Origin of the sequence: Myroides pelagicus (assembly GCF_009711055.1) — a bacterium.
Lineage (GTDB): Bacteria > Bacteroidota > Bacteroidia > Flavobacteriales > Flavobacteriaceae > Flavobacterium > Flavobacterium pelagicum.
In genome coordinates this window covers 1-54464 of the sequence record NZ_WMJY01000023.1, presented here as the reverse complement: position 1 = coordinate 54464, position 54464 = coordinate 1, and the positions used below count along the sequence as shown (strand labels likewise).

Annotated in this window: 50 protein-coding genes and 1 pseudogene; 30 read left to right on the top strand and 21 right to left on the bottom strand. The window is 31.1% G+C overall.

The genetic code is table 11. From position 1 onward, the window contains the following. On the top strand, nucleotides 1-760 hold a 760-nt coding region (locus GJV77_RS10635; protein WP_193563679.1), incomplete at its 5' end, for an AIPR family protein. A 36-nt stretch (nucleotides 761-796) separates the two neighbouring features. Here GJV77_RS10635 and GJV77_RS10630 read toward each other — a convergent pair. Beyond that, nucleotides 797-2104, bottom strand: a complete 1308-nt coding sequence (locus GJV77_RS10630) for a phospholipase D-like domain-containing protein (RefSeq protein WP_155036336.1) — start codon at nucleotides 2102-2104, stop codon at nucleotides 797-799. A gap of 106 nt (nucleotides 2105-2210) precedes the next feature. Beyond that, the gene (locus tag GJV77_RS10625; RefSeq protein ID WP_155036335.1) at nucleotides 2211-3056 is read right to left on the bottom strand and encodes an RteC domain-containing protein; all 846 of its coding nucleotides are present in this window, start codon (nucleotides 3054-3056) and stop codon (nucleotides 2211-2213) included. A gap of 195 nt (nucleotides 3057-3251) precedes the next feature. Between GJV77_RS10625 and GJV77_RS10620 the strand changes: the two genes are divergently transcribed. The 6 genes from GJV77_RS10620 to GJV77_RS10595 all read left to right on the top strand — a co-directional run bounded on the left by GJV77_RS10620 (nucleotide 3252) and on the right by GJV77_RS10595 (nucleotide 7496). Continuing rightward, nucleotides 3252-3569, top strand: coding sequence for a hypothetical protein (locus GJV77_RS10620; RefSeq protein ID WP_155036334.1), 318 nt, complete (start codon nucleotides 3252-3254; stop codon nucleotides 3567-3569). A gap of 4 nt (nucleotides 3570-3573) precedes the next feature. Next, complete coding sequence (locus tag GJV77_RS10615; RefSeq protein ID WP_155036333.1) at nucleotides 3574-4209, top strand: hypothetical protein; 636 nt, start codon at nucleotides 3574-3576, stop codon at nucleotides 4207-4209. Then, nucleotides 4194-4952, top strand: coding sequence for a sensor histidine kinase (locus tag GJV77_RS10610; protein WP_155036332.1), 759 nt, complete (start codon nucleotides 4194-4196; stop codon nucleotides 4950-4952). The genes GJV77_RS10615 and GJV77_RS10610 overlap by 16 nt, the downstream gene beginning before the upstream one ends. Continuing rightward, nucleotides 4939-5586: a response regulator transcription factor gene (locus GJV77_RS10605; protein WP_240142855.1), complete on the top strand. Its 648-nt coding sequence runs from the start codon at nucleotides 4939-4941 to the stop codon at nucleotides 5584-5586. The genes GJV77_RS10610 and GJV77_RS10605 overlap by 14 nt, the downstream gene beginning before the upstream one ends. A gap of 87 nt (nucleotides 5587-5673) precedes the next feature. Continuing rightward, on the top strand, nucleotides 5674-7146 hold the full coding sequence (locus GJV77_RS10600) for a MauE/DoxX family redox-associated membrane protein (protein ID WP_155036331.1): 1473 nt from the start codon (nucleotides 5674-5676) through the stop codon (nucleotides 7144-7146). 50 nt (nucleotides 7147-7196) lie between these two features. Then, entirely contained in the window at nucleotides 7197-7496 is a 300-nt protein-coding gene (locus tag GJV77_RS10595; RefSeq protein WP_155036330.1) for a DUF6520 family protein, read from the top strand. A 42-nt stretch (nucleotides 7497-7538) separates the two neighbouring features. On the opposite strand, the gene GJV77_RS10590 is transcribed toward GJV77_RS10595, so the two are convergent. From GJV77_RS10590 to GJV77_RS10580, 3 genes are read right to left on the bottom strand one after another with little or no spacing between them, the layout of a single operon-like run. Further along, entirely contained in the window at nucleotides 7539-10052 is a 2514-nt protein-coding gene (locus tag GJV77_RS10590; RefSeq protein WP_162521607.1) for an alpha/beta hydrolase family protein, read from the bottom strand. A gap of 1 nt (nucleotide 10053) precedes the next feature. Then, complete coding sequence (locus GJV77_RS10585) at nucleotides 10054-11439, bottom strand: RagB/SusD family nutrient uptake outer membrane protein (RefSeq protein ID WP_155036328.1); 1386 nt, start codon at nucleotides 11437-11439, stop codon at nucleotides 10054-10056. Nucleotides 11440-11449: 10 nt separating this feature from the next. Further along, nucleotides 11450-14500 (bottom strand): SusC/RagA family TonB-linked outer membrane protein, encoded by a 3051-nt coding sequence (locus tag GJV77_RS10580; protein ID WP_155036327.1) that lies wholly within the window; start codon nucleotides 14498-14500, stop codon nucleotides 11450-11452. A 1193-nt stretch (nucleotides 14501-15693) separates the two neighbouring features. Here GJV77_RS10580 and GJV77_RS10575 point away from each other — a divergent pair. Then, on the top strand, nucleotides 15694-15984 hold the full coding sequence (locus GJV77_RS10575; protein WP_155036326.1) for a helix-turn-helix domain-containing protein: 291 nt from the start codon (nucleotides 15694-15696) through the stop codon (nucleotides 15982-15984). Nucleotides 15985-16052: 68 nt separating this feature from the next. Here GJV77_RS10575 and GJV77_RS10570 read toward each other — a convergent pair whose 3' ends face one another. The 3 genes from GJV77_RS10570 to GJV77_RS15015 all read right to left on the bottom strand — a co-directional run bounded on the left by GJV77_RS10570 (nucleotide 16053) and on the right by GJV77_RS15015 (nucleotide 19527). After that, nucleotides 16053-18815 (bottom strand): AAA domain-containing protein, encoded by a 2763-nt coding sequence (locus GJV77_RS10570; RefSeq protein ID WP_155036325.1) that lies wholly within the window; start codon nucleotides 18813-18815, stop codon nucleotides 16053-16055. Nucleotides 18816-18949: 134 nt separating this feature from the next. Continuing rightward, the gene (locus GJV77_RS10565; protein WP_155036324.1) at nucleotides 18950-19243 is read right to left on the bottom strand and encodes a hypothetical protein; all 294 of its coding nucleotides are present in this window, start codon (nucleotides 19241-19243) and stop codon (nucleotides 18950-18952) included. 152 nt (nucleotides 19244-19395) lie between these two features. Then, nucleotides 19396-19527 (bottom strand): hypothetical protein, encoded by a 132-nt coding sequence (locus tag GJV77_RS15015; RefSeq protein ID WP_010249841.1) that lies wholly within the window; start codon nucleotides 19525-19527, stop codon nucleotides 19396-19398. A gap of 228 nt (nucleotides 19528-19755) precedes the next feature. Between GJV77_RS15015 and GJV77_RS10560 the strand changes: the two genes are divergently transcribed. From GJV77_RS10560 to GJV77_RS10550, 3 genes are all read left to right on the top strand, one after another. After that, nucleotides 19756-20052 (top strand): helix-turn-helix domain-containing protein, encoded by a 297-nt coding sequence (locus GJV77_RS10560; protein WP_155036323.1) that lies wholly within the window; start codon nucleotides 19756-19758, stop codon nucleotides 20050-20052. Between the two features lie 101 nt (nucleotides 20053-20153). Further along, the gene (locus GJV77_RS10555) at nucleotides 20154-21467 is read left to right on the top strand and encodes a DUF3945 domain-containing protein (RefSeq protein WP_155036322.1); all 1314 of its coding nucleotides are present in this window, start codon (nucleotides 20154-20156) and stop codon (nucleotides 21465-21467) included. A gap of 11 nt (nucleotides 21468-21478) precedes the next feature. Then, a complete protein-coding gene (locus GJV77_RS10550; RefSeq protein ID WP_155036321.1) occupies nucleotides 21479-23542 on the top strand; it encodes a type IA DNA topoisomerase in 2064 nt (687 codons plus the stop codon). A 57-nt stretch (nucleotides 23543-23599) separates the two neighbouring features. Here the strand turns inward: GJV77_RS10550 and GJV77_RS10545 are convergent, their stop codons facing one another. From GJV77_RS10545 to mobC, 3 genes are all read right to left on the bottom strand, one after another. Further along, nucleotides 23600-24187: a GNAT family N-acetyltransferase gene (locus GJV77_RS10545; RefSeq protein ID WP_205012528.1), complete on the bottom strand. Its 588-nt coding sequence runs from the start codon at nucleotides 24185-24187 to the stop codon at nucleotides 23600-23602. A 49-nt stretch (nucleotides 24188-24236) separates the two neighbouring features. After that, nucleotides 24237-24707, bottom strand: coding sequence for a JAB domain-containing protein (locus GJV77_RS10540; protein ID WP_155036320.1), 471 nt, complete (start codon nucleotides 24705-24707; stop codon nucleotides 24237-24239). A 200-nt stretch (nucleotides 24708-24907) separates the two neighbouring features. Further along, a complete protein-coding gene (mobC, locus tag GJV77_RS10535) occupies nucleotides 24908-26911 on the bottom strand; it encodes a conjugal transfer protein MobC (protein WP_155036319.1) in 2004 nt (667 codons plus the stop codon). Nucleotides 26912-27062: 151 nt separating this feature from the next. Here mobC and GJV77_RS10530 point away from each other — a divergent pair, with 151 nt between their 5' ends. Genes GJV77_RS10530 through mobB form a run of 3 tightly spaced genes read left to right on the top strand, consistent with a single transcriptional unit; the run spans nucleotide 27063 to nucleotide 30542 of the window. Continuing rightward, nucleotides 27063-28790, top strand: coding sequence for a DUF6035 family protein (locus tag GJV77_RS10530; RefSeq protein ID WP_155036318.1), 1728 nt, complete (start codon nucleotides 27063-27065; stop codon nucleotides 28788-28790). Between the two features lie 51 nt (nucleotides 28791-28841). Continuing rightward, a complete protein-coding gene (locus GJV77_RS10525; RefSeq protein WP_155036317.1) occupies nucleotides 28842-29270 on the top strand; it encodes a plasmid mobilization protein in 429 nt (142 codons plus the stop codon). A gap of 3 nt (nucleotides 29271-29273) precedes the next feature. After that, complete coding sequence (mobB, locus tag GJV77_RS10520; protein ID WP_155036316.1) at nucleotides 29274-30542, top strand: conjugal transfer protein MobB; 1269 nt, start codon at nucleotides 29274-29276, stop codon at nucleotides 30540-30542. Between the two features lie 206 nt (nucleotides 30543-30748). On the opposite strand, the gene GJV77_RS10515 is transcribed toward mobB, so the two are convergent. From GJV77_RS10515 to GJV77_RS10505, 3 genes are all read right to left on the bottom strand, one after another. Then, nucleotides 30749-31717: a phage exclusion protein Lit family protein gene (locus GJV77_RS10515; RefSeq protein WP_155036315.1), complete on the bottom strand. Its 969-nt coding sequence runs from the start codon at nucleotides 31715-31717 to the stop codon at nucleotides 30749-30751. Nucleotides 31718-31933: 216 nt separating this feature from the next. Then, nucleotides 31934-32926, bottom strand: a complete 993-nt coding sequence (locus GJV77_RS10510; RefSeq protein WP_155036337.1) for a restriction endonuclease — start codon at nucleotides 32924-32926, stop codon at nucleotides 31934-31936. Nucleotides 32927-33078: 152 nt separating this feature from the next. Continuing rightward, a complete protein-coding gene (locus GJV77_RS10505) occupies nucleotides 33079-33777 on the bottom strand; it encodes a hypothetical protein (protein WP_155036314.1) in 699 nt (232 codons plus the stop codon). Between the two features lie 869 nt (nucleotides 33778-34646). Between GJV77_RS10505 and GJV77_RS10500 the strand changes: the two genes are divergently transcribed. The 4 genes from GJV77_RS10500 to GJV77_RS10485 are packed head-to-tail and all read left to right on the top strand — an operon-like array spanning nucleotide 34647 to nucleotide 36640. Then, nucleotides 34647-35414: a ParA family protein gene (locus GJV77_RS10500; RefSeq protein ID WP_155036313.1), complete on the top strand. Its 768-nt coding sequence runs from the start codon at nucleotides 34647-34649 to the stop codon at nucleotides 35412-35414. Nucleotides 35415-35417: 3 nt separating this feature from the next. Further along, a complete protein-coding gene (locus tag GJV77_RS10495; protein WP_155036312.1) occupies nucleotides 35418-35849 on the top strand; it encodes a DUF3408 domain-containing protein in 432 nt (143 codons plus the stop codon). Nucleotides 35850-35860: 11 nt separating this feature from the next. After that, the gene (locus GJV77_RS10490; protein ID WP_155036311.1) at nucleotides 35861-36133 is read left to right on the top strand and encodes a DUF3408 domain-containing protein; all 273 of its coding nucleotides are present in this window, start codon (nucleotides 35861-35863) and stop codon (nucleotides 36131-36133) included. Between the two features lie 3 nt (nucleotides 36134-36136). Then, nucleotides 36137-36640: a hypothetical protein gene (locus tag GJV77_RS10485; protein ID WP_155036310.1), complete on the top strand. Its 504-nt coding sequence runs from the start codon at nucleotides 36137-36139 to the stop codon at nucleotides 36638-36640. Between the two features lie 16 nt (nucleotides 36641-36656). On the opposite strand, the gene GJV77_RS10480 is transcribed toward GJV77_RS10485, so the two are convergent. Together GJV77_RS10480 and GJV77_RS10475 are read right to left on the bottom strand one after the other, a co-directional pair. Then, nucleotides 36657-38648, bottom strand: a complete 1992-nt coding sequence (locus GJV77_RS10480) for a UvrD-helicase domain-containing protein (RefSeq protein ID WP_155036309.1) — start codon at nucleotides 38646-38648, stop codon at nucleotides 36657-36659. Continuing rightward, on the bottom strand, nucleotides 38623-40437 hold the full coding sequence (locus GJV77_RS10475) for an ATP-dependent nuclease (RefSeq protein ID WP_155036308.1): 1815 nt from the start codon (nucleotides 40435-40437) through the stop codon (nucleotides 38623-38625). Before GJV77_RS10475 ends, GJV77_RS10480 begins: the two co-directional genes overlap by 26 nt. 163 nt (nucleotides 40438-40600) lie before the next feature. On the opposite strand from GJV77_RS10475, the gene GJV77_RS10470 reads away from it, so the two are divergent. From GJV77_RS10470 to GJV77_RS14930, 12 genes are all read left to right on the top strand, one after another. Next, entirely contained in the window at nucleotides 40601-40909 is a 309-nt protein-coding gene (locus GJV77_RS10470) for a DUF4134 domain-containing protein (protein ID WP_155036307.1), read from the top strand. 11 nt (nucleotides 40910-40920) lie between these two features. Next, a complete protein-coding gene (locus tag GJV77_RS10465) occupies nucleotides 40921-41265 on the top strand; it encodes a DUF4133 domain-containing protein (RefSeq protein ID WP_155036306.1) in 345 nt (114 codons plus the stop codon). Continuing rightward, nucleotides 41249-43753, top strand: a complete 2505-nt coding sequence (locus tag GJV77_RS10460) for a TraG family conjugative transposon ATPase (RefSeq protein ID WP_155036305.1) — start codon at nucleotides 41249-41251, stop codon at nucleotides 43751-43753. Before GJV77_RS10465 ends, GJV77_RS10460 begins: the two co-directional genes overlap by 17 nt. Before the next feature lie 84 nt (nucleotides 43754-43837). Then, a complete protein-coding gene (locus GJV77_RS10455) occupies nucleotides 43838-44470 on the top strand; it encodes a DUF4141 domain-containing protein (RefSeq protein WP_155036304.1) in 633 nt (210 codons plus the stop codon). Nucleotides 44471-44472: 2 nt separating this feature from the next. Next, entirely contained in the window at nucleotides 44473-45468 is a 996-nt protein-coding gene (gene traJ, locus GJV77_RS10450; RefSeq protein WP_155036303.1) for a conjugative transposon protein TraJ, read from the top strand. 7 nt (nucleotides 45469-45475) lie between these two features. Then, on the top strand, nucleotides 45476-46099 hold the full coding sequence (traK, locus tag GJV77_RS10445) for a conjugative transposon protein TraK (RefSeq protein WP_155036302.1): 624 nt from the start codon (nucleotides 45476-45478) through the stop codon (nucleotides 46097-46099). A 270-nt stretch (nucleotides 46100-46369) separates the two neighbouring features. Next, nucleotides 46370-47653: a conjugative transposon protein TraM gene (traM, locus tag GJV77_RS10440; RefSeq protein ID WP_155036301.1), complete on the top strand. Its 1284-nt coding sequence runs from the start codon at nucleotides 46370-46372 to the stop codon at nucleotides 47651-47653. Between the two features lie 35 nt (nucleotides 47654-47688). Next, nucleotides 47689-48561 (top strand): conjugative transposon protein TraN, encoded by an 873-nt coding sequence (traN, locus tag GJV77_RS10435; protein WP_155036300.1) that lies wholly within the window; start codon nucleotides 47689-47691, stop codon nucleotides 48559-48561. Nucleotides 48562-48712: 151 nt separating this feature from the next. Further along, nucleotides 48713-49993 carry a hypothetical protein gene (locus tag GJV77_RS10430; protein ID WP_155036299.1) on the top strand — a complete coding sequence of 427 codons (1281 nt, stop codon included), beginning with the start codon at nucleotides 48713-48715 and terminating at the stop codon, nucleotides 49991-49993. A 32-nt stretch (nucleotides 49994-50025) separates the two neighbouring features. Further along, complete coding sequence (locus tag GJV77_RS10425; RefSeq protein WP_155036298.1) at nucleotides 50026-51045, top strand: hypothetical protein; 1020 nt, start codon at nucleotides 50026-50028, stop codon at nucleotides 51043-51045. A gap of 91 nt (nucleotides 51046-51136) precedes the next feature. After that, a complete protein-coding gene (locus GJV77_RS14935; RefSeq protein ID WP_240142854.1) occupies nucleotides 51137-51487 on the top strand; it encodes a winged helix-turn-helix domain-containing protein in 351 nt (116 codons plus the stop codon). Next, the gene (locus tag GJV77_RS14930; RefSeq protein ID WP_240142853.1) at nucleotides 51484-52068 is read left to right on the top strand and encodes a restriction endonuclease; all 585 of its coding nucleotides are present in this window, start codon (nucleotides 51484-51486) and stop codon (nucleotides 52066-52068) included. The genes GJV77_RS14935 and GJV77_RS14930 overlap by 4 nt, the downstream gene beginning before the upstream one ends. Before the next feature lie 320 nt (nucleotides 52069-52388). On the opposite strand, the gene GJV77_RS10415 is transcribed toward GJV77_RS14930, so the two are convergent. The 5 genes and pseudogenes from GJV77_RS10415 to GJV77_RS10390 all read right to left on the bottom strand — a co-directional run. Next, complete coding sequence (locus GJV77_RS10415) at nucleotides 52389-52682, bottom strand: helix-turn-helix transcriptional regulator (RefSeq protein ID WP_155036297.1); 294 nt, start codon at nucleotides 52680-52682, stop codon at nucleotides 52389-52391. A gap of 400 nt (nucleotides 52683-53082) precedes the next feature. Next, the gene (locus GJV77_RS10405; protein ID WP_155036295.1) at nucleotides 53083-53544 is read right to left on the bottom strand and encodes a DUF2004 domain-containing protein; all 462 of its coding nucleotides are present in this window, start codon (nucleotides 53542-53544) and stop codon (nucleotides 53083-53085) included. A 37-nt stretch (nucleotides 53545-53581) separates the two neighbouring features. Further along, nucleotides 53582-53782, bottom strand: coding sequence for a helix-turn-helix domain-containing protein (locus GJV77_RS10400; RefSeq protein ID WP_155036294.1), 201 nt, complete (start codon nucleotides 53780-53782; stop codon nucleotides 53582-53584). 313 nt (nucleotides 53783-54095) lie between these two features. After that, nucleotides 54096-54215, bottom strand: a pseudogene (locus GJV77_RS14925) (site-specific integrase); the annotation flags it as partial. After that, nucleotides 54187-54464: tyrosine-type recombinase/integrase (locus GJV77_RS10390; protein ID WP_155036293.1), on the bottom strand; the 278-nt coding region annotated here is incomplete at its 5' end. The pseudogene GJV77_RS14925 and the gene GJV77_RS10390, both read right to left, overlap by 29 nt.

Sequence of the window (54464 nt, the reverse complement as noted above, 5' to 3'; positions counted from 1 at the left end):
TCCGAAATCACTGGCACAAATCAAACCGGAATATCCAGGTGCAGAGTTTAATTTTGGAAGATTTGCTGATTACATCAATGATTTGCTAGATAGAGATGGGCTGGCTATCTCTGAATTATACTTTAAAGCGGCTATTTCTAAAGTTATTATGTTTAGAGCTGTTGAAAAGATGGTATCTGACGCACCTTGGTATGATGGAGGATATAGAGCACAGACAGTAACCTATTCAATTGCTTATTTATCAGCATTGTTTCAGTATTCTGGTTTAGTTTTTAATTTTGAAAGTATATGGAAAGAACAAGCCTTGCCAAAAGCTCTAATTAAAATATTAGAAAATATAACACAAAAGGTATACAAACGAATTACTAATCCGCCGTCGGGACATGCTAACATTTCTCAATGGACAAAGCAAGAATCTTGCTGGTTAGCAGTAAAGGACTTAGCAATAGATATTGATGAGATTGATGAATCTTTATGTGTTACTGTTCAAGAAAAACTATACAAAAGAAAAGAAGATAGTCAAAATAAAAAGATTGATAATGATATCGACAAACAGGTTAAGGTATTAGAAATAACAGATGAGGTCTGGATAAAGATGTATGATTATTTTAAAAATAATAAATCTGTAAAAAGATTGTCATCAAAACAGATAGGAATATTGGAAAGTAGAGCTAATGGAAGAATTATTGTGCCAAGTGAGATGCAATCTAAGATACTTTTCATGATTTATGAAACAGCTTTAGATGAAGGAGCTATATAGATATGATTAAATAGCTACTACTCAAAGAGTAGCTATTTAACTTTCCTGATCTAATGAAACAGGCTCTCCTTTGATAAAATTTTCAAACGAGTCTATTGGAGCAAAGTCAATATAAATGGTAGAATAATCCCCTTTTTTTCTCCAGAGTCTAACTGAATCTGTTTCTTTTTTTCGTAGCCATTCTCGAGTTACAAGGGTTCGATCCTTCAACCCTAATACATCCACAAGTAACCACTGTCCAAGAGCAGCTTGTCCATAGCGCTTCCCGTTTTCATCCACTTCTGTATTGCTACCTGATTGTAAGCCTTTCATATTACTTTGAGTAACAAGTGCTGGTATGCGTTTGCCATTGGGTAATTGAAGATGAAAGCGCACTTCAGGTCTATCTTTTTTATCTCCTTGAAAAGCTTCTCTTTCTTTTTCAAATTCAAAAATATTTGCAGTAAAAAAGTCTGGATTCTTTTCATGAAATTCTCTAGGTATTGGAATATATACTTCATTTAAAGGCCTTGGAATACCACTTCCTTTGGATTTTGGAGCCGCATTCCATGCGTTTAATCCAGATTTTTCTTCCACTTCTTGGCTTCTGTAGGAATACAAAGGTAAGAACACTTCAACAATGTCTTCCTCCTTGATTGTTTGAGCCTTTCCTAAAAGAGTCATATACGCCTCAAGTAAAAAATCAAAAGGATTTTCAATAATATCAACTTTAAATTGATCAAGTAGTAAACTATCCTTTTTACTTGAATCAAATTTTTGCCAGATTTGAGAATCAGCAAAAGTAAATTTGTAATCTTTTAATCCATCCGACCAAGAGAATGCAGAATTTGTACAAGAAAAATCTTTTAGATTACTTGTATCAATTAAAGGATAGGCGCACTCATTAATTAGAAAGTGTCCCTCATCACGGGTTACATAATGGTAGATGTTAGAGTCGGGGTTTAATCCAAGCCTTTGGTAATCTGTAATTAATCGTTCATTTCTGATTTGAGATAGAGTATGAGCTAGAGCTTCATGGTTCATTTTTACAGCATTGATATCATCTTGATATCTTTTGAGTTGCATGGTTTTTTGAAAAGAAGGTCTACTTCCCATCCAAGTTTTAAGACCAATACCAATTCGTTGTCCTTGTATAATTGACAATACATCATGTGGCGTATTTCCAATATCAACATTCTGACAATCAAAAGCTCTTGCAAAGACAGTTTCTTGAAACTTAGAATCTAGATAGGGTATAGGATCTCCTTGTTTTTGTCTAAACAGGTTAGACAAGGCTCCATATACTTGTAGAAACTGAATATATTCTTGTTGTTGCTCTTTAGAATAGTTTGCCCAAATACTCATTTTTTTGCAGTAAGGTATTAGATTAATTGTCTAAAGATATCAAATATATTAGGATTAAAATTTAGTAATGAACATATTTTGTTAGTATCCAATCAGCATATTTGATTCAAATTTCTTTGTTCATATACTCTTCTAGTGTTTCTTTTAGTTTATCTAAATAGCTGGTTTTTGATTTAGCCCTTGTTTTCATCCGGTGAAAGGCATGATGTATATCCAAGAGTGTAATTCCAAATAATTGTTGGAAGAGCACCGCAATTTTGCGTATTTCAAGTTTTCCATTATTTATTGAACCTGATACATATAAAGCATAGATGAGTTCTATAAGTGCATTTTGAGATTCTGACCAAACAAGTGTCTCTGATATGGATGGACAAGGTTGATTTCTTCTTAATTGTGTATCTATTTTCTCTTGTAGATAATATTGCAATAGATTATGAGCGAGTATTCGAGAGACCTTGTAATCATAGTAAGTAGAAAAAAGAGTATCTATTTCAAAAGCGAAGCTGTTGATGCCAATAAGTGGCGTAATTTTACCTAGAGTGAAATATTCTAGATCTTTATCCGATCGGTTTGATTTGTAGTATTTATAGAAATCACACTGACTAAAGTGTTTTTTATATTCCAAATTCAGTTCTTCTATTTTTTCAAGGTAATATTTATGCTGAGAGGTATAATCTAAAGGACAACTCAATTCTATCCTATAAACTTTATTGTAAAAAATTAGCTTACTAAGGATTTTGGGTTTAATAACTTTAAAAAAAACAACTTCATCTGATTGATTCGTGAAGCCATTTTTTAGAATAGTGGATTTTATATTCAGAAGTACAAGCTGAATAAAATGTATTATTTCTAGTGTTTTTTCAATAGTAATAGATTCTAAAAGACCTAATTCTGCTTCTTTACTTTTAATTGAGTTTAAAGCATTTTTTAAAATCATGTTTTGATGTTCCATAATTATTGAGTTTGGTTGGTTAATTATGACTATCGCAAGGATAAAAAACATGTTTAGTATTTGCCTTTTTAAAATAACACAAAGTCACTTTACTAATCAATACGTGAAAACACGATAAAATATGCGGAAAACACGTATTGCATCTTAATTGAATATTATAAATATTTACATTATTAACTTTAAATGCTTAATTTTATGAATGTTAACAAGGATTCAGGAACACAAATTAGCCTTGATAAGGCTATTGAATTTACCCATGCTTACCAAGAGAATAATCCAAGTTTACCAAAGAGTTACTCTGTAGGACTTGATAAGTTAAATGAGTTACTTGAGCAAGAAGGCTGCATTGGACTTCGGATTTATCCAGGATTAAATTCTGATACGAATCAAAGTAATTTGGTCTTGGTGGGTGTGGATGAGAGTGGAGAGGATATGACACAAGGAATTATACTAGAACACCTTGTTCTTTGTCCTCCTTTATGTCCCAAGGATAGTCAATTAGTAAAAAAATGAATTAATGTTTTACAGCATACTCTTATATGTAACACTTATAGCGGGATGTACTCCACTTGGTTTGTTTTTGGCTGGTCATAAGTATAACAATCAAGCAAATAGAGTGGTTCTACCTTTAGTTGGACTTATGACATTTTCATCTGCGTATGAATACGTGGTGAGTCTAAAAATGGGAGTTAGCGTTGTATTATGGTATCTGATTTATCCAGCTTTTGAGTTTGCAACTTTATATTTTTTATTTGAAAACTATATAACCCAAAGACCTAAATGGCTTTTTCATAGTCTATTGGGTCTTTTTCTTTTATTTTATATTTTGTCTTTATGCTGTTTTGATACTGACTCATATTTAATGTCTACCGGAATAAATAAAATATACAGTACTTTTTTTGTCTTGCTGTGTACCTTTTTGTGGGTTAGACAGGTGTCAAATCAGAAGAAGATTTTAAAGCTATACAATGAGAGTCAGTTTTTTATTGTAATGGGGCTTTTCTTTTATTATGTCACAACGATTTCTGTATTTACTCTTCTTGGCTTTATTGATAAAAGCGATTTATATATTTATGATTATTGGCTGGTTAATATTATAGCAAGTTTGATTTTAAGAATAACAATATCTATCGGTGTATGCAAAATGATTTAAACTTATTTTTTTGGCTAGGAACTTTCATTATGATCTCTTTAGCTATTATGGTTATTATTCTAGTTATTTTCTATCAAAAAAAGATAGTAAGACACCATAACGAGCAATTAAAAGAACAATTAAGAACCAATCTTATTGTTGAGCACAAAGAAAGGGAACGTATAGCAAAAGAGTTGCATGATGGGCTTTGTAGTGATCTAGCAACTATACAAAATCTAGTTTCAGTTTTAGAACTCAGTCCCAATAAGAATATGCAGGCTGAAACAATAGCAGATTTGCGCGATGGTGTCCAACTGTGTTATGATGAGGCACTGAGAATAAGTTATAATTTAGCTCCTCCGTTAGTTAATGATAACACCATTAGCGTTCTTTTGAACAATTATATAAAAAGAGTCTCAAAAGTAAGTGATCTTGAGTTCACGTTTATATCAAATAAGCCAACTTTTGTACTAAATGAAATTCAAAAATTTGAACTCTACCGGATTGTACAAGAGTTAATCCATAATATCATTAAACATAGTTATGCAAAAAAAGCAATGATTAATCTTGTTTGGCAAGATGATTCATTATGTCTACATCTTGTTGATGACGGTGTTAAATATAGCTTTGATAATCAAAATAAAGGACTTGGTCTATCAAATATAAAAGCTCGTATTGTACAGCTACAAGCCGAATTTATCCATGATTCTACAGATGATGGGAACGATATTAGTATAACAATAAAAAGAAATGAATATGATTAGAATAGGAGTAGTAGATGATCATAAGTTGTTTCGGAAAAGCTTTTTACGTTTGCTTTCTCAAGTTGAAGATGTAGAAGTTTTGTTTGATTGCTCCAATGGTATTGAGCTATTTGAGAGACTAAAAACCACAGAGATAGATATTGTTTTTTTAGATATTCAGATGCCAATAATGGATGGTTATCAAATAGCAAATTTACTTGAAAAGGATTATCCAAAGATTAAAATTCTAATACTTACTAGTTTTGATGATTCTTATAGTATAGAGCGAATGCTTAAGTATAATATATCAGGTTATTTGACAAAGAATATTTCATTTTCAAAACTCAAAAATGCCATTTATGCTGTAAAGTCTGATGGGCTTTATTATGACAATCAAATCCGAGATATTGTGGATCAAATAGAGGATCAAAAAACATCTCAACAGGTTGTTTTATCTGACAAAGAAATTGAAATAATCAGGCTTTATGCCATGCAGTACACTGTTAAACAAATTGCTGAAATGCTTAATTTAAGTACAAGAACTATTGAAAAATATAAGGAAACATTGATGCAAAAAACAGATTCTAAGAATTTTATTGGAGTTATCTTATATGCCTTGCGATGGCATTATATTGAGGATAGTGATTTCAAGTAGTGAAAACACGATAAAAAAACCGTGAAAACACGTATTGATTTGAATTATAGTGAATTGTAGTTTTGATTATCCCAAAATGCAATGACTATGAAAGCCAAATACGTCCTTATAATATCCTACTTCTATATTTTACTTTTTGTATATGCAGCCATAAGTAAGCTCATTACCTTTGAAGCTTTTCAGGTTCAACTAACACAGTCCCCACTGCTTAGCGCTTACGCCAATATCATTGCTTATTTAGTGCTAGGAGCCGAACTATTATTTGCTTTACTGCTTTGTATTAAAACAACAAGACTCCTAGGGCTCTATCTCAGTTATGGGCTTATGGTTGCATTTACCCTCTATATTTATTTGATATTAAACTACAGCGATTTCATTCCTTGTTCTTGTGGCGGAATACTTGAAAAAATGGGATGGAACGAGCATCTGTGGTTTAATTTGATAGTGAGTATTCTTGGATTTGTTGCAGTTTACATATTGCAAAACAATACCAAGAAATTTTATCTTAGAATCATAATTATTACACTGATTAGTAGTGTAGTGCTAATTTTGCTGTTCACCTCTTCGGAGTATATTATTAAAAAGCAAAACCCTTTTGTTAGACGTTATTTACCCCATGGAGTAATACAAGATGAAACTTTAGATTTACAGGTAAACTCTTTTTATTTTTCAGGCTTTTACAAGGACAATATTTATCTGGGTAATTATACTGCACCTCTAAGATATATAGAGATTGATTCTCTAATGCAAAGGCAAGATTATTCAATCACAATAGACTCCATAAATCTAGCTTATTCTAATCTAAGATTTAAAACGTTATATCCTCATTTTTACCTAGCTGATGGTACAACACCAATTATTTTTAAAGGAGTTTTAAATGACCTGAAAAAGCGAAAAACAACTGGTATATTAAGCTATAAAGATGTTTACTTTTCTGATATGGTTCCAGTTGACTCTACAACTATTGCTTTTAAAGGACAAAGTAGCCAAGATTATAAAAGCGTATTAGGTCTTTTAAATAGCGAAGGTCCAGTACAAATTGATTTGAACACGAATTTGTTAGAATCAACTTCAGATGGAGTGTTTGATACTGACGGAATATTAGTGTACAATAAAGAATATGAAAAGTTTATTTATACATATTACTATAAAAATAAATTCATTCAAACTGATAATAAACTTATTGTTATAAATGAACAAAGTACAATAGATACAACACAAATGAAAAAAATATCAGCTACTAAATTGTCTACAGGAGAAAATAAAATGATTACCCCTATAAAAGCAATTAATTCAATAGTTGTAACACATAGAAACTTACTGTTAATAGTTTCCAATTCTATGGGACAAAACGAATCTCGAAAAATGTGGAGGCAAGCGAGTATTGTAGATGTATATGACTTTGTAAATAATAGTTATCTCGGAAGTTTCTATATCAACCACCTAGGGGACGATAAACTATCTGATTTAATTATAACGGATCATTATCTATATGGTTTGTTTGATAGAAAACTTGTACGTTTTAAAATGGCCAAATTACTTATAGACAAGTTTTATTAAGGTTTAGCTCAACCTTTAAAAATAGCTACTAACCATTAAATTTTAAAGTAATGAAAAAGTTTTTTAAAACAGCAGGTTTGCCAATCGCGGTATTTGCACTTGCTATTAGCGCGGCATTTGCCACAAATGCAATAAACAACAATGAAAGGTTAACAGATCCAATTTATCCAAAACCTTATTATTACCATGATTTACTCTCTCAGGAGTGTGTTATGATAAATGATAACAATCTTAATTGTACAGAAGTGAATTCTGGTTTAGGGCTTTGTTCTTGGGGAGTAAACGATGTCTTTGGACTTGAGGAAGGAGGAACTGCTTGTACAATTCAGTTGTACAAACCACGAGATTAATTTAAAAAAATAAGGGTGCTAAGATAAGTAGCACCCTTATAGTTATAAGCCGTTATTAATCCAATCAATGTCTTTTTTATCTTTCAAAAAGTAATCATACCACTCAAAAGTTCTTCTAAGTATATCAATGCTTTCTTGTTTATTTTTTTTAAAGATATTTGCATCAAGGACATGATTAATGTTCTTGTAAAAAAGAGCAATTACAGGTTTGTTATATCGCTGTAAAGCTACGTAGAAATGTCTAGTTTGTTCCCATGGTACATTAATGTCCTTCATACCCGCCCACAGTAGAATAGGAGTTTGAAGATCCTGAGCATATAGAATAGGGGAGTTGTCTAAGAATTTTTTCGGGTCTTGTCCAAAACTTTTATTAAGATACCATTGATGATTTTCCACTCTTGAATAATTAGGCTTTCTTAGATGATAATTATACGAATAATTAAACATTATTAAATCATATACTCCAGATGACGAAACAACACACGAATATTTATTAGTGTGTGTTGCAATAAAAGAAGCTTTATAAGCACCGAATGAGTGACCTTTTAATCCTATTTTGTAGGGATTTATAGTCTTTTCGATACTCAAAATACTATCTACAGCTAGATTAACTTGATTTAAAGAGGAAATTCCTGTTCCTTGATCATCTGTATAAGTATCAGGTAGAAGAACAAAATATCCTTGCTCATTTAATAGACTAATGTTAAGTCCATTATCGGTGTATAGTTTTGGAATATCAAAAATGTTTGCATCCTTTTTTTGTATGTCATAAATATGTACGACCATTGGATAAGAGAGGTTTGGATCATAGTTTTTTGGATAATAAAGAGTTGAAGTTAGCTTAAAACCTTTTGAATCCTTAAGTGTTATTTGCTTTTGTTTTCTCCAATTATATAGATGAGTTGGAATATAATTATCAACTATTTTTGTAGTAGTAGTTGATTCAAAATAATATAACTCTGGTGGGATATTATAGTTTTCTTGAGTAAATAAAACTTTTTTTAAATTATTGGTATAAATAAGAGATAAAGGATTAATTCTGTTACTTGTTTGATTTACTATAGTTTTTATTACACCCTTTTTATAAATTAAGAGCGATGTTTTGTTGTCGATATCATTAAAGAAAAACAGCAAAGGTATGTTTTGCTTTATATAGGTTATAGGGCCACTTCTATGTGAGTTTTTAATACTTAGCCTACCTTGATTATCAAATGAAGTTAATGATTTAATAGTTTTATGTTTTAAATTGTACTGATAAATGGCTTTATCAGTAGTAAGAATAATTGATGAGGAATCTTCTGTCCAGTATGTTGAAGAATCTTCATTACAATCTATATCAAGTTGGTTTTTTTCAAAAGTTTGAGTATTTAAAATCTCCCATTTTCCATTGGTTTGATAAATTAAATGTTTGTAATCTAGAGATGGATTTAGTTTATTATAAGAATTGGCGTCAATCTCAAAGGATATGGTGCTTGATGAATCTAGCTTTTTTAAAACATATTGTTTTTTGGGATATGAAACCGTGTAATCAAAGTATTTGAAAGGTTTCTCACTTAATATAGCGTTTGTAATAGGAAATGTTATTACTGAAAGTGAATCATCTATATTTACACTATCTAATACCCTTTTTTTAGTTCTATAAATAAAAAGTTTATTGATCGTTTGGAATGTCGGTATGTAATTTAAATTTTTTAAATGTAAATCATTAGCATTAGCATTCCAGATATCTACAAAATCTGCTTGTGTGTTAATAACGCTATCTGTTTTAATTTTATAAGAGAATAAAATATCATTGTTATTATAGAACACCGTATTTTCATTTACAATTTTAGAACTGTCTACAGAAAGCAAAATCTCTTCAATTGTATGATTATTGAAATCAATTAATTCAAACTTAGCGGAATTTACTTTCAATAAGAGTTCTGATTGATCTTGATTCCAAACTGGATTGTAAAGATCGGCTGTAACTTGGCCAATGTGTAATTTTTTAAGGTTATTTAGTTCTAGTGATTCTAATTGATGTGTATTTTTAATTTGATACAGTAGTTTTTGTTTGTTAGGACTAATGATATAATTATCAATATTTTGAATTTGAGTTATAGTATTCCTTTTATTTTGAATAAATTGATCTATTGTAAGAAGCCCCTCATTATCTAGTGTAATTAATATATCGAAATCATTAATTATGGTATGTTTTTTTATATTAGTTATGGAGTCTGTTTTTTCGATGTTATTCAGATCAATAATGCTTAGACATTTACCTTTTTGCAAAATAGCTTTAAAGTCATTAATAAATTCTAAGGGGAGGATGTTATTTAGTATAGAATAGTTTTCTGAGATTAAAAATTTATTTCTATTTGTAGTATTTAAGATATAAATTTTGTTTTTATTTACATCATCGGGGTTATATAAACTGTAACCAATCCATTGACCAGATTTAGATATGGAAGTTGCTTGCAAATTTAACCAGCGCTGATCAATAGATATACTATCATTGGTTGCAAATGCATCCAATGATAGTACTAGTATTGTTAATAATATAAGTAAGTTTTTCATTTTAATAACCATAGTTTTGAGGTAGTAAATTAGGGTTAAGCAATAGTTCACTCTCAGGGTAAGGAAAAAGAATATTTACATCACTCCAGTTTGGTTTTGTAAGAGATAATTCAGAAAGTCTATCGTTTCTTTTTAAATCAAAAAAACGATGACCGAATTCACAAAAGAATTCTTTGTTGCTTTCTTGAAGCATAATTGTTACAAGTTCTTGCGTATCTACTATAGTACCGATTAAAGGTAATGCAGCTCTTGATCTAATAAGATTGATCTGTTCGATTGCGCGATCGTTTTTTCCTTGATACATTAAGGCTTCACTTAAGGTGAAGTAAGCTTGTTCAAGACGGAAGACAATAGAATATTCATCTGTATTATTTTCTTTATTTTTATATTTAAAACAGTAAGGATATATTTTATTGTCTTTGCTAAATTCTCCAATCCAATGAGTTTTTCTTAAATCATTGGTCTCAAAGCTGTGAAATAATTTTTCTGAAATAGTTAAAGAAGAGTTGACAAGATTTTCTATAATATAGGTGCTAGCTTCTTTAGTTGGTAGATAAACCTTAGAGTTGTCAATCAGTGATGAATTAAATTGCCATAGCGTACTTTTGGCCTGTTTCTTAAAAACTGATTTTATATCTAACTCTATATTATACTGTGTGTTATTTATTACTTTTTGGGCAAATTCTTCAGCTAAATTATATTTTTTTTGTAGTAAATAATTTTGAGCTAATACTAATTCAGCAACTGCTTTATTGGGATATACTCTGTCAAGTGTTCTATATTGATAGGTTAAATAATCAAGCGATTCTTTTAAATCCTTTTCTATTTCAAGAAGTACTTGCTCATAAGCTAGTTTATTTGTTTTACTATTTGTTTTATAATCTGTCGATTTAATATAAGGAATCTCTCCAAATAGTTGGGTAAGATATTGATAATATAGAGCTCTAAGAAACAAAGCTTCTCCTATAAAAACACTTTTTGTTTGTTCTGTAAGATGCTCTGATTTATTTAGGCCTTCTAAAAAAGCATTAATCGCATAAAGGTCTCGATAGGCAAACATCCAGTAATCTTTAACAGGCGTAACACTTGCAGATAGTGCATTTTGATAAAATATGTTGTTTTTATCAATAGGTTCTAATTCATCTGTATAAAGACTAAAATCACAGCCTACGCCGTTAATCCCTCCTCGAAATAAAGGATTTTCTTTAGCATTGAAGTATATATTTGATAAGGCTGCTTTAACCGTTGTTATATCTTTAAATACATCTTCAGTATTGATTTGATTGTCAGGAAGATCAATTTCAATTAGTTTTTCGCAAGAGTTTAAAAAAAAGGTCAATGAAACTACCAAGCAAGTAGTGTATATATTTAATAAGAAAGTTTTCATAGTTTAAAAATTAAAAGGTTATTTGAGCACCAAAGGCATATGTTTTCAAAGGAGGAGAAAAACCTAATAGAACAAATTCAGGGTCAAGTCCATAGTAGTTAGTATGAGTCCATAGGTTTTGACCTTGTATGTAGATTTTTACAGAATCAATTCCTTTATTAGGTAAATTAAAATTATAAGAAACTGATACGTTTTTAAGTCTAATAAAAGACGCATCACTGATGGTTCGATCACTTTCAATATATCTGTTATAAAGATTCATAAGCGAAGAATCTGTTCCACTTGATGCATAAGTATACTTTGCATGTATATTGTCTTTAGACCATCTATCAAGCATTTGGATAGGTAAGTTAGTTTGAAGATCTCCTATATACTTGTATAAAGCATCATAGTTATAGTTTTGTTGCTTAACAAAATGAAATAAGAAGTCCAATGATAAGTTTTTATAGGTAATAGTATTTTGAAGACCACCATGAAAGGTAATACCTATTTCTTTTGTGATTTGTTTATCATCTGCTGTTAGATGTCCGTCTTGATTATAATCAGTGAATTCATACAGCCCTGATTGAGGATTAACTCCTTCTAGATGATATAACTTGACGATATTAATTGATTTACCTAAGACATACTTGTTTTTGTAGGTAGAATCTTCTAGATCTTTAAATCTTTTTAGTTTGTTCTTAGGAAATGAAATATTAAAATTTGTTTGCCAGTTCCAATCTTTTGAGTCGATATTGTTTGTGTTTAGAGTAAACTCCCATCCATTATTTACAACTGTTGCAGGGAAATTACTTGTGATTGAGGCAAAACCAGTTGTCCAAGGTAGAGAATACCCAACTAATTGGTTTGAAGATTTATTATTATAGTATTGTAAACTAGCATTAATTTTATTGTGTAAGAAAGTTAAATCAAGAGCTAACTCAAATTTTGTTGTTTTCTCCCAACCAAAATCAGCATTAAGCAATCTAGAAGGGTATAACCCTGTAATTTCATCGTATTTTCCCTTATTAACAGTGTAAGTATCTAAATATTGATAATCTCCAATATTATCACTACCAGTTATACCATAACTAGATCTAATTTTTGCTAAGTTCAGCCATGGTAGATGGCGTAAGTAGTTCTCTTCTGAAAATACCCAAGCTACTCCGAAAGCTCCAAAATTTCCAAATTTGTTATTGTATCCAAATCGTGAGGATCCATCTCTTCGTCCTGTTAAATTGACAATATATTTACTGTCAAAGTTATAATTGATGCGAGTAAAAACTGCAGCATATTTGTATTGAGAATTTGTCAGATTGTCAATAGTTTTTACTTTAGCAGCTTCAATGTTTTTAATTAAGGCATTAGAACTAAAATTACTTCCTGTAATTTTAAATGAGTTGTTTTGCTGATTTTCAAAGGTTGAACCAATTAGCATAATCAAAGAATGCTTATTCCATTTTTTTTGCCAATTTAATTGTGGTTCAATTATATAGCTTTGGGAGTTTACAAAACCCTTTTCAGATCTTGAGCGTTCACTTGTAAATCCTAAACCAGGATTAAAAATTGTGTGAGGGCTAAGTACGTTTTCATCGAATTCAGAAGAAGTTAAACCCAAATTGACTTTAAGTGAAACTTCAGAAGTTAGATTGTAATCAAAGTTAGCATTGAGTGATAATGATTTAGTTTGATTGTTATAGGTTTTATCTAGTTGAGCCAAAGGATTTGCGAAAGTCCCATCTTGCCAATTCAGACTTCCATCTTCTTTGTATAGAGCAGGGGCATTAGGTGCTAGATTAAGAGCTGTTTTTGTAAAATCTACAGCAGGTAAATTGTTCTTTTGTAAAGCATAATTTACTCCTATATTGGCTCTTAATTTACTGTCTAATCCTAGATGATTAATATTGAAAGAAACTGCATTTCGCTTATACCCTTTATCTGTTGGAAAAATCGTAGAGTTGTTTGTTAAACTTGTATTTAATCTAAACGAAGTAGTTTGACTCCCTCCTGATAAACCAATTAGAGTTTCATGACCTACAGCAGTATTACCAATAAGTTCTTTTTGCCAGTCAGTGTACCTATTTTTATCCCAAGTTCCATTCATATCATATGCATTAACTGGGTAATCTGTTATACCATCGTTTATAAAAGCTTCTTCTCGTAATTTATTAAACTCTTCGGTGTTTAATAAACTCATTTGATTGACAGCTTTGCTAAAGGAGGTAGATGAACTTATAACTAATTGAGTAGTTGATTTAGATGCTTTTTTTGTTGTAATCAAGATAACCCCATTTGCACCTCTAGAACCATATATGGCTGTGGCATCAGCATCTTTTAGAATCTCTATACTCTCTATATCATTGGGGTTGATAGAATTTAATGGAGATATCTTTGTATTTAATATTCCTGCAGATAAAAAACCATTTAAGTATTGAGATACAATAGGTACTCCATCAATAATATATAAAGGTTCGTTACCATCAAAGGACAAACTATTCTTGCCTCGAATTTGTATTTCAAACCCACCACCAGGAGTACCAGAATACTGAGTAATACTAACCCCAGCCATTCTACCTTGCAAGGCCTGAAGTGGATTCACAACCGGCTGAAACTCGATATCCTTCGCTGTCACTCTTGCAATACTTCCAGTTCGTTCTCGGTCTTTTACCGTGTAGTATCCAGCATTAACTACAATTTCGTCAAGTGTTGTAGTATCCTCAAGTAGCTCAATATTTAAAACGGCTCCCATACTACTTGAGTACACTATGGATCGCTCTTTGTAGCCGAGCATTGAAAACGTAATCCGATCTCCAACAGTTACATCGATTGAATATTTTCCATCAAGATCAGTGGCTACAGTTTTGTTCCCAACCGATACGATCACTCCACCAAGAACACCTTGAGCGTCTTTTACGGTTCCTGAGAGTTTTATAATTCCTTTTTGCTGCTTATCTTGTAAGAAGTAAGAAGCATTAAAAAACAAATGATTATCATTTGATACGGCATAAGTTGGATAGCCAATTAAAAGGCTAACAAGCATAGCTATCCTATAACCACAAGTGGTCAAAATTTGAGTTTTCATAATTTTATAATTGATTTTGATACAACAAGCCTTTAAATCATCAAGATTCATATTGCCGTAGTACTTTGATCAGCCAGTTGCACCAAAAGGTTAGTTAATGGGTAATTTGTAATAGATAATAAAAAACTATCTCCTTCACTCTAAGCACGTCTCCCAAAATGCAAAAGAGCAAGGAGATAGCCATGGACTTTTAGCATGGCTCAAAACTCCCTTTAAGCCACACAATGTTTTGTGAGTTTTTGTGCTTACTACTGGCTGACGTCTACATTATAACCAACCTAGATATACCAAGATAGTAAGCGGTTTTTTCCATAATAAAATAGTTTTAAGTGTGATTAATAATTAACAATAGAACAGTAGGAAAGTCTTATTTCATAGCATTTTTCCCTTACTAACTAATTAATATTGCCCTATAATCGAATGGATGAATGAATTATATAGATGTGAATTAAAAGGCAATAGATATCCTGTACGCATCCAAAAACTGTTTTTAGACCTAGCGCAAAATGTGTTATAACTCTAACTAAATAGGTAATAGGGTAGCCATCCAACATCGAACAAGTCATGCTAGATACAACTACAACAATGTGATTTAGTTAAACTAAAATTTAATCATAGGCTAAATGTGAGTTTAGTTACTAATTTGTTGTTTAATAAAATGTAATAATTGATAAATTCTCGAATAGAACATTCGATAAGTCCATTAAGGATAGATAAGGTATTGCAAGCATTCATAAAATAACGAACACTAAACAAATCCACCTTTGTTTTAAAACCTCTATATACCAAATTGGGAGACGGTATAGTTTAGAAGTCTGTAGTATGTTTAATATAAAGCGAAACTTAAGTATTTCAATAAAGTGAGAAGTAAATGACAAGCCTATATAAAATAAGTTGGCATGGGTACTCACATTATCCAAATCGAGGTACTGGCATACCGTGCAACGAATAAGTGAGCCCATGCCTAGGTCATGGGCTAAGTTACTTATTTTCTCGTTGCTAAATTGAAAAGTGCCAGTTTTCGATAAGAGAAATAAATAAGCTTTAGCTTATATTTTATATGTCATCAAGACTCATTTAGTGCTAAAAATGTATAATTACATAATTGACATTAATAGACCAAATATAGGTAAAATAAAACTTTGTGACAAATATGTCAATGTAAAAAATGACAAATATGTCATTTTTGATATATGAAAGATACAGAAGATAAATATTTAGAAGCTATTATCAATAATTTTATTGCGTTAATAACGGAAAAGAATATTGATGTTGCTGCTATTGCAGCAGCAGCTAATTTAGACCGTAAACAAGTATATAGATTTATTAATCGAGAAAATGTTCCAGAACTCACAACTTTTTTAAGAATAGTTTTAGCTACAGGATATACTCCTAGTGATGTTTTCAATTTTAGCTTTAATTTCAAGGAATATATGAAGTCAGCAGGTATTCAAAAAATTGTTCATAAAGGAGAAAAAAATTAAGAAGTGAAGAGGTATATCTAAAAAACAGATACCATAGATTATTTTTCAATACTCTATAGTTTATAGAGTCAAATTCGCATAGCTATTTTTAGTTTTTCAATAATTCTTTTTTCTTCACTATGACTATTAGTCGATAATCTTATTATTGATAGACCAATTGTTTTTAGAATTTTGTCTTTCTTCTTATCTCGTTCTTTTTGTATTAAATTTTCATGGAACGAAACGCCATCTACTTCTATGGCTAGAACAGGACTTTTATCAATTTTGTTGAAGAGAAGAAAATCAAGTTTAGAATCTCTCATAATAAATTTTGTTTCCTCGTCATCAAATAAATTAATATTAGAAACAAGATCTTTAAGACGATATTCTCTCACCATATCGATTACTTCAAAATCCTTATTTACCAGTATTTTATTTTTTAGTAAATGATGAATAATTTTCTCCGCAGGAGATCCTTGAATATGTTTATTCGATGAAATAAATGATGAATACTTTTTATTATATTCTTTATATAGCAGATCAAAAACAGAACAAATTTCTCCTTTAATAATGGTTTCTTTTGGATCGGTTGTATAGCAAATATAGCGTATTAAATCACCAATATTTGTACCATGAGGGAGGTCCATGGTAGCAGGTTTTACAATAATAAATTCTTTAATAGCCCTTGAAACAGCTACATTTATTAAGTTTGGATTATCTATAAATGGGATAATTTTATTTTTAACCGTATTGAAAATAATTACTTCTTTTTCTCTTCCTTGAAATTTGTGTATTGTATCAGCTTCTACGCCACATTTTAGTTGTTTCTGAAGCAATGTCACATGATCTCTATACGGTGAAACAATACCAATTTTACCAAAATCTGAATAGTTTTTTTGGATATATAGGTTAGTTTCATCTATTTGTCTCTGGTTCGAATTCTCCCATTCTCCTGATATATTTGTTTCAATAATCCTAAAAGGATGATTTTTATTATGAGTCATAACGATAAGTTCATCGTTATAATATTTTTTATTACAAAATCCAATGATAGTTGGATGGCATCGATAATGTTCCTTTAATAAAATCGATTGTATTTTACTTTTAAATAAACTTTTTAATGAGTTTAAGATATTGTAGTTGATATAGTCATAGGCAGGTAGAATTGCATATTGTTTCTGGAGGCCTTCGACTATTTGTTCACTTTTATTATCAACAATATGAGTTAATTGCATGCTATCTCCAACAATGATTGCATTTCGACAGCACGAAAAGCATACTGCTGATTTTATTATATCTACTTGAGAGGCTTCATCAATAATTAGATAATCCAATAGATAACCTTTTGGAATACTTGTGTGAAGTGAAAGAGTTGAACTTAAAATAATAGGATAACGTTCAATAAAATCATTAAAATGTTTGAGATAGTTATTAGATGTAAAGGCAATTTGGTCTAGATGATTGTATTTGTTAGATAAGAAGTTGTTGAAGATAATTTTAGAAGAATCTATAAAAGAATTAAGATTTTCTGTTTCATTATTTGAAGTTAGCCAATTTTCTATAGCCAAAATGTTCTGTTCTAATTTTACTATATATAATTCATAAAATTTATGATTTATATAAATAGGTAAAAAAGTACGATATTGATGAAAGTTTTTTAAATCTATAAAACCAAATTGTAAAACAAGACGTAACTTATTATAAAATGAAAGCTTACTACTAAAATCCGTAGTTGACAATAGATTTTTCATTTTTAGAGTTTGATCACAATTCCATTTTCTATAAAACTTCTTATCTAGTTGCTCTTTCACACTACAATCAAGGGGTTGTTCATTTCTGACGTGAGAGAATTCAATGGTAACTTCAGATAATCTTGATCTTAAAATAGCTAATTCATTTCGATATTTAAAACAAGTAGTAATTACTGAATCTAATTCTCGAATGTTTTTATTAGCTTTTTCTAGTTGATTTTTAGAACTTTTTAAATTACCATTGACAGTCTGTTTATCTATGGCATTAAAGAAAGAGCTTTTGTTTTCTTTATTTCCAAGTGTAGCCATGAGAAAATCATAACCATAATTTTGTAACTTGTCTTGTATGTTAAATATCGCTGAATTATTATTTGATACTATTCCAATAGTTTTCCCTTGTATAATTAAATTTGCTATGATATTTAAGATTGTTTGTGTTTTACCTGTACCTGGAGGACCTTCAATAATGGTCATGCTGTTGCTAAGACTCGTCTGAACGGCTAGCTTCTGACTTTGGTTACAACCAAAAGGGTATATTAATTTTTTTTTATCAATCTCAATAGTAGGGTTGTAACCATTGAGATACTTGGTCAACGCTGATCTAGAATCTAGTATATCAATAGAATTAAAAGCATGTTGCAATATATTAGAACTGATGTGTTGAGGACTATCATTTCCTTTATCGTTAATAGGAACATCGAATGAAGTTTCTATAGATTGTGTTACGATGTCTTTGAAGTAATCTATGATAGGCTTTATATGTTCTGAATTTTGAACTGAAGGACAAATTTCAATATTTGTATCATTTTTAATTGGATTAGAACTATCCTTATCTTTTGTGAAAATAAAATAGTCTCCATAATAATGCACAGTATCATATTTAGTATTTAATATACCTTTTTGATATATCCTAACATTAGCTTGGGTAGATAATAAGGGTAGGTATTGTACTTTATCGATACCATATTTATAAGTTTTACCATTTCTAAATGTAATTTGATATTTATCCTCAATACATACAGCAGAGGTTACATCACTTTTGTATTCAAACAGTAAGGAGGTTTTATTTTTTAAGAATACTATAAATTGCTTACTTTCCAATTTGATCTATTTATTGTTAAAGTACATTAACAAAGTTACAAATTAAGAATCATTTAGTAAAGTTTATAAAAATACGAATCGTTATAATTAAAAAGATATTTCAAAAAAAAATAGTGAGTTAGTTTCTTTTTATACTATTCCACTGAAAGAATATTATTTTCCATTTCTATCCTTTTCTTTTTATCCTCAATTCTTTCTTTTTCCAGATAATGAATATAAAATAAGAATAGACTAAAAAGAATTAATGCGTAAGCAAGCCATTTACCAATGCGTTCAATAAAACGTATAAATAGAGAAGCTTCAAAGCTTGAGAAACCTTCTAAACCCGCTACATTTCTTCTGTAAAACTTTCTTCTATTAATCCAATATATAAGTCCAACTCCAAGGAGTAAGAATAAAATCGATAATATTAGTATAAAAGTAGCCATATGAATTTAATTTATGTAAATCAATTGATAATGAGTTGATTGCTAATTTAGGAAAATTTAATTAAGCAACCATCCCCTTAAATTGAAGTATAAAAAATATAAGTATTACAAAAAAAGCACTGCTTGACAAAACAGTGCTTTTTTAATTGCTATTAATCACCTTTCTTATGTTTATGAGGCTTAAGTGAAGGTGTATTTCCAGGAGTATCTTTATTGTCTCTCTGACGTCTGTCAGGTTTACCTGTTGAAATAGCAATTCTTTTTGGTCCAGGTTTGATTCCCATAACGTAATAAGTTTAAAAAGAATTAATTACTGCTAATTTATCTAAAAAATAGCTATTCGAAAATACTGTGTTGCTAATATTTATAGCAAAATAATTTGTTTTGATTTTAGATTTCATTACTAATTAATAATCCACCCATTGGCAGAGCTTGGCAGATTTATCTTGCCAAGCTTTGTTCTTTTGTAATGTTAGCTAACAAATTTAATTAACTCATTAAATTCTAACATTATGAATATAGATCGCACAGAATTCCTTTTATGGATGGAGCGTATTATGACGCGCTTTGATCACTTGTCAGAACATATAAAAGACCTCCCTATAAAAACTCAAACTATAGACGGAGAGGAGCTTTTAGACAGCCAAGATGTAATGGCACTTTTTAAAATAAGCCCTCGTTCCTTACAACGTTACCGCTCAGACGGTAGACTTCCTTATTATACAATTAGTGGTAAACTCTACTACAAACGTTCTGATGTCAATCAGTTTATCAGAGAATGTTTTAAACATCCTGTACGCAAGAAGTAAATAGCAGCTAAAAGCCAAGAGTAACCTTTAAAGCGCGCTAGTTAATGATCAGGAACTCTTGGCTTTAGTTTTAAGTTTTTAATCATTTAAAACTAGGTATTATGAGTACAGAAACCACTGAAAGACAAGTAGAGTACGATGTGCTTCTTGTCAATGACAAAACAAAAAACAAGATTCAAGTAGTTAAAGGACTGGATAAAGAAGGTAAACTTGAAACAGTACCACCAACTAAAAAGAATCAAAATCAATTTTTAAAAGTAGATCGTAACGGAGATTTCTTTTCCAACTTCTTTTCTAATTTTTTCAGTCAACTTAAAAACCCAACTCAGTTTACTTTTTTTAGAGTTCCAGAGCTATTGACTATCAAGATGGCTAATCAAATGCAAAAAGAACTCAATCAAACAGGACCTACCCATGAGCTGTTTTTAAAACATCAGATAACAGAAGTTGGTAACGAGCCAAAGAAAGAAAGCAAAGTAGCTGAACCTACGAAAGAAGAGGGACAGTATCGTTCTAATAAGTTTGATATTAAAGACATTGATTGGGATTCTTTAGCAAGGCTTGGGCTTTCAAAAGAAAAATTGCAAGAAATGGATTTATTAGAACCACTATTACAAGGTTATAAAACCAAGGATTTGGTGGCTGTAAATTTAGACTTAGGATCAGCGGTATTTTCTTTGGATGCAAGACTGTCTTTACAGAAAAACGAAGAAGGTAAGGTGGTTATGGCACTAGAAGGAGTAAAGAAATACCCAAATCTAAATGTACCGCTTTATGGTCATGAGTTTTCAAAGCAGGATAAACACAACCTTTTAAAAACAGGGAATATGGGTAGGGTAGTGGATCTTGTTCATCCAACTACTAAGGAAATGATTCCATCGGTTGTGAGCGTAGATAGACTAACCAATAACCTTGTTGTGACAAGAGTTGAGAAAATGCAATTACCTAAGGAAGTAAAAGGAATTGTACTTAGTGAAGAGCAACTCCAAACTTTAAAAGAGGGTAAACCGCTTCTTGTAGAAGGAATGACCTCAGCTAAAGGAAATCTATTTAATGCAGAGATTCAGTTTAACGCTGCTAAAGGTCATATTGAGTTTTTGTTTGACAATACCAATAAACAAAGTCAAGCTCAAACACAAAACCAATCTCAACTCTCTGATGATTTAAAAACTTTTAGAGGTAAAGAACTTACTGAAAAACAGCAAAGCGATTTACTAGAAGGTAAACCTATTTACATCAAAGATCTGTTGGATAAAAGAGGAAATACGTATCAAGGCTATGTGACTTATAACAAAGAAACTAAGCAAGCAGACTTCTCGTTTCAAAACCCAAACAAAGAACAGCAGTCAAAAGCGCAATCACAATCAGAAAAACAAGCGGATGAGACTAAAAAAATAAAAGGACGTAAAATGTAAAGCTATAGACTATGATTGTAATTCTTGCAGAAAAACCAAGTGTAGCTAGGGAGATAGCTACGCTTGTTGGAGCCAAAACAAAAAAGGATGGCTTTATAGAAGGAAATGGCTATTGTGTTACTTGGGCAATTGGTCACTTAGTATCACTGGCTATGCCCGAGGATTATGGATTTCAAGGTTTTAAAAGAGAAGCTTTGCCTATTTTACCAAGGTCTTATTTATTGCTTCCAAGAAAGATAAAAAAAGCAAACAAATACACTTCTGATCCAGGAGCTTTAAAACAGCTTAAAGTCATTGATAAACTCTTTAAAACGTGCTCAGAGATTATTGTAGCTACAGATGCAGGTAGGGAAGGAGAGCTTATATTTCGCTATATCTACCAGTATTTAAACTGTGATAAACCATTTAAAAGGTTGTGGATAAGTTCACTTACTGAAAAAGCTATTAAAGAGGGCTTACAAAATCTTAAAGAAGGAAGCGCTTTTGATGGACTTTTTAGAGCAGGTCACAGTAGAAGTAGAGCGGACTGGCTTGTTGGTATAAACGCCTCTCAAGCGCTTACCGTTTCAATGAATGATTCAGTGTATTCCCTTGGTAGAGTACAAACACCAACGCTGAGTCTTATTTGTAAACGGTATTTAGAGAACACGTCTTTTAAAAAGAAACTCTATTATCAAATTGAGCTTGTCCATCAAAAAGAAGGTATATTATTTAAGTCTCTTTCAACTGATAAATGGAAGGATAAACAAAAAGCAGAACAAGCTTTAAAACTAATTGAAAAACAAAGTGAGGTTAAAATACAAAAAGTAGAAACCAAAACAATAAGAGAAGAGTCCCCACTTCTTTTTGATTTAACCTCACTTCAAAAAAGAGCCAATGAACTATTTGGATTTTCAGCAGATGAGACACTCAGCATTGCTCAAAGTTTGTATGAAAAGAAGTTTATTACGTATCCAAGAACTTCGAGTAAATACATTCCCGAGGATCTATGGGCTGAGGTTCCTAGTTTATTAAAGGTTCTCTCTGATGATAATAGGTATAGTAATCTGCTTCTAAAACTAAAGATGACAAGGCTTAATAAGAAGATAGTAAATGATGTAAAGGTTACGGATCATCATGGACTATTAACTACAGACAGACTTCCTTCAGCGATTAATGCTAAAGAAGAGAGTATTTATCATCTAATTGCTCAAAGAGTATGGGAAAGTGTATTTGAACCTTGTGTAAAAATGCAAACAGAGGTAACTCTAAATGTTTTGGATTATGAGTTTAGTTTTAAGTCTTCTTCAATAGTAGAACTTAGATGGAGAGAGATAAGAAAGGAGTTATCGAATACTGATGAGGTAGTAATAGATTTACCTGATTTACAACAAGGCGATAACCTAAAAATTAAGGAAGTTAAAACTCTTGAAAAATCAACAAGACCAAAAGCATTGTATACAGAAAGTACACTTCTTTCTGCTATGGAAAACGCATCTAAAGAAGTCGAAGACAAGGCACTTCAGAGTATTATCAAAGATGTTGGGATAGGAACAGCAGCTACAAGAGCTTCTATTATTGAAACGCTTTTAAAAAGGGATTATATTACAAGAAAAGCCAAGTCACTTGTTCCAACTGAGAAAGGACTCAAAGTATATGAAATAGTCAAGGATAAACTTATATCCGATGTACTTCTAACAGCTAAATGGGAATCTGCTTTTAAAGATATTGAAGAGAATAAAACCAATATGGAAGACTTTCATAGACAGATAGAGGATTATACCACAGAGATTACTAACGAACTGTTAGCCATTAAACAAAATAACAACGCAGATCATTTATCTTGCCCCAAGTGTAAACAGCATACACTTCAATTAAGAGAAAAGGTAGTGAAATGTTTGTATACTGATTGTAATTGGGTATTATTTAGAGAGGTATGTGGAGTTAAACTATCCATTGATGATATCACTGACCTAATGCAACAAAGCAAAACCAAACTGTTAAAGGGATTGACAAGTAAAGCAGGGAAGAAGTTCGATACTTATCTTATTCTAAAAGAAGATTGTACTACTGGGTTTGAGTTTAAAAACAAGTAATAACAAATAAAAGAAACCGTTATCTGAATTTGGCTAACGGTTTCTTTTTATTATAAATCAAAGTTTTTCAATATAATGAATAGGGTATAAATCCCAATACTTTTGATAAATCCTATCATTTTGCTTATCAAAGTTTAGCTGGTACATTCTAAAGGTGACTTCTATGTTTTTAGGTTGCCATAGTTCTTTGTAAGTGTATTTGTATTGCATTCCTATGTTTTGCATTACTTTTCCACTTCCTCCATTATTTATATCATGTGTTGCTGTAATATAAGGAATATCAGTTTGTTTTAATTTGTCTATGATTGCTAAACAGGCTTCAGTACAAATTCCTTTTCCCCAGAAATCCTTTCTTAATCCATATCCTAAATCATGACTATCATCAGCACTGATATTTACATATCCAATAGGAATATTGTCATTCTTTAAGCAGATAGCTAAGTGCAATCCTTGTTGTTTTGAATACTTATCAAGATATTTTTCTTTTAGATATAGTTTAGCTTCATCGATATTTTCTAATGTAAACATAGGTAGAAACTTATTAACTTCTTTATCACCTAAAATTAGAAATAAATCACTCACATCTTCATCTGTGAAATGTCTTAAAATTAATTGCTCTGTCTCTATAAAATTTATTCTATTCACTCTACTCTTGTTTTAGTTTGACATAAAGATATAATAAAAGATAAAAGCGTCATAAGACGCCTTGATCTGCAAAAGAGTAATAACCTTCAGAAGTTATTATTAAATGATCTAAAAGAGCAATATCAAGTATTTGACTTGCTTGTTTAATCTTTTGTGTGATTTGCCTATCTGCATCACTTGGTTGTAATTTCCCTGAAGGGTGATTATGTACTAAGATAAAAGCAGTTGCTTTTGCTTTTAGTAAAGCTGCAAATATCAATCGAAGATCTACTACTGTTCCAGTAATACCACCTGATGATATTTCAAGTACTCCAAGTACTCTATTATTGTTCGAAAGCATAAGAACTTTAAATTGTTCTAAAAGTTCAATTTTATTTTCATCCCATGCTTTTAAAGCTATTTCAAAAGCAGAGTAAGAAGAGTCTATTCTTGGTCTTTCAGATGCTTTAACTTTAGATTTGTAGATTAGTTCTATCTCTGATGCCACTAACCAATTGTTGTTTAAAACTGTAGATTCCATAATATTATATTTTTAAATTAATTATGGAGCAGCTACAGGTAATGCTTAAGCAAGCTCAAAAAGCAACGCAATAAAGCGTAGACAAGGTCAAGCATTTATGGGGGAATTTTTTGAAAGCGAACCGCGGAATATTACCTAGCTTAGTGAGATAATTGATAAAAAATAAAAACACTACTAGCTTAAAGAACTAAAAGATAAGACTACTTCTTCTTATTAATCAAATGAGCCAATTCAGGATCGTTTTCAATGCGTTTTAACTCTGATTCAATTATTGACTCCACATCCAGTTTAACTTGTCTGTAATTCGCTTGAATCGTTTCATCTAAAATATTATTACCATGAGCATCTAAGAAAGAAGTTATCTGTGGTATCTTTTGATAGGCTTTCATTTCTTTAGCCACCTTTTCATTATCAACTACAATCTCTGAGTGAAATATCTTTTGCTCTATACGCTGTTCAAAATTATCAGAAACAGCCCCAACAAACATTCCTTGCGTGAGTGTGGAGATTTTGGAAGCAGGGATGAGGGTATCAAGCTGGGTAGAGAAGGAGGTAGAACGGTCGTTTCTATTAATGGATATACTTTGACGTTTTTGAAGGATTTTACCAAAGCGTTCTGATAAGGCTTTAGCTGTATCTCCAACGACTTGACCAGAGAAGATATTACCAACTGTGTTTTGAATTACCTTACTTTCTTTGTCTCCATAGTCTCTATTAAGCTGTGAGAAGTCCTGAAGCCCTAAACACACCGCTACTTTATTACTACGAGCTGTGGCAATAAGATTATCAAGTCCTCTAAAGTAGATCGTAGGTAATTCATCAATAATAACGGAACTTTTAAGTTGTCCTTTTTTATTGATTAGTTTTACAATACGTGAGTTATAAAGCCCAAGAGCCGCAGAGTAAATGTTTTGACGATCTGGGTTGTTACCTACACATAGTATTTTAGGTTCTTTTGGGTTATTAATATCCAGAGTAAAATCATCTCCTGTCATCACCCAGTATAGTGATGGAGATATCATACGAGACAGTGGTATTTTAGCAGAAGCTATTTGGCCTTGTAATTGGTCTTGTGCTCCTCCTTCCCAAGCGTCCATAAAAGGAGAGAGGTAGTTCTCTAAATCAGAGTAGGAGGTAAGAATTGTAAATACATCAGAATATTTTTTATTAAGTAATTCAATAGCATGAGGAAATGTACAATACTTTCCATTTTGATAAATCTTCAAAAACCAAATAATAGCTGCTAAGAGTATGATTGGAGATTCTACAAAAAAGTCACCTTGTTTTTGTATCCACGAGCGGTTAAGGTTAAGCATGATAGTATAGGCTGATTCATAGGCATCTGATATATCTGTCATAAATGATGGATTAATTGGATTACAACGATGACTGCGACTTGGGTCATCAAAGTTTATTACGTAGAACTTTGGAGCAATAGCGTATTTGTTTTTGTGTAAAAGCAAATGATTATAAGCGATGGTTGAAAGATCATCAAACTTAAAATCATAGATATACATGGAAAATCCCTTTTCAATTTGTTGTTTAATAAAGTTATTCACCACAGCATAGGATTTACCAGAACCAGGAGTACCAAGAACAATTGTTGCTCTAAAAGGATTAACAATGTTTATCCAAGCATTGTTCCATCTCCCTTTGTAATAGAACCTTGAGGGAAGGTTAACAGAATATTCATTTTCAATAAGGCGAGTCTCTTGCATAAAACTTTCGTTCTCGAAGTTGAACACGTCTTGCATAAGGTTGTCGTTTAAGAGCCTACTAATCCAAGCACCGGATACCAAAAGTAAGATATAACCTAAAAAGGTACTTGCCATATACAGTATAGTACTCCAAGAATATCCAAAATCAAGTAAAAAGAAATTGAAAAAAAACAGACTAAAACCAACTGTAAAAACACCTAAGATTTTAGAGACTGTTATCTTTTCATGTTTTACGCCTTTGCCTCCCCACAGGCTTAAAGAGAGTAAAACCAGACAAAAGAGTTTAGTATAAAGTAAATGAGAAAACAGTCCCGCTGTTTGATTGAAGTTAATTAGTATTCTATCTACAACAGCGTGTGTTATTCCAAGGTTTAAAAAGAAAGAATAACAGTACCAGTATAAATGCATAAGCATTATTATAATGCTTACTGCTCGCATAAACGCTAGGATTTTAGCAAGAGCTTTTAAATCGTCTTCTGATTGCATAATAAATGTAATTAAGATTAACGATTTAAAGTAAAATTGTATTAAAGAAAGTACCTTGTAGTGGAATGCAGTGGTTTTGTTTGGCTACATTAGATTGATAGTTTTATTTTAATTAAATTGCTAATGTATAATATCAATAGGATGCATAAGGATGAGTAAACAGGAGAGAAGTATTGACTATGTTTATGATAATGAAGAAAAGAGAATAATAGATTTAAATGAAACTATTAAGTCTCAGAAGGATGGTTTTGAAATAAGAAATCAATATAATTCTAATATTATTAGATTTACATGTGTAGAATGTGGGCAAAATCTAGTTTGCGCAAACAGTAGTAAAGACAAAGTTTACTTTAGACATCTACCTCAAGCAACATATTGTGTGTTATGTGATTCTGAACTATTAAATCCAGACAACAATTTATTAGAAGCCTATAAAATCTCTGCAATTTGTAAAGAAAGTCCAAGGCATAAAGAATTAAAGAATAAGTTAGGTAACTTATTAATGAAAGAACCTGGTGTAGATATTAATTCTATTGATATTGATTCAAAGTTTATTTTTGGAAGTGGAGGAAAGAGAAGACCAGATGTATACTGTGAATATAAAGGATTGAAACTTGTTTTTGAAATTCAATTATCAAAATTACCCCTACACTATATTAGACATAGATATAATTTTTATAAGAATAATGGAATCTATCTAATATGGATAACAGACTTAAAAAGTCTACCTACTAATTTAGATAACTATGTGCGAGATATTAAGTTTGTATGGAGTGATCACAATCTATTTAGTATTGCAGATCATGAAGACAATAAACTTGTTTTTACATGTAATTATAAACAGTCATTTATTTATAATAATGAAGATGTGCATAGTAAATGGATAACAAAAGATATTTCATTAAGTGATTTAATTTTTAATAGTACTGAATATTACTGTTTCTATTTTTCTTTTAATCTTGATTTTAATAAAAAGCAGAAAGAGCTTGTGGTAATTAAACAAAACATAGAAAGCCAAAAGCATGAGAAAGATAGAAAATTAAAAAAAGAAGCAGCAGTACAAAGAATTCAGAAATTATTAGGTAAAATAAAAACATATAAAATCAAAGGTTGGAATTTTTATGCTCTAAAAAAAGAGGTAGATAATTTTAGTTATCTTGAGATTGATGTACTAAAGTCTGCTGTAGACTTGAATAAAACAATAGATGGAATACCTATGTTTTTATTCTATATAAAACAATATCAATTCGGTAAAGAAGAAAGAGAAAGCTCAATGAATATAGTTGAGTTTTTACTTATAACGACAAATTTTGATTTTGATATAAACCTAAAAGATAACTTAGGAAAGGGAATAATGGATTACATCTATAATAATGAGTATTTATTAAAAAGGCTTTATAAGGTTGAAAAATCTATTTTCTATCGTGGTTACCAACCTACTGAACAAGATAAAGATTTATTGATTTTAAAAGGGGGAAAATTTTGGGATTCAAAGTATTATGAATGGATGTATTATTCTAATTTTAGTAAATTAGAGGAGTTAGATAAAGTACGAAATATACTTAGTTTTCTTTTATTCGTTGAATCTTCAAAAAGAATGCAAATAATTGGAAAGAATCTTAATAACTGGGTTCAGTATTTGATACTAGTATTAAATCAAAACAAGAGCCTTCATCATTATTTTTCATATGTATTAAATAAAACAGAATTAGGTGCTGCATTAGAAAAAGTAGATAAAAAGAGAACAATAGTAAATAAGCTTAATAGTTTAGTTGACGAAGAAACAGATACAACATATTATAATATTCTTGTAAAAGTATATCCTGATATTTTTGGGGATTACATAACTTCCAAATTAAACCTTTCAAGGTCATTTTAAAGAGGTTTGTTTAAGAGTTTCTTATTTTGACAAGAATCAAGATAAGATACTATGCAAACTATCAATAAAAACAAAGGAGGAAGAAAAATAAAATCCGATCCTAAGAAATACAGACATGTTTTTAGACTCACTGAATCTGAAAACCAACGATTGCTTGCTTTGTTTGCATCATCAGGGATAACAAACAAAGCAAGCTTTCTTGTTTCTATGCTTTTAGATAGACAAGTTAAAACAGTCAAAGTAGATGTAGCAGCATTGCAATATCATGCTACACTTACTAAGCTGTTTAATCAATTTAGGGCAGTAGGAGTGAACTACAACCAAATTGTAAAACTTTGTAACCAATACTTCTCTGAAGATAAAGCGAAACGTTCTATCTCAATACTTGAAGAATATACCAAGGACTTATCTAAGCTTTGCTATTACATTATCAAGTTATCGAAGGAATTTGAAGATAAGTACCTTAATACTAATTCATAAGTTATGATAGCTAAGATTGGCAAAGGAAGTAATCTTATTGGAGCTTTGTCCTACAATCAATTAAAAGTTGAGAAAGGACAAGGCTCCATTTTGTTTACAAGCAACTTGCCTGAATCAACTAAGACTTCAAATTATATCGCTCAAGTTTACAAACACTTTGAGCCTTATTTGCTTCTAAATAACAAGACTGAAAAAGTTGTACGGCATATTTCATTGAATCCTAATCCCAATGATAAATTATCTGATGATACTTTAAATGAAATTGCTCAACAGTATATGAATGCGATGGGCTATACAGAGCAGCCTTATATTGTATATAAGCACAGTGATATAGAAAGAGAGCACATTCACATTGTTACTGTTTGCACAGATTTAGAAGGGAAGAAAATTGATGATAAATATGATCATTTAAAATCAATGAAAGCTTGTCGTGAAATTGAAAAGCAGTTTAATCTAATTTCTTCTATAAGTCAAACAAAAGAGGAATCAAAACAAATTCAATTTATACCAGTTGATTATACTAAAAACAATCTAAAAGCTCAAATAGCTTCAGTAATAAGATATCTTCCCACATATTATAACTATGATAGTCTAACAAGTTATAATGCTTTATTATCACTATTTAATATAAGAGCTGAAAGGGTAGAAGCATCTTACAACGGACAAACAAAACAAGGTTTAGTATATTTTACAATAAATGAAAAAGGGGAGAAGATAAGTAATCCTTTTAAGGCTTCCTTATTTGGAAAAAGGGCAAGCTATCACGAATTAGAAAAACATTTTAAAGCTTCAAAAGAGAAACTAAAATTCCTACTCAATAAAGCTACTTTAAAACAAACTATTGAAATAGCTTTAAACACTTCAAACTCATTAGAAGAATTTAAAGAAGAACTTTTAAATAATGGAATAAACGTTATTATCTTTCAGAACAAGGACAATCGTTTCTATGGCGTAACTTTTATCGATCACAACTCAAAAAGTGTCTATAAAGGTTCTGATTTAGGTAAAGAGTTATCAGCTAATACACTAAATAAAAAATGGAGTAGAACAGAAGATCAAACTAATTCAATATTAATACTTTCTCAAAAGATTAATACTTATGAATCAGATGAGTTACATCCAATGTTTGAGCACTTATATTCTGAAACTACCAATTTTAATAATAATGAATTTGTATCATTGTTTAATCTTTTAAACAATAACCAAGAGATAGATTATGAAGAATTGAGTTTTGAGCAAAGGATAAAAAGAAGAAAAAAAAGATCTTTGTGAAACAGTGCACCTAATTAGATATTCAATGTTTAAAAGTTCAGTTACATTATCTTTCATTTTAGTTTGATTATAAATATCTTATATAACAACGCATGTAGGCTTTGTGAAGTGGTAGAATTGAAGAGAAAGGTTTCAATTTAGCGACACAGTAAGCAAAAGTCCAAACTTCGATTTTATTCTTAAGTCGCTATTGCACAAAGCCTTTGTTAACTGCTGCTTTTTTCACTTTGAATTTCTTGTCTTATCAAGTCATACAGTTCTTTTAAGTCTTGAACTTTTTTTGGCCAATTAAAATTTTTTATGAATTGATTGTCCCAAAGTTTAAATGCAAGGACTGCAATTCCCCAATGAGGATCAGCATTTGAAGCATTAACCTTTTCAATTAGTTTGTGAATTCTGTCATCAGTTGCTGGATGTGTTGTTGTTTCTGATTTTTGTTTGAAAAACAACATACTGCAAAGTCCCATAAGCACTCCAATTTCTGCTGATAATTTAGTATTATTTGTTACGCCACTTAAAACAAGTTCCATTGACCTTAGGTCAGCTTCTTTTTCAAATTCTAGAATATCACTAACAGTATTTCGACCTTGTTTTATTTTTTCTATGTGGTCAAATTCAATATGAGCAAATTCATGACACAGGATAAAATTCATTGCGTAGATAAACAATCCATTAGCTCTTTCTATAAAAAAGGTGTCGTCTGCAGCATACTCCTCTGGATTGGGTAAATTGGTTTTGTCCCACACAGAGTAATATACAATTAATGATTTTGCATAATCAAAAAGTTCTTGAGCTTTGTCTATTTTCTTGGTATCAATTTTATGAAGCATTGTTTCGGATACCAGATTTTGGCTAACTTTTGCTATTGCTTCGTCATATAATACAAGCATTGAATAACACACACACCAAACGTATGAAAGGAACGTTTCGTGAACGTGTATTTTTCCATGTTCGTCAACAAATGGAGTTTGATAATGACCGTCAACCATTTCATGAATTGCTTTATCATTAATATAATATCCTATTCCACTTTTAAGACCTTTGTTCTTAATTAAAGTTTTAGATAACTCAACAAAAGTTGGATTGGTCGTTTCAAATTGAAGAGTCACATTGTGTTGCAAGACCCTTACAGGTTGGTTTCCTACATGTGATGATGATAATCTATTTATTCTCATGGTCGTATTTTAAAGTTGCAACTAACGGTGTGCATATTGGTGATAGTAGTGGATTAGAAATTCAAAACTTTCAATTTTGCACTAAGCTAAACACAACAACTTTTTATATTTTCTAAATTTATAAAAAAAGAAAATATAAAAGGCTGTTGCGAATAAAAAAGGAGAAACTTTTAATTTTTTCTTAAACAGCCATTTCGCCAATATGATGGTAGTTCTTTATCTTTTCGACATTTTGTTAACCCAATCTGTAATCTCTTTATTTTCAGCATAATTTAATGGGTATTTACGGATTGAGATAGCTTTTTTTCCACCAGTTGCAATCTTCGAAGTAGTAGCGATAAGTCCTTTTTCTGCATCTTCAAATAATAAATCAGCATAAAATGCTTTTACTGTTTCAATTTTTACTTCGTGAGATTCCTTATGTCGTTTACATTGAATTATTATATATGGTTTTTCTTTATTAGTTGTATTGTATACTCTTATATCAATACCACCATCATTTGATCCTGGGCCAAGTTCTATTTCAAAATCTTGTCTATTAAAATACTCTGCAGTTAATCGTTCAAAGTTTCTCCAATGCATATATTGCAGCTTTTCTGGATTTGCTTGTAAATAATTAATAAATTTCTGATCGATAAATTCATCTTCTTTAAGTGGTATATGTTCTTTTTCAAATAAATCAGACAAAGATATACCTCCATCCCAAAGAATTTCTTCAACGGGTTTGATTGTATTTGACATTGTTTGATTATGTAGAATGTCTTTGAAAGCTTCAACGATGACTTCAATAGGATATTCATTCTCAGAAACTAATTGATCAATTATAGGTTTTGGATCAATAAATTGAGGATTATTTGGATTATAAATATCACTCATCATTTGAAGAATCTTTCTACATAAAGAAGAATAACAAATTCCTTGTTCCTCCCAAACTAAAATTTTATCAATATTTTGAATAAAGAGAGGTGAGTTTTTTTCTAATTCTCCAAGTCTTTTTCTGACACTCCAACAAATTTCATCGAATTTTTCTGAACGAATTCTTACTGCATTATTTTTTCTAATTGAATAATTTTCAAAATAAGAATTTGGAAAGTCATGATTTAGAATTTCAATTAAATAATCTTCTGAAATAACGATGCCAGTTTTAATTACAATAATATCTAAAATTGTATTTACACAATTTTCAAGATTCCATACTATTGAACCCATTGATTGATTGATTGATTGATTGATTGATTGATTGATTGATTGATTGATTGAAGCTAAAGTTTCGATGATTGGCGTCAGTGGTGGAAATTGAAGCGAAAAGTTTCAATTATAAACGACAAAGTAAACAAAAAAAAGAAAATTCATTTTTAGTCTTAATCTGCCATTGTGTCAAACCCTTGTAAGTTGATGTTCTTTATTTTTTGAATCTCTGTTTCTAACCTTTTAATTGCATCTTTATAAAACGTTTCAAAGTCAAAATCTTTAGGTAAAGGCTTTACTGTTATTCGATATAAATCAGTTATATAATTAAGAATGAAAATATAGAACAAAGAAAAAGTATTAATCATCTGAATACAATTATTTCTATCGAGCTGTTCTATAACTCTAAAATATTCATTTATATCACTCTCGAAATGTGCAATTATTTTATTTCGAACAGACTTTATTTTTTTTTCAAATTCATATTCAATTTTAAATTTTGTTAAAATTTTATTAAGTTCTTTCAATTGCTTATCGTAATATTCATTAGGAATAAACTCTTTAATAATTGTTATCTTTTTATTATATGAATTAACAGCTTCATATATATTCAAATAAGCTAATTTGATAAAGTATTTCTCCTCATTTTTCGTTTCAGAGCCTATTAAATTCTTTTTTATGTAACTTAATTCTAAACAAACTCTTGTAATTAGAAAAGTTATTTCAAGAATTTTCTGATCGTTTTCAAGAATTTCATTTGAATCTAATTTTCTTGAAATTTCTTTTAGACCGATTTGTATCTCATTTGATTTTTTGACGAAATCCAAATTTCCTTCAAGTTCAGAAATTATATTTTTTAATTCATTTTTCATATGAAGTTTGGTTGGTAATAATATTAGCTAACATTGTTTTTTACGAAACAAGTACAATGTAATTTTGTTAAATAGCATCTATATGGGTATTTTGTTAAATCTGTTACTAATATAATTAGTTTTTGTAAACTAAATATTTACTAAACGAACATATTATGGATGACAAAACAATTAACCAATATTTTCTTTTCAAACATATTAAAACTTTATCTAATTCTATTACGGAAATCCGTAAACCGCTCAATATTTTGAGTCTATCTATGATTTCAACAAAAACTAGCGACTTCGGAGTAGTTTTCCAGCCCTCTGCAAGAGCAAGTAGTTTTGAAAGCTCGAATCTCAATTTCGGGTGCCTCAAAACATAACTTGCTGTAATCTTTCGATTACGTAATCCACCAATTTTACAAAGTAAAATCTATAGTGATTTCATATTAATAAATCACCCACTATTTGACACTAAAATGCCAAATATTACCACAAAATGCCATAAATCAGATTCAGCTGGTTTATGAAGTTTCTTTGTATGTATAATCATATTTGCATAGGTAGATAGATCAGTTACAAAGTACTGATGTATCTAAAAAAGTAAGTAATGAGGTCATTACGCACATTAGTATATAATTAGAGTAACAAGTAGTTATTTAAGTATCTATTATGCTAAGTACAAGCGTAGCTATTCAACTATTTATGTGAAGTATTGCATAGAAAAGTATATAGCTAAACAGGTAATTAAACATTTAACTAACTATCTATTTAGACACATAGTTCACTACTTAACTAAGTAAATAACTACAAGTATAGATGACTACAAATTTACTAATAGACTAACGTATCTATTTACTTAAGCAAATAGCTAAATACATACAATTATGAAAACAAAAAAGGAACCAATTTTTGTAGCATTCTCTTCTCAAAAAGGAGGAGTAGGAAAAAGTACATTTACCACGTTAGTGGCAAGTATTTTACATTATCAAATGAATTACAACGTAGTTGTCTTTGATGCAGATTTCCCACAGCACAGTCTTGTGAAAATGAAAGAGCGAGATTTATCCATCGTGATGGAAAACGTGGTATTGAAAAAACTCGCCTATAAGCAGTTTACAACGATTAATAAAAAAGCCTACCCAATATTGCAAGAGAAAGCAGATAATGTACTGAACGCAGCTAAACAGTTTATAAGTGAGTCAAATATACCAGTTGATGTAGTTTTCTTTGATTTACCAGGAACGGTTAATACCGCTGGAATCTTAAATGCATTATCGGGCATGCACTATATTTTTACACCTATCACAGCCGATAGAGTAGTGATGGAAAGCACGCTTGTTTTTACACAGCTTCTGAGAGATGTTGTTATGAAAAAATCAGAGACAGCAATACAAAGTATTAATCTGTTTTGGAACCAAGTAGATGGGAGGGAGAGTACTCCTTTGTATGATGTCTATAATCAAGCCATTGAGGAATTAGATTTTAGTTTGATGCAATCTCAGATTAAAAGTAGTACAAGATTTCGTAAGGAGAGTGAAGCTACAAGCAAGTTTGTTTTCCGCTCTACGTTACTACCACCAGATAAACGTCTTAGTAAAGCAAGTGGTTTAGATCTTTTTATAGAAGAATTTTTAACAATTATTCAATTATAAACCATGGAAAAAGAAAATAAAAAACAACCGCATATTGATGAAGAACTAATGATGAGTCTAATGGTGGATGGAGTTAGAAAAGAAGGAATCAAAGAACCATCTCAGTTAGAGATTGAAATAGTAGAAGAACAGAGAAAGACAGAAGACACTCCTTTAAAGAAGAACTCTGTTTCAAAACAAAAGAAACAAACAAGGCAATCTGTTGAAACAGATTACGAGAGTATCTTTTTCAAAAAATCAGACACCAATGCCAGAGATGGTAAGACAGTGTATATAAGACCTGAATTTCATGAAAAACTAACTCGTATCATTCACATAATAGGTGAGGACAAAATAACGATTTATGCCTATTTAGATAATTTGTTAGACAATCACTTTGATGAGTTTGCTGAGCAAATTACTAAGAGTTATAATGAAAAATATAAACCAATTTAATATTAAGAAATATGAAAAATATATTCAAAAAAACAGAAGAAAAAAACGATATTAAAAAGTATGAGGATCAGTTTTTAACTAATCGATTACCTGCAAATAGTAAAGGAAAGGTGGTGTACATCCGCCCTGAACATCATGAAGTACTTATTCGCCTTGTTCAATTATCTAAAGAAAATAAAACAACGCTATATGCTTATATTGACAATATCTTAGAACAGCATCTTAAAGATCACGCAGATGATATCAAGGCTTATTTCCAAGAACATTTTAAACCAATTCTCTAACTGATGGAAATAGTTATCATAATCAGTCTGGTTCTTGTAATTGCTCTTCTGTTATTAGATAAAAATAAAACCAGTAAACAAGAGAACCAATCTAAAACAGAAGAACTACCTTTTAAACAAGATGTTCCTATCAGCATTATAGGAGAAAGTAAACCAGTTATATTAAAGCTGTTTCTAACGAGTCAAACAGATGGTGAACTTGATTTAGAAGAGGAAGAAAAAGAACTAAGCAAGAATTTAGAACCTTTAGATCACGAGTTTACTGAGCGAGTCAGTATGGATGAGCTTAATAGTTTTGTTAACTCTATTGAACAAGAGTTAATTAATGAGGATGTAATAAAAACAATAACAAAAATAGAAGGATCTGAGTTACTTGAATTACTCCAACAGGCGATGCCTGATTCAGCAAGGACAATAGCGAAACTACTAGATCAATCATTAAGTGTAAAAACACCAAAGAAAGAGGAAGTAGGTAGTGATGGATTTAATATTGGGGATTATATTTAATCCCCAATATTAAAAACTATTCCACATATCTTATTTCCCACATATTTTGATCAAGATTTTCAGTTAATTGATCAAATCTAGTTTGATGAATAGCAATACATAAAAGATCTGTTGGGCGAGATAGACCAACGTAGGCCATTTTCGTTGAGCTTTTATGATGAACTCTTCTATCATTAAAGTTACTTCCTAGAAACTGAGGCGAAAGCCTTTCAGATTCATAACTGCCTTGAAAAGAAGATTCTAAATATAATGTAGCTACATGAGTTTGTCCTTTAACAGAATGTACACTAGCTATATCAATCTTTACGTCTCCTTCAACATAACAGTTGGATATAAGTTCATTTTGATTTACCTCAATGATATTTTCTGGATCACTATCTATAAATTGTCCACTCATAGTTATAATACCATCGTTTTTAAAAAGTAATAGGAAATCAGGAATATAATTTTTAATGTTTTCGTAAACATCTTCAACTTCTCCTTTAACTATTTGTAATGACCAATTATATAAATTGTGGTTTAAAATTTCATATTCATTAGGTTTAAAAAATTTAAGATAATTTATTAACCGTTGAATGCTGTAAGAAGTATTATTTACATCTTTAATTCGTTCTAATCTGAGTATTCTTAATAAGGCATTTAAAATATTTTTTCTTATTGGGGCAAGTGTTTTTTTATCTCGATTAAAATAAATCAAATAACTTTTTAAGCAATTGTAATCTTGTCTAGGTTTTGCTTCTTCTTTTTTGAAAGAAGGATAATAATCTTCTAATCGTAGCTTGTTAGGATCATTGCGATTCCTTTGATCTTCTTTCCAATCAGTATTCCAACATATTGCTTTTAATTTTCCCTTATTCTGCAAATCATTTTCGCGGATAATACTAGTGAAGGTAGGTAATATATTAGAAATAGTATCATTATTAAACACCAATATATGTGGCTTTATTTCACAGTCATTCAACCCAATAATATCAAAATTCCCTCCATTAGTATCAATTGCAAACTTTTTAACAAGATTTGCAATAGGAGCGCTTAATCTTTGACTACCATTAAGAGGTAACACTAAAGCTCTATCTTGCCAAATATCTATAGTTTTTACTGGATTATAAATAGCCTGATTTCTATCACCAATACGTTGATAGATAGAAGTACTATCAATGAAAAAAATTTCTTCCAATATATTGTATTGATGTATATCCATGTCTTGCATTTCATCAACGAAAACTAGTTGAAACCTTTGCTGCAAGATTGTTTTAATAATTGGATATTTAATAAGATATATTTTTGCCAGGAAGTAAGCATCATCAAAATGAAGTACTCCTTCATGTTGCATAACATTATATTTGAAGCGTTTTAGCCACTCTTTAATTCTTGTCTTTTCTTTATCAGTAAAATCTTGCCAATTTTTTCCTCTCTTGGGTTTTGTAATAGGCAGTTCTATATCATTAATACCTTTTATAAGTTTTGTTTCATTATTAACGTAATCAAATCTAAAGGTATATTTAAAGTTATTTCCAATTAAAAAGTAACGAGCATTTTTTTGCTCTTGAACACGAAAACCAGGAAGATTTAAACCAAATATTTCATCTATTTTTTCTTCATATATTTCATTGTCAATTCTTATTGGCTTTTTTTTGAATTTTTGAGTGTAAAGAGGAATAGCTAAGAATTCATCCACAAATCCTTGTATAGTACCAATGAAATTAGGATATGAAAAAAGTTTAGGACAGTACTTTTGTATGCGCTCTTTAATTTCATCTACAGCTGCATTAGTGTGGGATAAAACTAATATACCAGAACCATCTGAAAAAGGGAGCTTAGCCTCTAATATAAGAAGCTTGGCTAAAAGAACAGTTGTCTTGCCACTTCCAGGAACCGCTTGTAAATCCAAGGTGTTTAAATTGCAAATAAATGCTCTTCTTTCTTGATCAAAAGTTTTACCTTCAGGAAGAAGTATGCTTTCTGCATATTGAATATCTTGATCAGTTATTTCTATTACCTGTTGCATATTTAATGGCTTGAATTAAATAATTAATAGTATCCTCTTCGTTATTTATATCTATTTGAATAGTTCTTATATCTTCTTCCAATAGCAAATCCTGATCGATTGCATCAGCCATTTGATAGGCAATTTCTGTTTTGTTCAACCCTCGATTGATTAGTTTTTGAGCTAATTCTTTTTGAAAGTCGTTATCCCAAGGTGTATTTGAATGAATAGTTTGAACAATACTTTGAAATAAATCACTTAAGGAAGTCGATTTAAATAAAGCATATTCCAAAGTCCATGTTGGGGCAATAAAGTATTCTACTGATTGATCATTTTTACGACTTATTTCTTCTATTTTAGCAATAGTTTCTCTAGATACTGTATTTTGTTCACGTAGTTCTAGTTCTTCTCCATTTTTGACATATTCTCTAATGTCAGAATCAGTTATTACTGAAATTGGTATAGTCATGTATGGTTCATTGTTTCGTATAAAAATTTTGGAATAATGTTCAAAACCAATATTGCCAACATTAACTACAGATACTCCATGTTTAGTCAAATCGTAGCCTATTAACTTAGCAAGACTAGGTAATAAAATTTCTTCTGCCCACCCTTCAACAAATATGACTCCTTTGGCAAAGAATAAATTAGCTTTAGTTGTATCTAAAAACTTTTCTAAGAATTTATAATTAACAGGATTAAGTTTTGTAAGACCTTGTCCCATAGGAAAAGCGTTCCCATTATTACAAACAATAAGGTTTTCAAGAGACAGTTTTGAAGCTAAATTTGGACTATGTGTACTAAGGATAAGTTGAATGTCTTTTTGTTTTTGAAATGCTTCAATTACTTGCATTTGTGCTTGAGGATGTAAATGAGCTTCCAATTCTTCAATCAAGCCAAGTCGTAAACCAGTCCAATTACTTTTGTTTAAATGAAGTAATTCTGCCGCCATAAACAACCTATTTAATGTACCGAGTCCAGGGTTTGTTTGATTTTCTAAATAAAGGGATAGTTTTTCTAGTATACCTTTTATGTTATTTGTGGTTGAATTAAATAATGTTTGATGTCTTTCATCATAAAAATCTTTGATATATCCATCAATTTTGTCTTTTATAGCTCTTCCTTCTTGAGGGGCATATTCCTGTGGGACACCTTGTTCATCATCATGATGTGTTACAAATTCTCCTTTGAAATAATTCTCTAAATCAGTACTTAATCTATTAAAAATCGTTACAAGTTCATGGTCATTTTCTCTTCCTTTAAAGGTTGGATCCCCTGCAAGAATTTGAGATAGTCTAGAATTTTTTTTAGCTATTAATTCATTCTCTGCATCTCTAAGAGGTTTGAGATAGGTGATTTTTAGATATTCTTTTGCTTCTGAAGTTAATAAATATCCTTCATCATCAACCCCAGCTTTTATATCCGCAGGTAAGATTCTGTTATTACTCCTTTTTACATCATAGTTTAGTTGCAAGTAGCACTCGATGTTGTTATCTGAACCTTCCCATGCTAACCATTCAGTAAAATTTTTAGCTTCCTGAGTAGTGAGTCCTTTAAAAATTAATTGAATACGGAATCTAGTAGAATCTTGAAAAAAATCTTTGTCTTCTACTCGGAGATATTCATAACTATGAGTTTTTAAAACGAGTTTGATTGCATCGATGATAGCAGTTTTTCCTGAATCATTTTCTCCTACGATTACATTTAAGCCTTTAGTGAAATTTAAATTGAGATTAGGGTTAGCAAGGTCTAATTCTCCATTAGTACCAAATTTTCTAAAATTCCACAGTTTGATATTTGATAAATACATGTTTGAAATTAGTTTTTTACTAAGTTATGATAAATAGTAATATGACAGATAAGGCAATCCACATCCACTAACTTCCACAATCAATCCCTTAAACAGTTTTCCAAAGACATTTACCAAAGTATCATGCGAAGGGCATGATTATAACGTACTAAATGTCATTCTTATGAAAACAAAAACAACCAAACAAAGGCTATTCTTACTACTTGTCGTACTAAGTAGTCTGCCACTCTTAGCTCAAGGAAACGGAACAGCAGGAATCACAGAAGCTACCCAAATGGTTACCTCGTACTTTGATCCAGCCACTAAACTAATCTACGCTATTGGAGCAGTAGTAGGTCTTATTGGAGGGGTAAAGGTGTACAACAAATTTTCAAGTGGTGATCCCGATACAAGCAAGACAGCGGCAAGCTGGTTTGGAGCTTGTATCTTCTTAATTGTAGCGGCTACAATTCTTCGCTCATTTTTCCTTTAAACGATACGCTTATGAAAAAGTATAGTATCAATAAAGGCATTGGATCGAGCGTGGAGTTTAAAGGGCTCAAGGCGCAGTACCTGTTTTATTTTGCCGGTGGACTCTTAGGTAATCTAATTCTTGTTATGGTTTTGTATATGGCAGGGGTAAACAACTTAGTTTGTTTAGCCCTTGGCCTTAGTACATCTGGCTATCTTGTTTACAAAGTATTTTCACTAAACAAGAAATACGGTCAGTATGGACTTATGAAGCTTCAGGCAAGAAAATACTTTCCAAAGTATATCATCTCAAGAAAAGAGGTCAAAGGGTATGTAAGTAGAAATTTAAAATTAAGAACCTATGAGAAATACAGCTAAGACAAATACTCTTGAGCGAATGTTTCCGATTCTATCGGTTGAGAACAACTGTATTGTTTCCAAACAAGCAGATATCACGGTTTGTTATAAGGTAATTCTACCTGAGATATTTACTATCTCAGATAAAGAGTATGAGACTATTCATAGCGCGTGGCATAAAGCGATTAAAACATTGCCTGAGTTTACTGTGATACACAAACAGGATTGGTTTGTAAAAGAAAGCTATGAAGCTGATTTTAAAGACGCAGAACAAAGCTATTTAAGTAGAAGCTTTGAAAGGCATTTTAATGAACGTCCCTATCTGAATCACAGTTGTTATCTGTTTATCACAAAGACCACAAAAGAACGAATCAAAAGTCAGAGTAACTTTTCTTCTCTTACAAGAGGAGAGCTCATTCCAAAAGAAATGAGAGATAAAGACACCGTTCAAAGTTTTTTAGAAGCAACTACGCAATTAGAGAAAATTGTTAACGACAGTGGATTGATAAGCTTAATTAAATTATCTGAAGAAGATCTCATAGGCTCAGAAGATAAAAGTGGACTCATAGAGCAGTATCTGACTCTAAGTCCTAGTAAAAGAGGAAGTCTTCAGGATATTGCTATTAGCGCGGATGAGGTGAGAGTAGGAGATAATCGTATCTCTTTACATACGCTTTCAAGTACGGATGATCTGCCAAGTGAGGTGTCGTATTTATCTCGCTATGAAAAACTATCAACTGATAAAAGTAGTATGACTTTATCGTTTGCCTCGCCTGTTGGACTCTTGCTTAACTGTAATCATATCTACAATCAGTATTTGTTTATAGAGGATAGTGATTACAATTTAAAGCAGTTTGAAAAATCAGCCAAGAATATGCACTCGCTTGCCAGATACAGTAGAGCGAATCAAATCAACAAGCAGTGGATTGAAGAATATTTAAATGAAGCTCATAGTAAGGGATTAACATCCATTAAAGCTCACTTTAATGTAATGGCATGGTCAGATAATCATAGTGAGCTTAAACAGCTTAAAAATGATTGTGGAAGTGCAATAGCTTCAATGGATTGTGTACCAAGACATAATACGGTAGATGCTCCAGCGCTTTACTGGGCAGGTATGCCAGGTAATAGCGCTGACTTTCCAAGTGAAGAAAGCTTTTATACGTTCATTGAACCAGCACTTTGCTTTTTTACAGGGGAGACTAATTATCAAAACTCACTATCTCCCTTTGGAATAAAAATGGCAGATCGGCTTACTGGTAAACCGATTCACTTAGATATCTCAGATCTACCTATGAAAAAAGGAATTATCACCAACCGCAACAAGTTTATCTTGGGACCTTCGGGAAGTGGAAAGAGTTTTTTTACCAATCATATGGTAAGGCAATATTATGAGCAAAACGCGCATGTTTTGCTTGTTGATACAGGCAACTCTTATCAAGGATTATGTGAACTGATTAAAGCAAAGACAAAAGGAACAGATGGGCTGTACTTTACATACACCGAAGAAAACCCAATTGCTTTTAATCCTTTTTATACGGATGATGGGGTTTTTGATATTGAAAAAAGAGAGAGTATTAAAACTCTGATTTTAACGCTTTGGAAGCGAGATGACCAGCCACCTTCACGAGCAGAGGAAGTGGCGCTTTCAAATGCTGTTAGTGGATACATCCAAAAACTTCAAAACAGTGATATAAAACCAAGCTTCAATACTTTCTATGAGTATATCAAAACAGATTACAAAGCTGAGTTGGAAGATAAACAAGTTAGAGAAAAAGACTTTGACCTAGCAAACTTTTTAAATGTTCTAGAACCTTACTATAAAGGCGGAGAATACGACTATTTATTAAACTCAGAAAGTGAGCTTGATTTACTCAATAAACGCTTTATTGTATTCGAAATTGACGCCATTAAGGATCATAAAATCCTGTTTCCTATAGTGACTATTATCATTATGGAAGTGTTTATAAACAAGATGCGTAGACTTAAAGGCCAGCGCAAACTAATCTTAATTGAGGAGGCTTGGAAAGCCATAGCCAAAGAGGGGATGGCATCGTACATTAAATATCTTTTTAAAACTGTTAGAAAGTTTTTTGGAGAAGCTATTATTGTAACCCAAGAGGTGGATGATATTATTCAATCTCCGATTGTAAAGGAGAGTATTATCAATAATTCCGACTGTAAAATACTTCTTGACCAGCGAAAGTATATGAACAAGTTTGATGATATACAAGCTATGCTTGGACTCACTGACAAAGAAAAAGCTCAGATACTTTCAATTAACTTAAACAATAATCCAAACCGTCTTTATAAAGAAGTATGGATTGGTCTTGGAGGTACTCATTCAGGTGTGTATGCTACAGAAGTGAGCTATTCGGAGTATCTCGCCTATACCACTGAAGAGACTGAAAAACTACAGGTCATGAATTTGGCTAATGAACTCGATGGTAATGTAGAGATGGCAATAAAACGTCTTGTACAAGAAAAACAAGAAGAGTATAACCAGTAACATTTGTATCCACCTTCTTTAACGATAAAAGAGGGAGGTGAATAATTAATCAATAGAATAAACAATCAATTAAAACATATTACAATGAAAAAATTATTACAGGTAGTTGTGGTAGCTATGTTACTAATTCTACCAATACAGATGAATGCCCAGTGGGTAGTTACAGATCCCACTAATTTGGCATCTGGCATATTAAACAGTGCCAATGAAATTATACAGACTTCTTCAACAGTTAGTAATGTAATTAAAAACTTTAAAGAAGTAGAGAAGGTTTATAAACAAGGTAAGGAGTATTATGACAAGCTTCAAGCGGTAAACAATCTTGTCAAGGACGCAAGAAAGGTTCAACAGACAGTGTTACTTGTTGGAGAAGTTTCAGAGCTCTATGTCAAGAACTTTGGCAAGATGCTTAATGATCCAAATTTCTCTGCACAGGAACTTGTAGCTATTGCAAATGGGTATTCCGTATTACTTCAAGAAAGCACAGAGCTTGTCAAGGAGCTTAAGCAGATTGTAAGCGCCTCGAGTCTTTCTTTAAATGATAAAGAGCGTATGGATATTATAGACAGGGTTTACAAAGAAGTAAAAAACTATCACAACCTTGTTAGTTATTACACCAGAAAAAATATAGGTATCAGCATCTTAAGGTCAAAGAAGAAAAATGATACTCAAAGAGTACTTGATATGTATGGTACCTCTAACCAGAAATATTGGTAGTTATGGGAGATAGTAATTTACATGAGGTACTTCAGAATCTCTACTACGATATGATGCCTCTATCAGCCCAGATGGCAGGGGTGGCTAAAAGCTTAGCAGGTCTTGGTGCTCTTTTTTACATTGGTATTAAAGTATGGCAAGCTTTAGCAAGAGCAGAACCTATTGATGTGTATCCGATGCTAAGACCTTTTGCTTTGGGTATTTGTATCATGTTTTTTCCAACCCTTGTTCTTGGAACATTAAACACGGTTTTGAGTCCTGTGGTTAAGGGGACACATCAGATTTTAGAGCGTCAAGTGATTGATATGACTTCTTTACAGCAGAAAAAAGATATTTTAGAAAAAGAGGCAATGCTACGAAATCCTGAGATTGCCTATTTAGTTTCGGATGAAGAATTTGATAAAAAGCTTGATGAACTAGGTTGGTCTCCTTCTGATTTGGCTGCTATGACAGGAATGTATTTAGAGAAATGGCAATATGATTTTCAAAAGAACTTAAGAGATGGTTTTAGAGAGATATTAGAAATGCTCTTTCAAGCATCAGCTCTTGTTATTGATACGATTCGGACTTTCTTTTTGGTTGTACTTTCCATACTTGGTCCAATTGCCTTTGCTATCTCGATATGGAATGGTTTTGAATCTACACTCTTGCAATGGCTCACACGGTACATCAGTGTGTATCTCTGGCTTCCAGTAGCCGATTTGTTTAGTAGTATGCTTGCTAAGATTCAATCTTTAATTATTGAAAGAGATATACAGATGCTTGCTGATCCAAGTTTTGTCCCTGATACCTCTAATACTGCTTATGCGATTTTTATGATCATTGGTATTGTGGGATATTTTACAATTCCTACAGTAACAGGATGGGTAATTCAAGCAGGAGGAGCAGGAAACTTTATGCGCAATATGAACAAAACAGTTTCTACAACTGGAAATATAGCCACAGCAGGTGCAGGCGCCGCTGTCGGAAATATTTCAGGACAACTAATTAAAAAATAAAAGTATTATGGAATTTAAATCACTTCGAAATATAGAAAATAGCTTTAAACAGATTCGGCTTTATGCTATTGTATTTGCATCGGTTTGTCTTTTAGTAGTTGGATTTACTATCTACAAAAGCTATGATTTTGCCAAAGAGCAAAGAGAGAAGATTTATGTGCTGGACAAAGGTAAATCTCTTATGCTAGCTCTCTCTCAAGACGCAAGTATAAATAGGCCAGTAGAGGCAAGAGAACACGTAAGGCGCTTTCATGAGCTATTTTTTACCCTCTCACCTGAAAAGGCAGCTATAGAAGGTAATATGCAAAGAGCATTTAACCTTGCTGATAAAAGTGCTTTTGACTACTACAAAGATCTACTTGAAAAGGGATACTATAGTCGTGTTATCTCAGGGAATATTCAGCAGCGAGTTGAGGTAGATAGCATTCAAATAGATTTTAATAATTATCCCTATAAGACAATGACTTATGCTACCCAGTATATCATACGTTCAAGTAATCTCACTAAAAGAAATCTTGTTACAAGTAGTCAGCTTATATCTGCGGTTAGGTCTGATAATAACCCTCAGGGGTTTATCATTGAAAAGTTTACTGTTGTTGAGAACAAAGACTTAGAAGTTGTTAAACGATAAAAAACTAATCCATGAATAAATTACAACTTTTAAGACATAGCTATTCCAGTAGGCTACAGACCTATTGGAATAGCTTCTCAATAAAAAGACAACGAGTTTTATTACTTGCTGTATATACACTTTACAGCCTTGTTTGCCTTTTGATTATAAAGACAAGCTTTATAAGAAACAGTCTAAACAATCAAGAGAAACAAAACAATATCAGACCTGTAAAGTATTTGCTTGAAAAGCAAAAGGTAGAATCAAAATCAAATATTAAAACCATTAATTATGAATCACAATCAAATAGATAAAACCCACCAAATAGAGAAAGTACCCAAAGAAAATAAGGTATTCCAAGGTATCATTGAAAAATACAAAAAGCATATCGTCTTTACTTTAATGGGTATTGTGTTTTTAGGGGCTATGTACCTTTTGTTTAAACCAGAAGACAAAGAGCTTATCATTCACAATGATTCGGTTCCTGAGGCGATAACACAAGGGATGCCCACAGACAAGGCCAAAGCCTATGAAAAAGAACTATGGGAGCAGAAGCAACAAGAAAATAAAAACCAGATGCATTCCTTAGCAGATTATTGGAATGAGTCGCAAGACGAGTCAATTAATACTTATAATCACAAAGATTATAATGTAGAATCAACTTACACGCCCTATGAGCAGTCTTATCAAAACTATAAGCAAAGCCAAGATGTATTGAGTAGTTTTTATGATAATACAGAAAATCAAGAAACTGATAAGCTTAAAAAGCAGATCGAAGAGTTAGAAAAGCAATTAGAAGAAAAAGATACTCCAACGCCTATTACAATTGATAGCCAATTAGAGCTTATGGAAAAGTCTTTTCAGATGGCAGCAAAGTATTTGCCAGGTGGTCAAAACCAAGCTGAATTACCACCAACTAATCAGACTACAAACATTAAAACAATTTCAAGTAAAAAACAAGCTATAACGGTGGTTGATAGAACTGGTAAAGAGATTGTCTCTTCACTTGTAAAACCAACAAGTTTACTGGATTTTTTACCTGTTAATCTTGAAAATAATCCAACCTTTTATACCGCCGAAGGAGAACCTAAAACGCAAACTCACAAAAACAGTATAAGAGTCAGTATCAAAGAAGATCAGGTTATTATAAACGAAGGTTACATTAAACTAAAACTCTTAGAAAGCATTGTAATTGATGGAGCTCTATTACCTGAAGCAAGTACGCTCATTGCTAAAGTCAAAGTAAGCAGTGGACGATTAGAGCTAAGTGTAAACTCTATTAAGATCGACGATAATATCATTGATACAGAACTTATTGGTTATGATAACTATGGACAAAAAGGACTTGAGGTATTAGATCTTCAAGAAATAAGCGCCTCAAAAGAAATCATTGCCAATATGGGACAAACAGCAGGAACGAGGATATCAATGAGTAAATCTGCATCAGATCAAATAGCGGGAGACCTAACCAAAGGACTCATCCAAGGGGTGTCAGGATACTTTTCAAAGAAAGTAAAAGCCCAGAGAGTAACATTAAAACAAGGACAAGAACTGTTTCTTGTTCCCAAAGAATAATAACTAATCAAATAAAAACATAAAAAGAAATCATTATGAAAACAATTATAAAATATATGCTACTGTGTTTATTAGCAGTAAATACAGTAAACGCTCAAGAGAACAAAGAGTCTATCAATCTATCTAATGCTGAGGTAACACCATATGAGATAGAGCTTACCCAAAACAAAACAACGCATATTCTGTTTCCAAGTAGCATTGAATATGTAGACTTAGGAAGTAGCGAAATAATCGCCAACAAAGTAGAGGCTACCTCTAATGTACTTCGTTTAAAAAGTGTAAAAGAAGATATTAAACCTACAAACTTTACTGTAATTACAAACGATGGTAAATACTATAGCTTTAATGTTATCTACAAAGAGCAACCAATACAATTGAGTTATGACTTAACCAAATTTGAAAAACAGAATAGTAAACAAAAAAGTGAAGTTCTGTTTAAAGATTTAGGTACTACCAGTGCAAGTTTAGCAGATCTTTTTATGAAAGCTATTATTAAAAAGAATAAGAAGGAGCTAAATATCAAAAGTAAAAATTATGGAGTAGAAGCAAGGTTAAAAAGTATCTATACCCAAGATGGTAAACTTTACTTTCATCTTTCTATTAACAACAAAAGCAATTTACCATACGAGGTTGACTACGTTAGTTTTAAAATTAAAGATAGAAGAACTACAAAACGAACTACAATTCACGAAGTCAGTTTAAAACCGATTAGAAGTTATAGAGATTTTCAAACGATCAATAGCCAAAGTAAACAAGACAATGTTTTTATGTTGGATCAGTTTACTTTCTCTGATAAGCAAACGCTTTTAATTGAAATCAATGAAAAGAATGGAATTAGAAAACAAAAACTAGCTGTTAAAAAAAATAAAATTCAGAATGTATTGATGGTGAATAAAATTAAATTTTAAGTTTTTAATAATAAAAATGAAGGGCGTCTATCAATCGTTAAGTTTTGATTAGATGCCTTTGTTTTAAGTTTAATAAGTTCATATGTGTATTTGAGTTTTAAAAGGAATAATTGGATATATTTGAAGTTAACCTTCTAAAAACCTATTTGTTATGTCAAATTATGTCTATTTTAAAACAAAAACAGATTACTTGTATAATGTAGATTCAAAAAATGATATTTTCAGTGATGATCTCTTAGATTTAATTAAGGATACAGAACTAAAAGAATTAATTATCAATAAATATGACTTAGATAAGAATATCCTGATCAATATTGATAAGGCTGATATAGTATATAATCAAATCAAGAGCTATGTCGATAGATTTGAGTTGTTGAGATTAACTGTACCTGAGAATAAAGTTGATACTTTTTTGAAAGAGAATCCAGAAGAGAAGAAGTACGACTATTATTTTAATATCAAAGAAGCTTGTATTGATGAAAATACAGGAGAAATGATAGAGAACCTTGAGGCGGTAGCTATTTATGATTCACTTGATTTGTTTTATAAAGCTCGAAGTTTATCACAATATGTAAAGTCTTTAAATAAATCTAAGAACTTAAATAAAAGTCAATTATTAGATGATTTGAATATTTCTTGGAAAAGACACTTTGATAAGTATCCAAAAGATGTTAAACCCAAGATATTTAGAGTATTGAAAAATAAAGATCTATACTATGTCAAAAGTATAAATAGTAAGCAATATAAGGAATATGGGATTGCTGAATCTTTTGTTTTATCAATGCTTGAATTGAATAAAATTCATTTGAGAGAGGAGGTTAATTTTACTATTTCATCTATCTCGTTAAGAGAATCAAAAATAGATATGATTATTTCTTTGGATAAAAAGGTATCAATAAAAGATGTTGGTTATTTTAGACCTTCTATTTCAATTAGAAATGAAGATACAGGAAATGCTTCCTTAGGAGTACATACAAGTATAGAGTTTTATCCTGAAAATAACGAGGATAACAATAAGATATACTTGTTCCCTAAAAAAGATAAGGACAATAACAAAATTGAAAATAAAACAACTGCAAACCATACCATAAATCAAGATACATTGTTAGAGTTATTTGAATCAATATCAGATTTATTTGATTATTTAAAACAAGTAGAAAAAGATTTTAAATTTTATAATGATGCTCAGCATCCAGATGAACTCAGACAAAAAATCGCTGAAAAAGTTTGTAATACAAAAGGTATGTTTAAGGGGCTAACACAACTACAAGGGCTGTTTGAAAGGAAAAAAGATCAACAGATTACTAATCTTCAAAATTTACTTGAAATGTGTGGGAAGGCAGAAATGTTAGACATGGATTTTGACCTTAAGTTTAAACTTAGATATCTAATATCAAACGTGCTTTTATATGGTAATAATACTATTAAATAGATTATAATCAGATAAAAGAGGGAAATCTGAGTATGGAAAAATTTAGAAAACCTGATCAGTTTTATAATGATCAATATGATAGACATACAATAGAAGAGCTTAAAGAGTTAGAGTTGCAAATTGAGAAAGTTTACAAAAAAATAAAAACTAATCAGAATTCAGAGCATGATTCTGATTATTTTAAGCTTCAAATGCAGTATCAAGATACAGCTGTTCATTTTGCGAGGCAAAGAGAGAAACTTATACAGTCCCGTATTTATGAAGATGAAAAAAAGGATAGATTAATTCAATCAGTATCTATACCTAAAAATGTAAGATGTAATACTTGCCTTGAACAGATGAAATTTGATATGTTTGATTTTGTAGAAAATGATTCAGAGATAATATTTGTTTTTTCATGTAATGATAAACATCTACCTAAAAAAGCAGTATATGCTGATGGTAGAGAGTTCTATGTTGCCAAACATCTATGTAGCTATTGTGGAGGGAAGCTTAATAGTACTCAAAAAGAAACAAATGGTAAGTTGACTTTAATTGATACCTGTGAACAATGTGATAAGGTTGAAACTATAGAAATAAATCGTTCTGGCACAAAGATATTACCTATCAATGAAGATGAACGAAAAAAATATTGTGCAGATTTTATAGGGTCAAATACTTTTTATGAAGATTTAGAGGCAATAACTAATTTAAGTATTAGTCTTGATTTAGATAGCGAAATTGATGTCAATAAATTGAAACAATTAAATATAGCACAAATAGAAAAGGTATTATCTGAAGAACTTGAAAAAGCAAAATTCACTAAAATTCAATTTGAAAAACCTCAAGTTGGTAGATATTTAACTGTAGAGTTTTCAGCTCAAGATTTATCTGATAGAAATGAAACTAATAGCGTAAATAAGCTGGTACAAATAATTCAAAAAGTTTTATTCTCAACTAACTGGAGATTAGATGTAAATAGTGTTTCCTGTAAATTAGGATTTTTAAGTGCTCATATTAAAGGATATTCAGTGAAAGAAGATTTACTTAGGATTCTTAAAGAGATAAAATGAATAAAATAGTGCTGTATGATTGGGTGTTTTTTTATTTGTTATCTTATAAACCTAAGTTATCTTTACTAATTAGTTTTGTAAATAGAATGAAATGGCTATACCTAAACATGATGAACTAAGAGTACCAATACTTGAAATTTTAAGTGATGGTCAACAGTATAAATTAAAACAGTTTCAAAAGCCTTTAGCAGAGAGGTTTAAATTAACAGATGAAGAGATTAATGAAATGTATCCATCAGGTAATGGGCATGTTTTTTATGATCGTATCTCGTGGGCATTAAGCTATATGAATATGGCTGGTTTATTAGATAAACCCAGCCGTGGAGTTTATGTTATTAATACGAAGGCTAAAGAACTTTTAAAGACACCTGAAAAGATAAATTATTATATAGATGATAAAATGTCTAAGAGGGAAAAGAAAAAAACTCTGGAGAGGAGTTGATAAATGATTTTCGAATTTCGAGAATACAAGAAGATGCTACACCTTCTGAAAAGTTGTATGCCTCTTTTACAAATATTAAAAATGCTGTTTATGATGAGATTATTGAAAGTATTCTTAGTAAGAGTCCAGCATCTTTTGAACGATTAGTTGTGATGTTATTGCAAAAAATGGGATATGGTGGTGAAGTTAAAGATTCAGGATTGGTAACGCAGATTTCTAACGATGGAGGTATAGATGGTGTTATAAAGGAAGATGTGCTTGGTTTTGGTCGTATTCACATTCAAGCTAAAAGGTTCAACTCTAAGTTATCGGTAGGGAGACAAGATATACAAGGTTTTGTAGGTGCATTAGCTGTAGCTCAATCTAATAAAGGGGTATTTATCACGACATCTTATTTTACACAAGGAGCGAAGGATTATGTAAAGAGTTTAAATGGATCTACTACAGTTGTTTTGATTGACGGAAAGGATTTGGCAGAGTATATTTATGAGTATGGACTTGGTATGCAAGTAGAACAAACTATTGAAATTAAAAAGTTAGATGCTGATTTTTGGGATAGTTTTGAAGATGATAATAGATAAACTTTTTATATTTGAAATAGTATTAATATATTAAAAATCTTCGACTTAAAAGCTGATCTAATTCATGGCACACAAAAAAACAAGGCCTGAAAGTCGCTATTTATAAGACTTACGGAGTAGGGGGTAAATCCCTCTTTAAGATACTTGAAAACCGATAGCTTATGCTATCGGTTTTTTATGTTTACATTATTCTACTTTTTATAATTTTACGCTAACATTTTTTTCAAATGTAAATTTCAAGTGTACTACATTCTCCTTTATCCTTCACCAATAAAGGACCATAACTTTTTGCGCCGACATTTTAATTCAAGAAAAACCTCCTAAATATTCCTCTTTTTCAAGACATATTCGCGAGCTTTTTCCTGAAGTTGATCATCAGATAAAGACTTGTTTTTAAGTAACCACTCATCAATTTCAGATTTTTCAAAGAATAAGTATTTACCATTAGGTTTAGAGTAGGGGATCTTACTAAAATGAACCAAGTGATAGATATATGATTTTTTAAAACCAGTATATTTCTCTAGTTCTTCAACAGATAGTATTTCCTTATTATTAGAGATAATAAGTTGCTCTAGATAATCAAGTTTTTCAAGTATAAGTTTAATAGGTTCCATAATCAATTGTTTTTAGATTTGGAAGCAAACTACTATTATATCATAAACGACTAAAGTCAAGTGTACTTTTAGGTAGTACTTGGCTTGTTTGGAAAGAATTCAGGATATCTCCGTAATTTCAAATTATCACTAATTACATTAGTATAAAATAAAAAAGGTAAACACCTCGTTTACCTTTTCCTTGTTTCTAGTATTGAATTAATATAGGAACTCATGCTCCCATCCCAATAACAATGGACACAGTGCTTACCCTCGAAAAGATGGTTACAGTTGGGATATCCGTACAAGACGTGGGCACAAGTAGGGCATAGTCCCTCCATTGCTGAAGTATGCGTGTAGTACAAACTGTTGCATTCATCACAGTGTTTGATTGGTAGAGAAGGAGTCATAATATGATAGTTTAACTTTCCATAGTGATATAGTGAATTGAAAGATCAGGTGTTAAATCAACAACCAATAAATATTGAGTTAAATCTTCATCAATAGAGAAGTCAATAGAAATAAAGCGTTTTTCTAAGGTAGGGCAAATATTAATAGCATATATTTTTAGTGCATCAACAAATTGTTCAGAAGAAGTAATTGACTGAATTAGAGGTTCATCAGCTAATTCACTGCGATGATGATCGATGTATTCCATTACTTCCTCAGCAAAAGCACTAGTTAGTAGTTGATCTTTTATGGATTGTATATGCTCTTCTACGCTCTCCAAAAAAGTTGCTACACGTTGTAAATCTGATGTTGTTGGTTTGTCTCCTTCAAAGTCGATGTTTAAAGAAACGTCTTGTCCTTTTGTTGTTGTAAAACTAGCTTCAAAATAATCTTCATTTAGATCTAGTGCTCCAAAATAGGGTAATTTAATCATAGTGTTATTTTTTACGTTTTATTTCGTGTGTAGCCATTTACTTGATTCTAAATTTACTTGTTTCAATTGGATTTGGTAGATCTATAGTAAAATGTTCTTTTTCATATTTTTCAATTAATATTCCTAAACTCTCCAGCTCATCACTATCCTGCGTTCCAGGAAGTGCATCAAAAATCAATTCTAGTCTTTGTAAAGCAGCTTGGTAATCTTGTTCGGATTTTATAGGTTTCAATTTCATAATTTAAATTGGTTTATACAGATTTACAAATTATTTTCCAATTTAGGGACCTTTTTTAATACTTTATTAAATTGCCTTGCCTGCTAAGAAAAAGAAAGTATAAGTATTGTGGTAATAAAATCACCCCCTAATTTATCTAAATTTCAATAATGAGCTCAAGATAAAGTTCTACTCTTTTTAGTAAGATTTTTTGTTCTCTGTAAGGGGAAAGCGTTATGAAATTAAACACTAGGTAGGATAAAATCAAAGCCAAGTGTACTTTCAAGTACCACTTGGCTTTAGCATAATTATAATCTGTAATCAACCCCTTAGTTTAAAATCCAAATTTAAGCTCAGGAATAAGCTCAGAGGCTTCTTTCATTTTACTATCTATGATCTTAGCATAGATTTGAGTTGTTCTAATTTCACGATGTCCTAAGCGCTTGGAAACCGTGTNATTTAAGCTCAGGAATAAGCTCAGAGGCTTCTTTCATTTTACTATCTATGATCTTAGCATAGATTTGAGTTGTTCTAATTTCACGATGTCCTAAGCGCTTGGAAACCGTGTAAATATCCGCTCCATTCTCTAAGAGTAGTACCGCATTGGTATGTCTAGCACTATGGAAGGTAATATGCTTTTGTATACCCGCTCTGTTACACCAACGTACAATTTCGTTATTGTAAACTGCTGAGTATTTAAGAC

What these genes read in the sequence shown, in the direction of transcription:
- GJV77_RS10630 (WP_155036336.1), bottom strand. Translation starts at nt 2,104, where the DNA reads ATGAGTATTTGGGCAAACTATTCTAAAGAGCAACAACAAGAATATATT.
- GJV77_RS10625 (WP_155036335.1), bottom strand. Translation starts at nt 3,056, where the DNA reads ATGGAACATCAAAACATGATTTTAAAAAATGCTTTAAACTCAATTAAA.
- GJV77_RS10620 (WP_155036334.1), top strand. Translation starts at nt 3,252, where the DNA reads ATGAATGTTAACAAGGATTCAGGAACACAAATTAGCCTTGATAAGGCT.
- GJV77_RS10615 (WP_155036333.1), top strand. Translation starts at nt 3,574, where the DNA reads ATGTTTTACAGCATACTCTTATATGTAACACTTATAGCGGGATGTACT.
- GJV77_RS10610 (WP_155036332.1), top strand. Translation starts at nt 4,194, where the DNA reads ATGCAAAATGATTTAAACTTATTTTTTTGGCTAGGAACTTTCATTATG.
- GJV77_RS10605 (WP_240142855.1), top strand. Translation starts at nt 4,939, where the DNA reads ATGAATATGATTAGAATAGGAGTAGTAGATGATCATAAGTTGTTTCGG.
- GJV77_RS10600 (WP_155036331.1), top strand. Translation starts at nt 5,674, where the DNA reads ATGAAAGCCAAATACGTCCTTATAATATCCTACTTCTATATTTTACTT.
- GJV77_RS10595 (WP_155036330.1), top strand. Translation starts at nt 7,197, where the DNA reads ATGAAAAAGTTTTTTAAAACAGCAGGTTTGCCAATCGCGGTATTTGCA.
- GJV77_RS10590 (WP_162521607.1), bottom strand. Translation starts at nt 10,052, where the DNA reads ATGAAAAACTTACTTATATTATTAACAATACTAGTACTATCATTGGAT.
- GJV77_RS10585 (WP_155036328.1), bottom strand. Translation starts at nt 11,439, where the DNA reads ATGAAAACTTTCTTATTAAATATATACACTACTTGCTTGGTAGTTTCA.
- GJV77_RS10580 (WP_155036327.1), bottom strand. Translation starts at nt 14,500, where the DNA reads ATGAAAACTCAAATTTTGACCACTTGTGGTTATAGGATAGCTATGCTT.
- GJV77_RS10575 (WP_155036326.1), top strand. Translation starts at nt 15,694, where the DNA reads ATGAAAGATACAGAAGATAAATATTTAGAAGCTATTATCAATAATTTT.
- GJV77_RS10565 (WP_155036324.1), bottom strand. Translation starts at nt 19,243, where the DNA reads ATGGCTACTTTTATACTAATATTATCGATTTTATTCTTACTCCTTGGA.
- GJV77_RS15015 (WP_010249841.1), bottom strand. Translation starts at nt 19,527, where the DNA reads ATGGGAATCAAACCTGGACCAAAAAGAATTGCTATTTCAACAGGTAAA.
- GJV77_RS10560 (WP_155036323.1), top strand. Translation starts at nt 19,756, where the DNA reads ATGAATATAGATCGCACAGAATTCCTTTTATGGATGGAGCGTATTATG.
- GJV77_RS10555 (WP_155036322.1), top strand. Translation starts at nt 20,154, where the DNA reads ATGAGTACAGAAACCACTGAAAGACAAGTAGAGTACGATGTGCTTCTT.
- GJV77_RS10550 (WP_155036321.1), top strand. Translation starts at nt 21,479, where the DNA reads ATGATTGTAATTCTTGCAGAAAAACCAAGTGTAGCTAGGGAGATAGCT.
- GJV77_RS10540 (WP_155036320.1), bottom strand. Translation starts at nt 24,707, where the DNA reads ATGGAATCTACAGTTTTAAACAACAATTGGTTAGTGGCATCAGAGATA.
- mobC (WP_155036319.1), bottom strand. Translation starts at nt 26,911, where the DNA reads ATGCAATCAGAAGACGATTTAAAAGCTCTTGCTAAAATCCTAGCGTTT.
- GJV77_RS10530 (WP_155036318.1), top strand. Translation starts at nt 27,063, where the DNA reads ATGAGTAAACAGGAGAGAAGTATTGACTATGTTTATGATAATGAAGAA.
- GJV77_RS10525 (WP_155036317.1), top strand. Translation starts at nt 28,842, where the DNA reads ATGCAAACTATCAATAAAAACAAAGGAGGAAGAAAAATAAAATCCGAT.
- mobB (WP_155036316.1), top strand. Translation starts at nt 29,274, where the DNA reads ATGATAGCTAAGATTGGCAAAGGAAGTAATCTTATTGGAGCTTTGTCC.
- GJV77_RS10515 (WP_155036315.1), bottom strand. Translation starts at nt 31,717, where the DNA reads ATGAGAATAAATAGATTATCATCATCACATGTAGGAAACCAACCTGTA.
- GJV77_RS10510 (WP_155036337.1), bottom strand. Translation starts at nt 32,926, where the DNA reads ATGGGTTCAATAGTATGGAATCTTGAAAATTGTGTAAATACAATTTTA.
- GJV77_RS10505 (WP_155036314.1), bottom strand. Translation starts at nt 33,777, where the DNA reads ATGAAAAATGAATTAAAAAATATAATTTCTGAACTTGAAGGAAATTTG.
- GJV77_RS10500 (WP_155036313.1), top strand. Translation starts at nt 34,647, where the DNA reads ATGAAAACAAAAAAGGAACCAATTTTTGTAGCATTCTCTTCTCAAAAA.
- GJV77_RS10495 (WP_155036312.1), top strand. Translation starts at nt 35,418, where the DNA reads ATGGAAAAAGAAAATAAAAAACAACCGCATATTGATGAAGAACTAATG.
- GJV77_RS10490 (WP_155036311.1), top strand. Translation starts at nt 35,861, where the DNA reads ATGAAAAATATATTCAAAAAAACAGAAGAAAAAAACGATATTAAAAAG.
- GJV77_RS10485 (WP_155036310.1), top strand. Translation starts at nt 36,137, where the DNA reads ATGGAAATAGTTATCATAATCAGTCTGGTTCTTGTAATTGCTCTTCTG.
- GJV77_RS10480 (WP_155036309.1), bottom strand. Translation starts at nt 38,648, where the DNA reads ATGCAACAGGTAATAGAAATAACTGATCAAGATATTCAATATGCAGAA.
- GJV77_RS10475 (WP_155036308.1), bottom strand. Translation starts at nt 40,437, where the DNA reads ATGTATTTATCAAATATCAAACTGTGGAATTTTAGAAAATTTGGTACT.
- GJV77_RS10470 (WP_155036307.1), top strand. Translation starts at nt 40,601, where the DNA reads ATGAAAACAAAAACAACCAAACAAAGGCTATTCTTACTACTTGTCGTA.
- GJV77_RS10465 (WP_155036306.1), top strand. Translation starts at nt 40,921, where the DNA reads ATGAAAAAGTATAGTATCAATAAAGGCATTGGATCGAGCGTGGAGTTT.
- GJV77_RS10460 (WP_155036305.1), top strand. Translation starts at nt 41,249, where the DNA reads ATGAGAAATACAGCTAAGACAAATACTCTTGAGCGAATGTTTCCGATT.
- GJV77_RS10455 (WP_155036304.1), top strand. Translation starts at nt 43,838, where the DNA reads ATGAAAAAATTATTACAGGTAGTTGTGGTAGCTATGTTACTAATTCTA.
- traJ (WP_155036303.1), top strand. Translation starts at nt 44,473, where the DNA reads ATGGGAGATAGTAATTTACATGAGGTACTTCAGAATCTCTACTACGAT.
- traK (WP_155036302.1), top strand. Translation starts at nt 45,476, where the DNA reads ATGGAATTTAAATCACTTCGAAATATAGAAAATAGCTTTAAACAGATT.
- traM (WP_155036301.1), top strand. Translation starts at nt 46,370, where the DNA reads ATGAATCACAATCAAATAGATAAAACCCACCAAATAGAGAAAGTACCC.
- traN (WP_155036300.1), top strand. Translation starts at nt 47,689, where the DNA reads ATGAAAACAATTATAAAATATATGCTACTGTGTTTATTAGCAGTAAAT.
- GJV77_RS10430 (WP_155036299.1), top strand. Translation starts at nt 48,713, where the DNA reads ATGTCAAATTATGTCTATTTTAAAACAAAAACAGATTACTTGTATAAT.
- GJV77_RS10425 (WP_155036298.1), top strand. Translation starts at nt 50,026, where the DNA reads ATGGAAAAATTTAGAAAACCTGATCAGTTTTATAATGATCAATATGAT.
- GJV77_RS14935 (WP_240142854.1), top strand. Translation starts at nt 51,137, where the DNA reads ATGGCTATACCTAAACATGATGAACTAAGAGTACCAATACTTGAAATT.
- GJV77_RS10415 (WP_155036297.1), bottom strand. Translation starts at nt 52,682, where the DNA reads ATGGAACCTATTAAACTTATACTTGAAAAACTTGATTATCTAGAGCAA.
- GJV77_RS10405 (WP_155036295.1), bottom strand. Translation starts at nt 53,544, where the DNA reads ATGATTAAATTACCCTATTTTGGAGCACTAGATCTAAATGAAGATTAT.
- GJV77_RS10400 (WP_155036294.1), bottom strand. Translation starts at nt 53,782, where the DNA reads ATGAAATTGAAACCTATAAAATCCGAACAAGATTACCAAGCTGCTTTA.